At 52.0% G+C, this 43,389-nt stretch carries 40 protein-coding genes, 2 rRNA genes and 1 pseudogene (2 of these 43 only partly in view); 35 read left to right on the top strand and 8 right to left on the bottom strand.

The features are described from left to right. Together ACTNE6_RS10870 and rrf are read left to right on the top strand one after the other, a co-directional pair. Window positions 1-1,913 (top strand): 23S ribosomal RNA (locus ACTNE6_RS10870); it begins 980 nt to the left of the window's first position. 103 nt (window positions 1,914-2,016) lie between these two features. After that, window positions 2,017-2,132, top strand: a 5S ribosomal RNA gene (gene rrf, locus ACTNE6_RS10865). 53 nt (window positions 2,133-2,185) lie between these two features. Here the strand turns inward: rrf and ACTNE6_RS10860 are convergent. Continuing rightward, window positions 2,186-2,380 (bottom strand): annotated as a pseudogene (locus ACTNE6_RS10860) (SDR family oxidoreductase); the annotation flags it as partial. A gap of 56 nt (window positions 2,381-2,436) precedes the next feature. Between ACTNE6_RS10860 and ACTNE6_RS10855 the strand changes: the two are divergent. From ACTNE6_RS10855 to cysC, 16 genes are all read left to right on the top strand, one after another. Next, entirely contained in the window at window positions 2,437-3,150 is a 714-nt protein-coding gene (locus ACTNE6_RS10855; RefSeq protein ID WP_442496702.1) for a hypothetical protein, read from the top strand. A gap of 631 nt (window positions 3,151-3,781) precedes the next feature. Continuing rightward, window positions 3,782-4,204 (top strand): NADH-quinone oxidoreductase subunit A, encoded by a 423-nt coding sequence (locus ACTNE6_RS10850; protein WP_442496701.1) that lies wholly within the window; start codon window positions 3,782-3,784, stop codon window positions 4,202-4,204. A gap of 3 nt (window positions 4,205-4,207) precedes the next feature. Continuing rightward, a complete protein-coding gene (locus ACTNE6_RS10845; protein WP_434485440.1) occupies window positions 4,208-4,846 on the top strand; it encodes a NuoB/complex I 20 kDa subunit family protein in 639 nt (212 codons plus the stop codon). After that, the gene (gene nuoC, locus ACTNE6_RS10840) at window positions 4,839-6,581 is read left to right on the top strand and encodes an NADH-quinone oxidoreductase subunit C/D (RefSeq protein ID WP_442496700.1); all 1,743 of its coding nucleotides are present in this window, start codon (window positions 4,839-4,841) and stop codon (window positions 6,579-6,581) included. Before ACTNE6_RS10845 ends, nuoC begins: the two co-directional genes overlap by 8 nt. A 1-nt stretch (window position 6,582) precedes the next feature. Then, on the top strand, window positions 6,583-7,059 hold the full coding sequence (gene nuoE / locus ACTNE6_RS10835) for an NADH-quinone oxidoreductase subunit NuoE (protein WP_442496699.1): 477 nt from the start codon (window positions 6,583-6,585) through the stop codon (window positions 7,057-7,059). Window positions 7,060-7,063: 4 nt separating this feature from the next. Further along, a complete protein-coding gene (gene nuoF, locus ACTNE6_RS10830) occupies window positions 7,064-8,359 on the top strand; it encodes an NADH-quinone oxidoreductase subunit NuoF (RefSeq protein ID WP_442496698.1) in 1,296 nt (431 codons plus the stop codon). A gap of 45 nt (window positions 8,360-8,404) precedes the next feature. Then, a complete protein-coding gene (gene nuoG / locus ACTNE6_RS10825; protein WP_442496697.1) occupies window positions 8,405-11,074 on the top strand; it encodes an NADH-quinone oxidoreductase subunit NuoG in 2,670 nt (889 codons plus the stop codon). After that, the gene (nuoH, locus tag ACTNE6_RS10820) at window positions 11,071-12,024 is read left to right on the top strand and encodes an NADH-quinone oxidoreductase subunit NuoH (RefSeq protein WP_442496696.1); all 954 of its coding nucleotides are present in this window, start codon (window positions 11,071-11,073) and stop codon (window positions 12,022-12,024) included. Before nuoG ends, nuoH begins: the two co-directional genes overlap by 4 nt. A 10-nt stretch (window positions 12,025-12,034) precedes the next feature. Further along, window positions 12,035-12,550 carry an NADH-quinone oxidoreductase subunit NuoI gene (gene nuoI / locus ACTNE6_RS10815; protein WP_442496695.1) on the top strand — a complete coding sequence of 172 codons (516 nt, stop codon included), beginning with the start codon at window positions 12,035-12,037 and terminating at the stop codon, window positions 12,548-12,550. A gap of 10 nt (window positions 12,551-12,560) precedes the next feature. Next, the gene (gene nuoJ / locus ACTNE6_RS10810) at window positions 12,561-13,067 is read left to right on the top strand and encodes an NADH-quinone oxidoreductase subunit J (RefSeq protein WP_442496694.1); all 507 of its coding nucleotides are present in this window, start codon (window positions 12,561-12,563) and stop codon (window positions 13,065-13,067) included. After that, window positions 13,064-13,372, top strand: coding sequence for an NADH-quinone oxidoreductase subunit NuoK (nuoK, locus tag ACTNE6_RS10805; protein ID WP_442496693.1), 309 nt, complete (start codon window positions 13,064-13,066; stop codon window positions 13,370-13,372). Before nuoJ ends, nuoK begins: the two co-directional genes overlap by 4 nt. 314 nt (window positions 13,373-13,686) lie before the next feature. Next, window positions 13,687-15,513 carry an NADH-quinone oxidoreductase subunit L gene (gene nuoL / locus ACTNE6_RS10800; RefSeq protein ID WP_442496692.1) on the top strand — a complete coding sequence of 609 codons (1,827 nt, stop codon included), beginning with the start codon at window positions 13,687-13,689 and terminating at the stop codon, window positions 15,511-15,513. Then, window positions 15,510-16,997, top strand: a complete 1,488-nt coding sequence (locus ACTNE6_RS10795; RefSeq protein WP_442496691.1) for a complex I subunit 4 family protein — start codon at window positions 15,510-15,512, stop codon at window positions 16,995-16,997. The genes nuoL and ACTNE6_RS10795 overlap by 4 nt, the downstream gene beginning before the upstream one ends. Beyond that, on the top strand, window positions 16,987-18,423 hold the full coding sequence (locus ACTNE6_RS10790) for an NADH-quinone oxidoreductase subunit N (RefSeq protein WP_442496690.1): 1,437 nt from the start codon (window positions 16,987-16,989) through the stop codon (window positions 18,421-18,423). Before ACTNE6_RS10795 ends, ACTNE6_RS10790 begins: the two co-directional genes overlap by 11 nt. 164 nt (window positions 18,424-18,587) lie before the next feature. After that, window positions 18,588-19,373 (top strand): RNA polymerase sigma factor, encoded by a 786-nt coding sequence (locus tag ACTNE6_RS10785; RefSeq protein WP_442496689.1) that lies wholly within the window; start codon window positions 18,588-18,590, stop codon window positions 19,371-19,373. Between the two features lie 275 nt (window positions 19,374-19,648). Continuing rightward, entirely contained in the window at window positions 19,649-20,257 is a 609-nt protein-coding gene (cysC, locus tag ACTNE6_RS10780; RefSeq protein ID WP_442496688.1) for an adenylyl-sulfate kinase, read from the top strand. A gap of 152 nt (window positions 20,258-20,409) precedes the next feature. Here cysC and ACTNE6_RS10775 read toward each other — a convergent pair whose 3' ends face one another. After that, window positions 20,410-20,583, bottom strand: coding sequence for a hypothetical protein (locus ACTNE6_RS10775; RefSeq protein ID WP_442496687.1), 174 nt, complete (start codon window positions 20,581-20,583; stop codon window positions 20,410-20,412). A 438-nt stretch (window positions 20,584-21,021) separates the two neighbouring features. On the opposite strand from ACTNE6_RS10775, the gene ACTNE6_RS10770 reads away from it, so the two are divergent. The 14 genes from ACTNE6_RS10770 to ACTNE6_RS10705 all read left to right on the top strand — a co-directional run bounded on the left by ACTNE6_RS10770 (window position 21,022) and on the right by ACTNE6_RS10705 (window position 36,788). After that, window positions 21,022-22,011, top strand: coding sequence for an RHS repeat protein (locus ACTNE6_RS10770; protein ID WP_442496686.1), 990 nt, complete (start codon window positions 21,022-21,024; stop codon window positions 22,009-22,011). A gap of 213 nt (window positions 22,012-22,224) precedes the next feature. Further along, on the top strand, window positions 22,225-22,506 hold the full coding sequence (locus ACTNE6_RS10765) for a glycosyltransferase family 9 protein (RefSeq protein ID WP_442499692.1): 282 nt from the start codon (window positions 22,225-22,227) through the stop codon (window positions 22,504-22,506). 410 nt (window positions 22,507-22,916) lie between these two features. Continuing rightward, window positions 22,917-23,282, top strand: a complete 366-nt coding sequence (locus ACTNE6_RS10760; protein WP_442496685.1) for a YciI family protein — start codon at window positions 22,917-22,919, stop codon at window positions 23,280-23,282. A 113-nt stretch (window positions 23,283-23,395) separates the two neighbouring features. After that, window positions 23,396-23,815 (top strand): YciI family protein, encoded by a 420-nt coding sequence (locus ACTNE6_RS10755; RefSeq protein ID WP_442496684.1) that lies wholly within the window; start codon window positions 23,396-23,398, stop codon window positions 23,813-23,815. A gap of 141 nt (window positions 23,816-23,956) precedes the next feature. After that, on the top strand, window positions 23,957-24,418 hold the full coding sequence (locus tag ACTNE6_RS10750; RefSeq protein WP_194968802.1) for a VOC family protein: 462 nt from the start codon (window positions 23,957-23,959) through the stop codon (window positions 24,416-24,418). A gap of 149 nt (window positions 24,419-24,567) precedes the next feature. Then, window positions 24,568-25,038 carry a VOC family protein gene (locus tag ACTNE6_RS10745; protein ID WP_442496683.1) on the top strand — a complete coding sequence of 157 codons (471 nt, stop codon included), beginning with the start codon at window positions 24,568-24,570 and terminating at the stop codon, window positions 25,036-25,038. Window positions 25,039-25,197: 159 nt separating this feature from the next. Further along, on the top strand, window positions 25,198-26,607 hold the full coding sequence (gene zwf, locus ACTNE6_RS10740; RefSeq protein WP_442496682.1) for a glucose-6-phosphate dehydrogenase: 1,410 nt from the start codon (window positions 25,198-25,200) through the stop codon (window positions 26,605-26,607). After that, window positions 26,604-27,308, top strand: a complete 705-nt coding sequence (locus tag ACTNE6_RS10735; protein ID WP_442496681.1) for an HAD family hydrolase — start codon at window positions 26,604-26,606, stop codon at window positions 27,306-27,308. Before zwf ends, ACTNE6_RS10735 begins: the two co-directional genes overlap by 4 nt. Further along, window positions 27,305-28,387 (top strand): transaldolase, encoded by a 1,083-nt coding sequence (gene tal, locus ACTNE6_RS10730; protein WP_442496680.1) that lies wholly within the window; start codon window positions 27,305-27,307, stop codon window positions 28,385-28,387. Before ACTNE6_RS10735 ends, tal begins: the two co-directional genes overlap by 4 nt. Continuing rightward, window positions 28,384-30,018, top strand: a complete 1,635-nt coding sequence (gene pgi, locus ACTNE6_RS10725; protein ID WP_442496679.1) for a glucose-6-phosphate isomerase — start codon at window positions 28,384-28,386, stop codon at window positions 30,016-30,018. Before tal ends, pgi begins: the two co-directional genes overlap by 4 nt. 152 nt (window positions 30,019-30,170) lie before the next feature. Further along, a complete protein-coding gene (locus ACTNE6_RS10720) occupies window positions 30,171-32,504 on the top strand; it encodes a nitric-oxide reductase large subunit (RefSeq protein ID WP_442496678.1) in 2,334 nt (777 codons plus the stop codon). Window positions 32,505-32,588: 84 nt separating this feature from the next. Further along, window positions 32,589-34,688, top strand: coding sequence for a transketolase (tkt, locus tag ACTNE6_RS10715; protein WP_442496677.1), 2,100 nt, complete (start codon window positions 32,589-32,591; stop codon window positions 34,686-34,688). A gap of 331 nt (window positions 34,689-35,019) precedes the next feature. After that, on the top strand, window positions 35,020-36,039 hold the full coding sequence (gene rtcA / locus ACTNE6_RS10710) for an RNA 3'-terminal phosphate cyclase (protein ID WP_442496676.1): 1,020 nt from the start codon (window positions 35,020-35,022) through the stop codon (window positions 36,037-36,039). Continuing rightward, window positions 36,036-36,788 carry a DUF2272 domain-containing protein gene (locus tag ACTNE6_RS10705; protein WP_442496675.1) on the top strand — a complete coding sequence of 251 codons (753 nt, stop codon included), beginning with the start codon at window positions 36,036-36,038 and terminating at the stop codon, window positions 36,786-36,788. The genes rtcA and ACTNE6_RS10705 overlap by 4 nt, the downstream gene beginning before the upstream one ends. Window positions 36,789-36,938: 150 nt before the next feature. On the opposite strand, the gene ACTNE6_RS10700 is transcribed toward ACTNE6_RS10705, so the two are convergent. Further along, on the bottom strand, window positions 36,939-38,294 hold the full coding sequence (locus ACTNE6_RS10700) for an alkaline phosphatase PhoX (protein WP_442496674.1): 1,356 nt from the start codon (window positions 38,292-38,294) through the stop codon (window positions 36,939-36,941). Window positions 38,295-38,579: 285 nt separating this feature from the next. Between ACTNE6_RS10700 and recJ the strand changes: the two genes are divergently transcribed. Next, a complete protein-coding gene (gene recJ, locus ACTNE6_RS10695; RefSeq protein WP_442496673.1) occupies window positions 38,580-40,325 on the top strand; it encodes a single-stranded-DNA-specific exonuclease RecJ in 1,746 nt (581 codons plus the stop codon). A 37-nt stretch (window positions 40,326-40,362) separates the two neighbouring features. Here recJ and ACTNE6_RS10690 read toward each other — a convergent pair whose 3' ends face one another. The 5 genes from ACTNE6_RS10690 to ACTNE6_RS10670 are packed head-to-tail and all read right to left on the bottom strand — an operon-like array spanning window position 40,363 to window position 42,851. Further along, on the bottom strand, window positions 40,363-41,391 hold the full coding sequence (locus tag ACTNE6_RS10690) for a peptidylprolyl isomerase (RefSeq protein WP_442496672.1): 1,029 nt from the start codon (window positions 41,389-41,391) through the stop codon (window positions 40,363-40,365). 12 nt (window positions 41,392-41,403) lie between these two features. After that, window positions 41,404-41,673: a BolA family protein gene (locus tag ACTNE6_RS10685; RefSeq protein ID WP_194968792.1), complete on the bottom strand. Its 270-nt coding sequence runs from the start codon at window positions 41,671-41,673 to the stop codon at window positions 41,404-41,406. Then, window positions 41,670-41,972: a YciI family protein gene (locus ACTNE6_RS10680; protein ID WP_331817942.1), complete on the bottom strand. Its 303-nt coding sequence runs from the start codon at window positions 41,970-41,972 to the stop codon at window positions 41,670-41,672. Before ACTNE6_RS10680 ends, ACTNE6_RS10685 begins: the two co-directional genes overlap by 4 nt. Before the next feature lie 3 nt (window positions 41,973-41,975). Further along, window positions 41,976-42,512, bottom strand: coding sequence for a septation protein A (locus ACTNE6_RS10675; protein ID WP_194968790.1), 537 nt, complete (start codon window positions 42,510-42,512; stop codon window positions 41,976-41,978). Between the two features lie 21 nt (window positions 42,513-42,533). After that, window positions 42,534-42,851, bottom strand: a complete 318-nt coding sequence (locus ACTNE6_RS10670; protein WP_434485413.1) for a hypothetical protein — start codon at window positions 42,849-42,851, stop codon at window positions 42,534-42,536. A 116-nt stretch (window positions 42,852-42,967) separates the two neighbouring features. On the opposite strand from ACTNE6_RS10670, the gene ACTNE6_RS10665 reads away from it, so the two are divergent. Continuing rightward, window positions 42,968-43,267, top strand: coding sequence for a DUF1244 domain-containing protein (locus tag ACTNE6_RS10665; RefSeq protein WP_442499691.1), 300 nt, complete (start codon window positions 42,968-42,970; stop codon window positions 43,265-43,267). Window positions 43,268-43,288: 21 nt separating this feature from the next. Next, window positions 43,289-43,389, top strand: partial view of a class I SAM-dependent methyltransferase gene (locus ACTNE6_RS10660; RefSeq protein ID WP_442496671.1) — the start only. 646 nt of this gene lie beyond the right edge of the window; 101 of the gene's 747 nt are visible here — the first part of the coding sequence; it begins with the start codon at window positions 43,289-43,291; its stop codon lies off the right edge, out of view.

The raw sequence follows: 43,389 nt of genomic DNA, 5'->3' as shown, positions 1-43,389 counted from the left end.
CGTCAGCTAAGGTCCCCAAATCTATGCTCAGTGGGAAACGATGTGAGAAGGCCCAGACAGCCAGGAGGTTGGCTTAGAAGCAGCCACCCTTTAAAGAAAGCGTAATAGCTCACTGGTCGAGTCGGCTTGCGCGGAAGATTTACCGGGGCTAAGCATAGTACCGAAGCTACGGGTTCATCGTAAGATGAGCGGTAGAGGAGCGTTCTGTACGCCTGCGAAGGTCGATTGAGAAGTCGGCTGGAGGTATCAGAAGTGCGAATGCTGACATGAGTAACGATAATCAGGGTGAAAAACCCTGACGCCGAAAACCCAAGGTTTCCTGCGCAACGCTAATCGACGCAGGGTTAGTCGGTACCTAAGGCGAGGCCGAAAGGCGTAGTCGATGGCAAACAGGTTAATATTCCTGTACCAGTGGTAACTGCGATGGGGTGACGGAGAAGGCTAGGTCAGCTGCCGGTTGGAAGTGGCAGTTTAAGCGCGTAGGCAGGACTCTTAGGCAAATCCGGGAGTCTATATGCTGAGGCGTGACGACGAGTCTCCCTTTGGGGAGACGAAGTGATTGATGCCCGGCTTCCAAGAAAAACCTCTAAGCTTCAGGTTATCAGTGGCCGTACCCTAAACCGACACAGGTGGGTAGGATGAGAATTCTAAGGCGCTTGAGAGAACTCGGGTGAAGGAACTAGGCAAAATGATACCGTAACTTCGGGAGAAGGTATGCCTTTGGTAGGTGTAGTCCCTCGCGGGCGAAGCCGAAGAAGGTTGCAATAAACTGGTGGCTGCGACTGTTTAGCAAAAACATAGCACTCTGCAAACACGAAAGTGGACGTATAGGGTGTGACGCCTGCCCGGTGCCGGAAGGTTAATTGATGGGGTTATCTTCGGAGAAGCTCTTGATCGAAGCCCCGGTAAACGGCGGCCGTAACTATAACGGTCCTAAGGTAGCGAAATTCCTTGTCGGGTAAGTTCCGACCTGCACGAATGGCGTAACGATGGCCACACTGTCTCCACCCGAGACTCAGTGAAATTGAAATTGCTGTGAAGATGCAGTATACCCGCGGCTAGACGGAAAGACCCCGTGAACCTTTACTATAGCTTGACACTGGACTTTGAACCTACTTGTGTAGGATAGGTGGGAGGCTGTGAAGCACCAACGCCAGTTGGTGTGGAGCCATCCTTGAAATACCACCCTGGTATGTTTGAAGTTCTAACCTCGACCCGTAATCCGGGTTAGGGACAGTGTCTGGTGGGTAGTTTGACTGGGGCGGTCTCCTCCCAAAGAGTAACGGAGGAGCACGAAGGTACCCTCAGCATGGTCGGAAATCATGCAATGAGTGCAATGGCATAAGGGTGCTTGACTGCGAGACGGACAGGTCGAGCAGGTACGAAAGTAGGTCATAGTGATCCGGTGGTTCTGAATGGAAGGGCCATCGCTCAACGGATAAAAGGTACTCCGGGGATAACAGGCTGATACCGCCCAAGAGTTCATATCGACGGCGGTGTTTGGCACCTCGATGTCGGCTCATCACATCCTGGGGCTGAAGCAGGTCCCAAGGGTATGGCTGTTCGCCATTTAAAGTGGTACGCGAGCTGGGTTCAGAACGTCGTGAGACAGTTCGGTCCCTATCTGCCGTGGGCGTTTGAGATTTGAGGGAAGCTGCTCCTAGTACGAGAGGACCGGAGTGGACGAACCGCTGGTGTTCCGGTTGTCATGCCAATGGCATTGCCGGGTAGCTATGTTCGGACAGGATAACCGCTGAAAGCATCTAAGCGGGAAGCCCCTCCCAAGATGAGATCTCACTGGGACCATGAGTCCCCTGAAGGGCCCTGAGAGACGATCAGGTTGATAGGCACGGTGTGGAAGCGCTGTAAGGCGTGCAGCTAACGTGTACTAATTGCCCGTGAGGCTTGACCATATAACACCCAATCAGTTTGGGTTGACTGACAGCGCTTTTTTGACGCGAGAGATACAGATTTCCATGCAGTAGGCCGCGACAGCGGGCCTGCTACACCAGTTTGCTTGGTGACCATAGCGAGCGTGAACCACCCGATCCCATCCCGAACTCGGAAGTGAAACCGCTTAGCGCCGATGATAGTGTGGCCGTTTGCCATGCGAAAGTAGGGCATCGCCAAGCGCCAATCCGAAAACCCGGTCCTCCCAGAGGCCCGGGTTTTTTTTTGCCCGCGCTCAGGCCGCCCGCGTCGCCCCGCCCAGCAAGGTCAGGATCTCGCCCGTGATATAGCTCGAATCGGCCGGCGACGCGAAAAAGACAAACGCAGGAGCAACTTCTTCCGGTTGTGCCGGTCGTTTCATTGGCGTATTGGCGCCATGTTTAGCCACTTGCTCCGCCGGTTTATCGGCGACATTGAGTGGCGTCCAGACGGGGCCTGGAGCAGCGCAATATTCTCACGAATGTTAATTTTCAACAGGAAAAGATTATGCTGAGGTATATGAAGGTTCTTGCTGTACTCGACATTTGCTTAGGAACACTGTTCGGCCATATTGCAACAGCTGGCGAAAAACAGAGTCCAATCACAGCCATCAACATTGCACTTGAGCCGGATGCTGCAATGTCTCAGTATGCGGAGGCAGCCAATGCCAGCTTGCTTGATGACTACCCGAAGGGATTCGCTTTAGACGCTTCCCACAGACCACATATCACGATTTTGCAAAGGTATGTTCGCACAGCAGACCTCGAAAAAATCTATGCGGCAGTTGGAGAAATCCTGACCACCGAGAAAGTGGGGAACTGGAAGCTGAAGGCATTCAAGTACCATTATTCTTCCTGGAAAAATTTGGGGCTTGCGAGTATTGTCCTCGAGCCAACAGACGATCTCCTAAAGTTGCAACAGAAACTGATCAATGTAGTTACTCCTTTTACTGTGAAAACAGGATCCGCTACGGCATTTTTTACAACGCCAGAAGAACATGACATTAACCAGTCAACCATAGATTACGTTGCGACATTTATTCCGAAACAGACAGGCAAGAATTTCAATCCACATATTACCATTGGGCTCGCCTCTACGGACCATCTGAAGGAAATGCTCACCCAACCTTTTGATGTAATTACGTTCTCTCCAGACAGATTATCCGTTTATCAATTAGGCAACTTCGGGACGGCTCGGAAGAAACTCAAGAAGTGGAATTGAAATTATCAATTTTATGTTTTCGTATTTTGGTAATACGTGTTCACTCAGCCGCCTGTGGTCTTCAATAGGATGTTTAGATTGTGCCTGCTGCCAGTTAGCGCATTGGTCCAGTTTCGTCTGAATTGCGTTATCTGATGATTGGCGCTCCATAGGTTAGACATTAGCCCCGGGCCTCCTTGAGGTTTACGCTAGTTCAGCCCACTGGTAAATTCAGGCAATATCAAACCCATGCTGAGAAAGTAAATGCTGAACTAATCCTTGCCGTACAGGATAGCCAAACGGCGGTACGGGCACCGATGAAGAAATCCGGCAGCCCACTGACTTTCTCGCTTTTGCGCTTCGAAGAAGGCTTCCACTACCTTAGTGCGCTCGAATATGATCTAGCTCCTGACCTTCAGCCGTTCCAGTGTTGAGGCATTTTATTCAAACCAATTGCCAGCCGAAGTGCATAAGCGGTACTGGTATTTGGATAGTCTGTAATTGTCGTACGAGGTTTCAATGTCAATTTGAACCATTAATTTTTTTTCAACTCTTAATTCATGCAAGGAGCATGAATGATCATCGGATGTCGATGTTTGTTGAATTTACTGAGGCATCACACCTTTTAGTTTATTGATTGACAGAGGCATTGATGAACATTGAAGCCACTCTTGCCAGCGATCTTCTTCCTCTCATCATCTATTTTGTAGCTGTGCTGGCGGCGACTGGCGTTATGCTCGGTGGCGCTTATTTTCTGGGACAGCGGCACAGAGCCAACAGGGATACCGACGAACAGTTTGAATCGGGCATCGTGCCGGCGGGCGATGTTCATGTCCGCTTCTCCATTCAGTTTTACCTACTTGCCATCTTTTTCGTGATTTTCGATATGGAATCAGTATTTCTGTTCGCCTGGTCCGTGGCTTTGCGCGAATCCGGTTGGACAGGCTTTATCGAAGCATTGATTTTCATAGTCGTATTGTTGGCGGCGCTGGCCTATCTCTGGGCTGTTGGCGCACTTGATTGGCGCACGCGGCGGCAGCGCATTGATATTCAAAAAACCGGGCTAAGGGAGTAAATCATGCACTGGCATCTGAGCAAAGCCGAGAACGATACAGCACCAAGACCGGGGCAACAAACCTATGAAGAGGCGCTACGCCGCAATTTCTTTATGGCCAAACTTGAAGATATGGTAGCCTGGGGACAGGCCAATTCCGTCTGGCCGTTTAATTTTGGGCTTTCCTGCTGCTATGTGGAAATGGCGACGGCCTTCACGAGTCGGCACGACATTGCCCGTTTCGGCTCCGAGGTTATCCGAGGCTCGCCAAGACAGGCAGATTTGATCGTTATTTCGGGCACAGTTTTCCGCAAGATGGCTCCGGTCATCAAGCGCCTCTATGACCAGCTATTGGAGCCGCGCTGGGTCATTTCCATGGGCTCCTGCGCCAATTCAGGCGGCATGTACGACATTTACAGCGTCGTACAGGGTGTGGACAAGTTTCTGCCGGTCGATGTCTATGTGCCGGGCTGTCCGCCGCGCCCGGAAGCCTTGCTGCAGGGCCTGATGCTGCTGCAGCAAGCCATCGGCCAGGAAAGGCGGCCGTTGAGCTGGGTGGTCGGCGATCAGGCAGTGCTCAAGGCGCCCAAGCCCAGCTTCCGCGATTTGTTGACGGAAGAAAGAATGCGCGCCAGAGAGTTGAGAGGGCCGGATCATGTCTGACCAGATCGTGCGCGAACTGTCTGCCCGGTTCGGCGAGGACGCTTTCGTCCTCCAGCCGACAGCCGACAACATCCCTACGCTTTGGGTCGACAGAGCGCGCATCCGCGATTTCCTCAGATTTCTGAAAAAAGAAGCGGCTTCCGGCTATGCCATGCTGTTCGACCTGACGGCCATGGACGAGCGGCAGCGCACGCGACGGCAGGGATTGCCGGCCAGCGCCTATACGGTTGTTTATCATCTGTTGTCCTTTGATCGCAATGAGGATATGCGTCTTAAGGTGGCCTTGTTGGAGGACAGCTTGTCCCTGCCGTCCATCACCGACATCTGGCCTTCGGCCAACTGGTATGAGCGTGAGGTATGGGACATGTTCGGCATCGTTTTTGAAGGCCATCCCAATCTCCGGCGCATCCTGATGCCGCCGACCTGGGCAGGGCATCCACTGCGCAAGGACCATCCGGCCCGCGCAACGGAAATGGAGCCTTATAGTCTGTCTGACGAACGCGAGGCAAAAGAACAGGAAGCGTTGCGCTTCGTGCCCGAGGAATGGGGCATGATACGTCATGGCGTGGACAGTGATTTCCTGTTCCTTAACCTCGGGCCCAATCACCCGAGCGCACATGGGGTTTTCCGTGTCGCTCTGCAGCTGGACGGCGAGGAAATCGTCGATGCCGTGCCCGATATCGGCTATCATCACCGCGGGGCGGAAAAAATGGGCGAGCGCCAGTCATGGCACACCTATATCCCTTATACCGACCGCGTGGATTATCTGGGCGGTTCCATGAACAATTTTCCCTACGTAATGGCCGTGGAGCGGCTGGCCGGAATAGAAGTACCGGAACGTGCTCAAGTCATCCGCGTCATGGTTGCCGAATTTTATCGCTTGGCTAGTCATCTGCTGTTTTATGGCACGTTTGCTCAGGACATCGGTCAGATGTCGCCGATTTTTTACATGTTTATCGATCGCGAGAAAGTGTTCGACATTATGGAAGCGATCAGCGGCGCACGCATGCATTCCAGTTATTTCCGTATCGGCGGCGTGGCCATGGATTTGCCTATCGGCTGGGACAGGCTGGTGCGGGAATTTATCGATTATTTCCCGGCACGGCTTGATCAGTATGACAAAATGGTCATGAACAACAGCACCATAAAGCGGCGCACTCAGGGCGTTGGAGTTTACAATACAGCCGAAGCCATTGACTGGAGCGCGACCGGGCCGAGCCTGCGCGCGACGGGTTTTGCCTGGGATTATCGCAAGGCGCGCCCTTATTCAGGCTATGAGAACTACGAGTTCGAGATCCCGACAGCGCAACACGGCGATTGCTATGACCGCTGCGCCGTGCGCATCGAAGAAATGCGCCAGAGTGTCCGTATCATTGAGCAATGTTTGAATAACATGCCGGAAGGTCCTCATAAGGCCGACCATCCGCTGACCACGCCGCCGTCCAAAGCGCGTACCCTGCATGACATAGAAACCCTGATCGACCATTTTCTTAATGTCAGCTGGGGGCCAGTAATACCGGCAGGCGAGGCTTGCGTGACGGTCGAAGCCACCAAAGGCCTCAACGGTTACTACCTGACCAGCGACAGCGGCACGATGTCTTATCGCACGCGCATCCGCACGCCGTCTTTCCCGCATTTGCAGATGATCCCGATGATGTGCCGGGGACTGATGATTGCCGACTTGATTGCGATATTGGCCAGCATCGATTTTGTAATGGCTGACGTGGACCGCTGACATGACCGAGAAATCCGCTGTGCTAACCACGCTTGAAATAGAGGAGATAACCGCCGAAATGGCGCATTATGCGGACAAGGCGGCCGCCTCCATCGAAGCGCTGAAAATCGTGCAGAAGTATCGGCAGTGGGTCTCGGATGAATGCCTGGTGGCCGTGGCGGAACTGCTGGACATATCGCCGGCGCAGCTGGAGGCCGTGGCGACTTTTTATAATCTTATTTACCGCCAGCCCGTGGGCAAGACGGTTATTCATTACTGCGACAGCGTCAGCTGCTGGATAATGGGTGCCGAGCAGGTTCAAGACCGCCTGTGCCGGCTTTTGAACGTCGATCCGGGCGAGATGTCAGCGGATGGCGAGTATACGGTATTGCCGATCGTCTGCCTGGGCGCCTGCGATCATGCGCCGGTCATGTTGGTCGGCGATCAGCTCCGGCTCGATGTCACGGATGATAGCGTTGACAAGATTCTGGGCAGGTGACGTCATGGAAAACATGAGCAGGCCGCTAACCCAGAACATTCAACCGGATCGCGTCTTTGCCATGCTGGCGGATTACGAAAGTACCGGCGGCTACCAAGGCCTGCGCAGGGCGCTCTCGGAACTGCAACCGAAAGAGGTGCAGCAGTGGGTCAAGGACGCCGGGCTCAGAGGTCGGGGCGGTTCGGGATTTCCGGCCGGGGTCAAGTGGAGCCTTATGCCCATGGATGACGCGCGTCAAACACATTATCTGATCGCCAACGGCGACGAAATGGAACCGGGCACATTCAAAGATCGGTTTCTGCTGGAGAGAGATCCGCATCAGTTAATCGAAGGCATGATTATTGCCGCTTACGCCATCCAGGCCCGGACCGCTTATATCTTCCTGCGCGCAGAATATCACCTGGCCGCGCGTCGTCTTGAACAAGCGCTGCAGGAAGCACGCGCCAAGGGCTATTTGGGCGAGCGCATAATGAACTCGGATTTCAGCCTGGACATTCATCTGCATACCAGCGCCGGGCGCTATATCTGCGGTGAGGAAACGGCGCTGATCAATTCATTGGAAGGAAAACGCGCCCATCCTCGCACCAAACCGCCGTTTGCCGTGGTCAGCGGACTTTGGGGCAAGCCAACCGTCGTCAATAATGTCGAAACCCTGTGCAATGTGCCTCATATCCTCCGCAACGGGGTGAACTGGTATAAAGGGCTGGGGCTGGGCGCCGATCAAGGCACGAAGCTGTTCGGCGTCAGCGGCCGGGTCAGGCGGCCGGGATTGTGGGAACTGCCCATGGGAACGCCCATCCGGGAAATCATCGAAGAGCATGCGGGCGGCATGCGAGACGGATACTCATTGCGCGCCTTCCTGCCGGGCGGTGCGTCGACCGATTTTCTATTGCCCGAACACCTGGACGTGCGTATGGATTACGATGCTGTTGCAAAAGTCGGCAGCCGTATGGGCACCGGCACTATGATCGTTCTCGATGACAAGACCTGTCCGGTGAAGATGGTGCTGAATCTGGAACGGTTTTTTGCGCAGGAATCCTGCGGCTGGTGCACGCCTTGCCGGGATGGACTGCCATGGACGGTCGCATTGCTGCAAGATATTATCGAGGGGCGCGGACATATGGAGGACCTCGATACCCTGTCGAGGCTCACGGGTATGATGGCGCTGGGCAATACATTCTGCGCATTGGCGCCGGGCGCTATGGAACCGTTGCAAAGCGCACTGAAATTTTTCCGCAGGGATTTTGAGCATTACATCGCGGGTGTTGCGCCTCCTCCCTTAATGAAAAGGCTGACATGAGGGAGAGCGGATGCATATCGACTTAATCAAGGAAAGGAGAGGCTGATGGCCACCATTGAAATCGACGGCGTGCAATATCAGGCGGAGGCCGGCGAAAGCCTGTTGCCGGTTTGCCTTAACCTGGGCCTTGATCTGACCTATTTTTGCTGGCATCCGGCTCTGGGTTCGGTAGGCGCCTGCCGACAATGCGCAGTAATGCAATACCAAAATCCGGAAGACCAGCGAGGACGTCTTGTGATGGCGTGCATGACACCTGTGACGGACGGCATGCGTATTTCTCTCCAGACCGAGCAGGCAAAGCAATTCCGCAAGGACAATATCGAACTGCTGATGACCAATCATCCGCATGACTGTCCCGTGTGTGAGGAAGGCGGCGAATGCCATCTGCAGGACATGACGCTGATGTCAGGCCATGCGGTGCGCCGTTATCGCGGCAGGAAGCGCACGCATAAAAACCAGTATCTCGGCCCGTTCATCAACCATGAAATGAACCGCTGCATTGCCTGTTACCGCTGCGTGCGCTTTTACGATGAGTACGCTGGCGGCAGGGATTTGCAGGTTTTCGGCATACACAACAACGTCTATTTCGGCCGCTTCGAGGATGGAACGCTGGAAAACGAATTCAGCGGCAACCTGGTCGAAGTCTGCCCGACCGGCGTTTTCACCGACCGGACCTTCAGCGAGCATTACACGCGCAAATGGGATCTACAAACGGCACCGTCAGTGTGCGTGCATTGCGGCTTGGGCTGCAATACCTCGCCCGGCGAGCGTTACGGCGAGCTCAGGCGCATCGTCAATCGCTATAACGGCGAGATCAACGGTTATTTCCTCTGTGACCGGGGGCGCTTCGGCTACGGCTTCGTCAACAGCTCCGAACGCATTTTAAAGCCGCGCATCCATGACCGGATGGATATCACGGCCGAGGAAGCGGAGCAGAAGCTTCGCGATTGGCTGACCGATACGACGATCGGCATCGGCTCGCCGCGCGCCTCGCTGGAAGCCAATTTTGCCCTACGCAGTCGGGTGGGCGAGAAAAACTTCTTTCTCGGCCTGGACGATACTGAGCAGTCGCTGCTTGAGGCGATCGTCGATATTTTATGCAACGGCGGCATTCGTTCTCCTTCATTGCGGGAGGTTGAGCAAGCCGATGCCGTGCTGATTCTGGGCGAGGACGTGACCCATAGCGCGCCCAGGTTGGCGTTGTCGTTGCGCCAATCGGTGCGTAATGCTGCATTCGATCAGGCCAGGAACCTGAAAATAGCGACTTGGCTGGATAAGCCCGTCAGAGAACAGCAGATAGACCACCGCAGCCCGCTGTTTATCGCCAGCGTTTGCGCAACGCGCCTGGATGACGCTGCCACGGCCACTTACCGGGGCAGTCCGGAAGACATTGCCAGGCTGGGATTTGCCATTGCGCATAATCTTAATCCCCAAGCGTCTGAACCTGCCGGGTTACCGGATGATGTTCGTGCGCTGGCCGCCATTATCGCCGATAGTCTGAAACAGGCCAAACGGCCATTAGTGGTGTCGGGAACCGTCAGCGCCAGCCTTGCCGTCATTGAGGCCGCCTACAACGTGGCCAAGGCGCTGCCGGCACAAGACAGGCAATTGACTTTCACGGTGCCCGAAAGCAACAGCCTGGGGCTTGTCATGATGGGTGGAAAACGCTTACGGCAGGCTTTCGAGCGGGTCCATGAGGTCGGCCGCGTGATTATTCTTGAGAACGATCTCTACCGGCGCGCTCCAGTCCGGGATGTTGATGCGTTTCTGCAGGCGGCACAACGAGTAGGCGTCATCGACTGTCTGTACAGCAGAACAGCAGAAAAAGCCTCATTGCTGTTGCCTGCCGCTACGTTTGCCGAGTCCGACGGCACAGTAGTCAATAATGAAGGCAGGGCGCAACGTTATTTCCAGGTTTACCCTGCGCCGGAGCCTGTGCGAAGCAGTTGGCAATGGCTGTCGGCCGGCATGGAAGGCTTGACCTTTGACGCACTGACCGCCGCTTGCGCGAAAACTTTTCCGGTGCTTGCAGCGATCACTGAAGCGGCACCCGGCGCGAGCTTTAAAGTCGACGGCATGAAGATTCCCCGCCAGCCTCATCGTTACAGCGGCCGCACAGCCATGCGGGCTCACATCAATGTTAGCGAGCCAAGGCAGCCGGCTGATCCGGAAACGCCCTTCGCGTTTTCGATGGAAGGCGCGAAAGCCGACGTGCCCGCCGCTCTGGAGCCGGTTATCTGGGCGCCCGGTTGGAATTCCAATCAGGCGATCAGCAAGTTTCAGGATGAGATCGGGGGGCATTTGCGCGACGGCGATTACGGCGTCAGGCTGATTGAACCCTCAGGAGGGCGTGACTGGTTCAAAAATATTCCCGAGCCTTTCAAGCCGATAAATGGCCAGTGGCGCATTGTACTGTTGCCGCATATTTTCGGCAGCGAAGAGTTGAGCTTGCACTCGCCGCCAGTGGCTGAACGCTCGCCTATTCCATGCGCCACGCTGAATCCTTCGGATGCCGGAAGGCTGGGCGTGCAGGCGGGCGATAGAATAGAAATTCACTGTATTTCCGGCGGGCCATTCATAGTTCTGCCTGTGAGCATCGAACCGGCCCTGCCGTCCGGTCTGGTCGGCATAACTGAAGGCCGCCCGGAAACCTCGCGGTGTTGTCAATCGGCTTATGTGATACTGAAGAAAGCGATTGGGGAGATACCATCATGAATGCGGGGTTGGGCGGCGCTGCGGATATTATCGGCATCCTGCTGTCGACGATTTTCGTGGCGGCGATACTGATCTGGGTGGAGCGCAGGCTGCTGGCTGTTTGGCAGGACCGCCTCGGGCCCAACCGGGTCGGTCCCTTGGGGCTGCTTCAGGTCGCGGCGGACATGATCAAAATGTTCTTCAAGGAGGACTGGATTCCGCCTTTTGCCGACAAACTGGTGTTCGTGCTGGCGCCCACGATTGTCTTTATTACCATGCTGACCGGTTTTGCTGTGATTCCGTTCGCGCCGGGCGTCGGCATTATCGATTTCAATTTCGGGTTGCTCTATTTTCTGGCTTTGACGTCTCTGGCCGTATACAGCGTCGTGCTGGCGGGTTACGCCTCCAACAACAAATATTCGCTATTGGGCAGTTTACGTGCTGCGGCCCAGACCGTCAGCTACGAAGTATTTATGGGCATTTCCATCATGGGCGTGGTCATGCTGTCTGGTACATTCAACCTGCGCGAGATCGTCGAGGCCCAGCGCGACGGCTGGTTCATTTTGCCCCAATTTGTCGGCTTCGTCGTGTTTATGGTCGCGGCCATCGCTGAAAGCCGCCGGACGCCGTTTGATTTGCCGGAAGCCGAGCAGGAGCTGATTGCCGGTTTTCATACCGAGTACTCGGGCATGAAATTCGGCATGTTTTTCGTCGGCGAATATCTCGGCATTACCCTCACGTCTGCCATGATCGTGACATTATTCTTCGGCGGCTGGCTGGGGCCCTGGCTGCCGCCGTTGGTCTGGTTCTGCTTAAAAACAGCTATCGGCATCCTGTTTTTTATTCTGGTGCGCGGATCGTTGCCGCGTCCGCGCTATGACCAGCTTATGAGCTTCGGCTGGAAAATCATGCTGCCGTTAGCTTTGTTGAATCTGCTCGTTACCGGCGCCGCAGCGCTTTATAGCGCATAAGGGGGAGATCATGTTCAGCCAGTTACGCACATTATGGGAAGTTTTGAAGCACACCTTCACCAAGCCCGATACGATCGAATACCCCGAGCAGAAGCGGGAGTTATATCCGCGCTACCGGGGACGCATTGTGCTGACGCGCGATCCGGATGGCGAGGAGCGTTGTGTGGCCTGCAATCTGTGCGCCGTCGCCTGTCCGGTAGACTGCATCGCGCTGCAGAAAGCCGAGGACGAGAGCGGGCGCTGGTATCCGTCATTTTTCCGCATCAATTTTTCCCGTTGCATCATGTGCGGCTTTTGCGAGGAAGCCTGCCCGACCTGTGCGATTCAACTGACGCCGGATTTCGAAATGTGCGAATACGACCGCCAGAACATGGTGTATGAAAAAGAGCATTTATTGATCGACGGCACGGGCAAATATCACGATTACAATTTTTACCGCGTGGCCGGCATGTCGGTCGGCGGCAAGGACAAGGGGCAGGCCGAAAAAGAGGCGCCGCCTGTCGATGTTAAAACATTGTTGCCATAAGGAGTGTTAAATGGAAATGGTACTGTTCTCTATCTCATCGGCCGTCGCCATTTTTGCCACGGTCATGATGCTCACGCAACTGAATGCCGTGCATGGCCTGCTTTACCTGATTTTGTCGCTGCTGGCCGTGGGTGTCCTGTTTTTTCTGCTGGGCGCACATTTCGCCGCCGTGCTGGAAGTGATCATTTACGCCGGCGCTATTATGGTCATGTTCGTCTTCGTGATCATGATGCTCAATCAGGGCGAGAAAACCACGGCCCAGGAACGCGCCTGGCTGACGCCGGGCATCTGGATAGGCCCCTCGATACTGGCGCTGATTCTGTTTGCGGAAGTGCTCGTGGTGATTGCCGGCAACGATGCAGGAACCGGACAACTGGTGAACTCCAAGCAAGTCGGGATAGCCTTGTACGGGCCTTATCTGCTGGCCGTAGAACTGGCGTCGATGCTGCTGCTGGCTGGATTGGTAGGTGCTTATCACCTCGGCAAGCCCTTGATGATAAAAAGGAGAGTGCTATGAGTGGAATTCCAATGGCGTATGGATTGTCGTTGTCCGCCGTGCTGTTTGCGCTGGGACTGGTCGGCGTGCTGGTGCGGCGCAATCTGATTTTCATCCTGATGTCATTGGAAATCATGTTCAACGCGGCGGGCCTGGCGTTTGTCGTGGCCGGGTCGCGCTGGGGACAGGCGGACGGGCAGATCATGTTTCTGCTGATCCTGACCCTGGCCGCCGCGGAAGTCGGCGTCGGCCTCGGATTGGTCATGCAGGTTTTTCATCGTTTTCGTACATTGGATGCGGATGCGGTGGATGAGATGAGAGGGTAGGGAATTGAGGGTATCGATTTAACCGCGAAGGACATGAACGCCCCAAGGGGGAGGTAGAATTGCGCCTGGAACAGCAATCGAGAGCATGAAGCTTTGTAGGGTATGCATCGCATACCTTTTTTCAAAGTTTTTCGGCTCATCAAGACTTTAAAAAGACGCGGTGCGTACCCTACAACACGTGTAGGCTGGGTTGGAGCTTTAGCGGAAACCCGGCATGGATGGTTTCGAATGGCTGGGTTTATTAACCCAGCCTACCGTCGTTAAAAGCGGCGGTGCATGGTGCAGAAAATTATTTAATTTATTAAGGAGGACAGGTGATTGAATGGCTTTGGCTGGCGCCGTTGTTGCCTCTGCTCGGATTTTTGATCCTGGCATTGGCCGGTGAAAAATTGCCCAGATCGGCGGTGGCCTGGGTAGGAGTCGGCTCTGTCGGCCTGTCAGCTATTTTAGCAGCGCTGGTCGGTGCCGAGTTTCTGGCTGGCGATCAGCAGCCTTACCGGTTGGTTCTGGGCTCGTGGATGGTTATCGGCGATTTGTCGCTGCCTTTCGGCTTTTATCTGGATGCCCTGTCCGTCACGATGTTGTTCGTCGTGACAGGCATCGGTTTTTTGATCCATCTTTACTCGGCCGACTTCATGGCTGATGATGTCAGTTATGCACGTTTTTTCGCCTACATGAATCTGTTTGTCGGCGCCATGCTGGTGCTGGTGCTGGCGGACAATCTGGTGATGCTCTATCTGGGCTGGGAAGGCGTAGGGCTTGGCAGTTATCTGTTGATCGGCTTCTGGTATGAGAATCCGGACAACGGCTATGCGGCGCGCAAGGCCTTCGTGATGACGCGGGTCGGCGACACATCGCTGGCGATCGGCCTGTTCCTGCTGTTTACGCAACTGCATACGCTGGATATTCAATCTGTCTTACGGGCTTCAGGGCAATGGCAGGAAGGAAGCTGGCTGCCGGTGGCAGCCTCGGCGCTGCTGCTGGGCGGCGCGGTCGGCAAGTCTGCGCAGTTGCCGCTGCAAACCTGGCTGCCGGATGCGATGGCCGGCCCCACACCGGTCAGCGCACTGATCCATGCCGCGACCATGGTGACGGCGGGCGTTTACCTGATCGCTAGGATGCATGATCTGTTTATACTGGCGCCTGCCGTGCAGTATGCCGTTGCGCTGGTTGGCACGATAACGTTGTTGATAGCCGGCTGCTCGGCGCTGGTCCAGACCGACATCAAGCGCATCCTGGCTTATTCGACGATCAGCCAGATCGGTTATATGTTTCTGGCGCTGGGCGTCGGCGCCTGGTCGGCGGCCATTTTTCATCTGATGACGCATGCTTTCTTCAAGGCCCTGCTGTTCCTTGCTGCAGGCGCGGTCATTTTCTGCTTCCACCATGAGCACAATATTTTCCGTATGGGCGGCCTGCGCAAAGCCATGCCGGTCGCTTTCTGGAGCTTTATGATCGGCAGCGCCGCACTGGCCGCGCTGCCGCTTACGTCCGGCTATTACAGCAAGCACGATATTCTGCTGGAGGCTTTCGCAGTCTCGCCCGGCCTGTGGGCGGCTGCTTGTCTTGGCGCGCTGATCACGGGCATATACAGTTTTCGGTTGGTGTTCGTGGTGTTTTTCGGGCCCGAACGTCATGAAGTCGAGCAGGGTATCGGCTGGCGCATGGCGCTGCCTCTGATTGTATTGAGCACGCTGGCGTTGTTGGGAGGATTGCTGAGAATACCGCTGGGCTCGGTGTTTCCCGAAGCCATTCAGGTTCATCAAGGTTGCGATGCCGTGTGCGGCCTGACCATTGCCGCGCCGGTGGTCGGTCTGGTAATTGCGGCACTGTTTTACCTGATCGGCACTTTTTCGGCGCAGAGGCTGGTTTCCTCCAGATGGATGCAAGGTCTGCAGCGCTGGTGGTTTAGCGGTTGGGGGCTAGATAGCCTTTATAACGCAGTGCTGATACGGCCTTTCAAAGCCATTGCCGGACTTAATAAAAATGATGTGGTGGATGCGGGCTATGCCGCCATAGCCAGGCGCAGCCTGAATCTCCATTACCTGGCCAGCGCTTCGCAGATCGGGCGGCTGCGCTGGTATGCGGCATCGATGGGCTGGGGTGCTGTACTGATCATTGTGATAGGACTGCTGTCATGATGTTACTGGCACTGATTGCCGTTTTGTTTTTTGGCGGACTGGCGGCTTTTATTTCCGGGCGCTGGAATCCTGCGGCTCCGCGCTGGACTGCCTTGGCGGCGCTGGCGCTGGAGTTTGTGCTCGTGCTGTTACAGTATGCGCTGACTGCCGATCAATCATCGGTCTGGATAGCCGATTTGAAGTGGCCGTGGATTTCGCGTTTCGGCATCGGTTTTCATCTGGCCATGGACGGGCTTAGCCTATCGCTGGTCATGCTGACTGTTGTGCTGGGATTCATGGCGGTCAGCAGTTCCTGGACCGAGATCAGGTATCGGCAGGGGTTCTTTTACTTCAATTTATTGATGTGTCTGGCCGGTACCGTAGGTGTCTTTCTGGCGCTGGATCTGTTCCTGTTCTTTTTCAGCTGGGAGGTCATGATTATCCCGATGTACTTTCTGATCAGTATCTGGGGGCATGAAGACCGCACTGCGGCAGCCATCAAATTCGTGATTTTTACGCAGGTAAGCGGCCTGCTGATGCTGACGGCCATCATAGTATTGGGGCTGATTTACCATGGATACACAGGCGTTTACAGCTTCGATTATTTTAAGCTTTTGGGCATGCCCCTTGATGCGGAGGTGGCATTCTGGCTGATGCTGGGCTTTTTTGTCGCATTTACGGTCAAGTTGCCGTCGGTGCCGTTTCATACCTGGCTGCCGGATGCGCATACGCAGGCGCCGACCGGCGGCAGTGTGATCCTGGCCGGCGTCATGCTGAAAACCGGCGCTTATGGCCTGCTGCGCTTTGTCGTGCCGTTATTTCCCGAAGCATCGCATCAGTTTGCGCCGATTGCGATGACATTGGGTGCCATCAGCGTGCTCTATGCGGCCATGATGGCATTCGCGCAATCCGATCTGAAACGATTGATCGCTTATACCAGCGTCAGCCACATGGGTTTTGTATTGTTGGGCGTGTTTGCCTGGGATTTGCTGGCATTGCAAGGGGCGGTCATGACCATGCTGGCGCACGGCATCAGTGCAGCGGCCCTGTTCATGATCGCCGGCTCCCTGCAGGAGCGTTTGCATACACGCCAGATGGGCAACATGGGCGGGCTTTGGACCGCCGTGCCGCATTTGTCGGCTATGGCCCTGTTCTTCGCCATCGCTTCGCTGGGCTTGCCGGGGTTGGGCAATTTCCTGGGTGAATTTCTGGTATTGCTGGGCGCTTTTAAGGTCAACATGCTATTGACGGCACTGGCAGCGCTGGTCATGATCCTTTCTCCGGTTTATGCCTTGATCATTATGCAGAAAGCTTTTTATGGCCCCTTGCGGTTGCCGCACCCTATAGCCGATTTCAGCGGCCGGGACATAATCGCCATGGGCCTGCTGGTAGTCGCCAGCATCTGGCTGGGGCTGCATCCTCATAAGGTGTTGGAGACAACGGAGCCCTCATTGCAACAGGCCATGCAAAGTTCTGCCGTTACGGGATCGACCGATGAACAGTAGCCAATTGATCGCTTTTTTGCCCGTTATCTGCATTGCCGCATCGGCGGTGGTCGTAATGCTGACTATCGCCATCAGGCGCGATTTCGCGCTGACCTGCCTGGTGGCCGGCCTTGGTATTCTTGTTTCCCTGCTGGCATTGATGGCGGCAGGGCAGCAAAGTCCTGTTTATGTGACGTCTCTTGTCCGGATGGATGCCTATGGACTTTTCGCTATGGCGCTGCTGTTGCTGGCGGGCCTGGTTGTTATTGTCTTTTGTTACGATTATTTCAAGGATGGCGAAGGCGAGAACGAGGAGTTGCTGTTTCTGATACTGACTGCGCTGCTGGGCGGCTGCGTGCTGGTGACGGCGAGCCATTTCGCCACTTTTTTCATTGGCCTGGAAACGCTCAGCGTATCTTTGTTCGTGCTGGTCGGTTATGCGCTGGGGCAATCGCGATCACTGGAAGCGGCGACTAAATATCTGGTTTTGTCGGGCGTATCCTCCGCCTTGTTGCTGATGGGCATGGCGCTGATCTATTCGGAATGCGGGCAGCTCAGCTTCAGCGGCATCGAACAGTATCTGGCCGAGCAGGAAATATTTAATGCCATGGTCTTGACGGGCATCGTTTTCATCGTGGCCGGGGTTGGTTTCAAGCTGTCGCTGGCGCCGTTCCATATGTGGACGCCGGATGTCTACGAAGGCGCGCCGGCGCCTGTCACGGCTTTTATCGCCACGGTCTCGAAAGGCGCCGTTTTCCTCCTGTTGCTGCGCTTTTTCCTTAGCGGCGGCGGTTATTCCTATGTTTCGATGATGACGGTTATCACCGTCATGTCTGTCATGTCCATTCTGCTCGGTAATGTGCTGGCGCTGCTGCAGGATAACGTCAAGCGCATGTTGGCCTATTCATCCATTGCGCACATGGGCTATCTGTTGATCGCCTTTATAGCCGGCGGCGGCATCGAGCCAGACTTCGTCGTCGAATCCGTGATTTTTTATCTGGTCGCTTATTTTATGACTACATTGGGCGCTTTCGGCGTTGTATCGCTTCTGTCTACGCCGCAGTCAGAGGCGGTGGAACTGTCGAGCTATCGAGGGCTTTTCTGGCGCCGGCCGGGGCTGGCGACGGTTTTCACATTCATGCTGCTGTCGCTCGCCGGCATCCCGCTGACGGCCGGCTTTATCGGTAAATTCTATATTTTCGCCGTTGGCGCCGATGCGCAACTGTGGGGAATGCTGCTTGTGCTGATTATCGGCAGCGGCCTGGGGCTTTATTACTACCTGAGGGTTATTGTGGTCATGTCGATTAGCCAGGAATCGGGTAGTCAAGCTGGTCGTGAAGCGGCTTTGGCCAGGATGTCCTTAGCGGCGCTGGTCTTGTTGACACTTCTGCTGGTCTGGCTAGGTGTTGATCCCATACATCTGATGAGCCTGATTCATGGGGTTTAACAAAGCTGAATTGTAGAGTCGAATTCATTCGGCCCGAAAACCTTACTGCGACAATTTAGTGCGAAAGAATTCGCACCTACCTCAAATTTCGGCGTGACAGCCATTCTCAAGCCGATAACATATTGGCTATTTGCTTGTCGAAGATGTTAAAAGCAGGTAGCGCCTTGAACGAAAATACAGAATCGAACCCGACCAAAACGCTGGAAGCGGTTTACCGCACCGAGTCGCGGTATGTACTGGCGACTTTGATTCGCCTGTTGAGAGACTTTGATCTTGTGGAAGAAGCTTTGCATGATGCATTCCGGGCCGCGCTGGAGCAGTGGCCGCGTGATGGCGCGCCGGCCAATCCCCGCGCCTGGCTGGTGTCAGCCGGCCGTTTCAAGGCTATTGACAATATGCGTCGGAATGTCCGGTTCGATGCGCTGGATGAAGCCGCCAGGCGAGTCGATGCCGCCATTGACGATACGACGATATGGGATGAGGAGAGCGTCGAGGATGATCATCTCAGACTCATTTTTACCTGCAGCCACCCGGCTTTAGCGTTTGATTCGCAGGTTGCTTTAACTCTGCGCGAAGTATGCGGTCTTACCACGGAAGAAATTGCCAGCGCATTTCTTGCTGTGCCGACAACGGTTGCGCAACGCATTGTGCGCGCCAAAGCGAAAATCCGCGATGCCCGCATTCCTTACGAAGTTCCGGCCCATGAGGATTTGCCCGACCGATTGGATGCGGCGTTGCGGATAATTTATCTGGTTTTTAACGAGGGGTATTCGGCCTCTGCCGGCATTGAACTGACACGGTATGATCTTTCGGGAGAAGCAATCCGTCTTGGCAGACTATTGACTGAACTCTTGCCGGAGGAATCAGAAGCATGCGGCTTACTGGCCCTGATGCTGCTGCATGACTCCCGCCGCGCCGCACGCACTTCACCCAATGGCGATCTGAATTGAAAAATTAATCGGTTCATTGTCGATTTCCGGTCATCTTAATCGACAATAAGGACTAGCGGGAGCATTTGCGCTGAAACATACGGTTTGTGTAAATCAAGATAAGGTAATTCAATAAAACAATAAGTTATGCCATCAATAACCAATGACAATTGGCTATTGATGCGCAGGTGATGGATATATATGTTATTGATAATGCAGCTAATTAAATTATAATTGTAAATTTCTGTGCAAATGCCACCCGCTAATCCCAAACATAATTTTGAAATGGAATTAATATGTCTAAACAATTGCCATCAAAGGATATTGTCTGGCACCAGTCAACCATTACTAGACAGCACCGCGAAGCATTGAACAATCATCGTAGTGTTATTCTTTGGTTTACCGGGTTGTCCGGCGCTGGTAAATCGACTTTGGCGCATGCAACGGAAGAACGCCTGTCCCGGATGGGGTGCCGGACGTTCGTACTGGATGGCGACAATGTTCGTCATGGGCTGTGCGCGGATCTAGGGTTTTCCGATCAGGATCGCATGGAAAATATCCGCCGCGTTGGAGAACTGGCAAAGTTATTTATAGAGGCTGGCGTGATTGTGCTGACTGCGTTTATTTCGCCATTTCAAGCTGATCGTACCCGTATGCGCTCATTGGTCAACGAAGACGACTTTCTGGAAATTTATTGTGACTGTTCATTGGAAGTCTGTGAAAAACGCGATGTTAAAGGATTTTACCGGCGTGCCAGGTTGGGCAAAATCAAAAATTTTACTGGCCTGTCTTCATCTTATGAATCGCCTGTTAATCCCGAACTGCGTATTAATACCGGTGAGTTATCCTTGTCGGCTTCAGTGGACCAAGTCATGGAATTACTGAAGGCCCATGGAATCATATAAGTCTTTTGGTTCTGTTGCGTTAATTTCCGTCAATCGCAACTTGGTCATTCCAAACTGGTTTTTAGGCGACCAATGAATAAAACTGTCCTGCAGCGGATAGATTTTGGCTATCGCCAAAAACCAGCTGGCCTTTCTTGATCCTATGCATCAATTCAACGCCTTGCCATTGTCCTGACGATCCGTTCGACGGCCCGGTGATTCTGCTCAATCAGGTTGTTCAGATACAGGCTCTGGCGGGCTTCGATGGCGTGATCGGTTGTCTCCTGAAGCGCCTCGAGAGCCGCGGCATTGGCTCCACCCTTATCGATCGTGACCTTGTCTGGCAAACTTTGCCGGAGAATGGCTTTCTTGATTACGCGGTGTTGGGTGAGCGTAATAGCTTACCGAAAACGACGCTCTCTCCGCTGACGCAACAGAACCCTTCAGAACGCTTTGTTCAAAGATGGGAAAACAGTTACTCTGGACTAACACCTCGTTCTCATGCTGTAGTAGCATATGTGACGAGCAATAAAGGTCTAAAATTTTACTGTCTCTCTATAAATCACTGCCCCTTTGTCCATAAATTGATCGCTTGAGGCTGATTTAAGCTACTAGGTTTTGAGCAATAGTAAAACTGTACAAGATGGGCTTGATATGATCGTTGCGCTTTATTAGCAAGCGTTGACAGTAGAGCTCAAATTGGATGTGATCGCGAAGTCTTTGTAAAACTCAGATTCGATCGTGTCTGTTATGAAAATATCAATAATTAAGCTAAAAGAAGTGTTATGAGATTTGTCGTTTCTTATCCCCAAACCAACTGGGACTATGTCAAGTTTAGATTAAACCGCATCATTAGAGGCAAAGATCGATCCAATGATGTTTTCAGAGGTTTGCCTGGCGGAAAACTGGAGTTATTCGAACATACCGGCGAATTAGGCGGCATAAAATATTTGGGTGAAATGACCCCAGTGAAACCGTTTGGAATGCAGTATGTGTCAGGCGAAGGTTTATATTTCATAACCGGTTTGCCTTGCAGTGAAGACGGTGTGCCGGGGGACGAGCATATCGCCAGGCTCAATGACAAAGGCGAAATCGATCTGGAAATTCGCAGTCCCTATATGACCCAGGTGCGCTCGCTGCGCAGGACCGAGCGGGGTTTGTTGATCACGGCAAGCGGGGTTGATGCCCTGCTTGAATTTGATTTGACAGGCCAATTGATCTGGTCCTGGTGGGCCACCGAGCATGGCTATGACACAGCTTATGGTGGCGGAAAGCGCCATATCGATAGGCAAATGGACCATCGCTTCAAAAATTATCCAGGCCGCTTGCAAACAACCCATTTGAACTCCGCCATTGTTGACCCGTATGACGAAGGCAAAATACTGACCATCCTGTTCTATCAAGGCCAAGTGATCCGCATCGACAGAAAAACCCTGGAGCATGAAGTTGTCATCAGCAACTTGAGCGGAGCGCATCATATCCGGCCTCATTCAGGCGGCTATATGCTGTCTAATTCGCGCAGGGGCGAAGTGCTTTTGTATGACAAGAACTTCAACCTGACACGAGGCATTCCCGGCACGAGCCGCTTTTTTCCTGTTAAGTGGGTGCAAGATGCGATCGAAACGCCTTTTGGAACTCATCTGATCGCCGATTGCAATACCTTTAATTTGCGCGAGCGCGATAAAAAAGGTCGAGAGAAAACCTATAATACGCGGATGCCGAATCGAGTGTTCCAAATCGAGCGGGTCGACGATCATTTCAATTTTGTTACCTGATATAAAAATGCGCGTTTTGGTTTTCGCACCTTCCTGGGTAGGTGTCATGGTGATATTGGGCATTGAAATGACGGTCAAACGCGGTAAGCCGGGATTGCTGACCCGCATCAGATCTGGGCTGAATTGACGCGCTCATCCATTACAATCAGGCGATAGTATTGCACAATACCTGGAAGTCGGCATTGACGCCTTTTTTACCCGTATCCCTACCGCATTGCTGCCTTATGTCCAGGCGCGGAGCATGAGGAGGCAAAACGCTGGCAACTCAGCCATTATGCTGAAGTTACGTGCCAGCTAATAGAATACGGCTGGCAAGTCTGGCTTTTAGGTTCGGGCAAAGATCAGGCAGTCACTGATCAGATCTATCAGCTGGCAGGTGCTGCCTGTCTGGATTTTGTCGGCAAAATTGTAGCAGGCATCGCCAAACGCCCGGCCATAATGCCGGATCATGTCCGTGGAGACGCTTGTTTCGTTCAGAGACACCTAATGGCTTAGGTGAGCTGAGAGTGGTCGAGCGAACCTTCGGCTGGCTGAATCACTCACTCGCACCGGCGAAACGTGGATTTGCATCACAACGATCCGCATTATTATGTTGAAACGCCCGGCTTGAAACGGAAGTTTCCAAACAGCTTCTTGAACCAACAGTGAAAAACTGATTACCTGAACTAGCGGGAGCATTTGCGCTGAAACATACGGTTTGTGTAAATCAAGATAAGGTAATTCAATAAAACAATAAGTTATGCCATCAATAACCAATAATAATTGGCTATTGATGCGCAGGTGATGAATGTGTATGTTATTGATAATACAGGTAATTAAATTATAACCGTAATTTTCTGTGTAAATGCCTCCCGCTAATCCAATAAGGCGTTATCGATCTTTTATCCATGAATAAGGAGTGATCCATGAAGTATCTATGCCTGGTCTACAGTGACGAAGAAAAATTGCACAGTTTGCCGGAAAGCCCGAAGGATGACGAATGCCTGGCCTATGATGAGGCGCTCCGCAAGAGCGGGCACTGCATTGCTTCGGAGGCTCTCCAGCCTGTTCATACCGCCACGACTGTGCGGGTTCGCAACGGCAAGGTTTCCGTGACCGATGGCCCGTTTGCCGAGACCAAGGAGCAGCTGGCCGGGTTTTATCTTATCGATGCCAGGGACTTGAACGAGGCGATTAGTCTGGCCGCAAAAATCCCTCCGGTGCGTGTGGGCAGTATTGAAGTTCGCCCGATTCGACCGATTCGGGAAATGGCTCAGGCCGAAGCAAGCTAATTTTTTAATCCTGCCGTGTCGATTTTTCAGTTTCCCATTCGACTAGTAAGCAGAGCCGGAGACAAGATTGCTCAAACACGGTTCTAGCTTTTAACGAATAGGAGATACAAACAATGAGATTCATGATTATAGTCAAGGCCAGCAAAGATACTGAAGCCGGCGTCATGCCCGAAGATGATACGCTTATGGCTTCCATGGCAAAATTCCATGAGGATCTGGCAACAGCCGGCATACTGCTTGGTGCAGAGGGGCTTCAGCCGAGTTCGAAAGGATGGCGCATAAAATATTCCGGCGAGAAGCGAACCCTGATCAATGGCCCTTTTGCCGAAACCAAGGAGCTCGTCGCCGGATATACGTTGATTCAGGCGAATTCGAGGGAAGAGGCTATCGAATGGACCAAACGCTATCCCAATCCGGCTGTCGATGGCAAGGATGCGGAGATCGAGGTGCGCCAGTTGTATGAACTGGAAGATTTTCCTTCTGGAGATGCAACCGAGCGTTTTCGCGAGCTGGATGCTGAGCATAAGATCTAGAAATTTCGTTTTGTAAGAACAACTTGTCGATTTCGCTGATTCTCGCTCGGTTAATCAGTCGAGCCAGAATTTATGGCGGAATCCACACACAAAGCCATTCCAAATTTAAAACCTAATTCAAAAACCATAAGGAGACATCTCATGCCACAAGTAAAACCTGTTCCAGACTGGATGCATACGGTAACACCGCATTTGGTTTGCGCCGGCGCGGCCGATGCCATTGAATTTTACAAGAAGGCGTTCAATGCCGTTGAAATGATGCGTTTGCCGGGTCCGCAAGGCAAGCTCATCCATGCCTGCATTCGAATTGGTGATTCGGCGATCTTCTTGGCCGATGAATGCCCGGAATGGGGATCATTCGGTCCCAAGTCACTTAAAGGTTCGCCAGTCACTATTCATCTCCAGGTCGAAGACGTTGATGCGCTCTTCGAACAGGCTGTCAACGCCGGCGCTACTATTAGAATGCCGGTCGAGGATATGTTCTGGGGTGATCGCTATGGATATCTTGAAGACCCGTTTGGCCATCATTGGGCGATTGCTACGCATGTTCGTGATGTGAGTCTGGAGGAACTGCAAGAGGCGGCTCTGAAAGTTTGCGGCTAAACGCCGCCTTTAAGTTGTAGGTTGGCTTTTCAGATAAACGTAGTCTCGAAGAAATGTAACGAAATCAAGGATTGAGTTTAATTCATCAGTTTCACAGTATTGAATCGAGGCTACGAAACTGAGCTTTTTAGATAAAAGAAGGAAACACGATGCAAAAAATTACCCCATGTTTGTGGTTTGATGGCAAAGCCGAAGAGGCGATGAATTTTTATACCTCCATTTTTAAAAATTCAAAAAAAGGAAATATTACTCATTATGGAGAAGTGGGGCCGGGTCCTGCCGGCTCGGTAATGTCTGTGACATTTCAACTTGATGGACAAGAATTCATAGCCTTAAACGGCGGTCCACAGTTCACCTTCACGCCGGCCGTTTCTCTTTTCGTTAACTGCGAGGCACAAGAAGAAATCGATGAGTTGTGGGAGAAGCTCTCCGAGGGCGGAGAAAAACTTCATTGCGGCTGGCTTACAGATAAATTTGGTGTTTCATGGCAGATCGTTCCCTCCACTTTAGGCGAGATGCTGCAAGACCGGAGCGTAGAAAAATCGCAGAGAGTCATGCAAGCCATGCTGCAAATGGGCAAGATTGATATTCAAAAATTGAAGCACGCCTATGAACAATAGAGATTAAACAGTGTTGCAATTTTTCGTCTGGAAAAAATGCAACACTATGTTGGATACCGAACAGAGGAAATTAATCAATCCGGTGCATTTTATGAAATTGAAATAAAAAACATCATCGCCAGAAAGCAGTGAAGCAAAACAGGACAGGAGGATATTGAGATGGGCAATAGCGGTGGCCGCGAGATATCTGATGCGCTGGTGCTTTTTGGCGTGACGGGGGATCTGGCCTATAAAATGATTTTCCCGGCGCTTTATGCGATGGCGAAGCAGGGCAGTCTCAATGTGCCGGTGATCGGCGTCGCGTCAACACAATGGAGCCAGGAGCAGCTTCGCCAGCGGGCGATGGACAGCATACAGAAATTCGGCACGATAGACGACCGGCAGGCTCTGGATCATCTGCTTTCCCTGCTTCGGTACGTGGCAGGCGACTATAATGACGCAGGAACGTTCAAAGCGCTCAAGCAGGCCCTGGGCGATGTCAAGCGTCCTGCCCATTATCTGGCCATTCCGCCTTCGCTGTTTGCAACCGTTATCAGGAGTCTCGGTACTGCAGGATTGGCCGAGCATGCGCGCGTCATTATCGAAAAGCCGTTCGGCCATGATCTGGCCTCGGCGCGGGAGCTGAACCGAATTGCGCAGTCGATGTTTCCTCAGGATGCGATCTTCCGCATCGATCACTTCCTGGGCAAGGAAGCGATCATGAACATCCTTTATTTCCGTTTCGCCAATTCGTTTCTGGAGCCGATCTGGAACCGAAATTGCGTGGCCAGCGTTCAGATCACTTTGGCCGAACGCTTCGGCGTGGAGGGGCGCGGTGCATTTTATGAAACCGCCGGTTGCCTGCGCGACGTGATACAGAACCATCTGTTTCAGGTCGTCTCATTGCTCGCCATGGAACCGCCGGCCTATCGAGGCTTTGGTGCCGTGCATGCTGAAAAGGCCAAGGTCTTTCAGGCCATGCGTCCGCTGCAGGCTGACAATCTGGTGCGCGGCCAGTACACAGGCTATCGCAATGAGCCGAATGTGGATAAGAATTCCGACGTGGAAACTTTCTGCGCTGTCCGTCTTTTTATCGACTCCTGGCGTTGGGAAGGCGTGCCTTGGTATTTGCGTTCCGGCAAATGTCTGGCTGAAACGGCAGACGAGGTGCTGGTCCAGTTCAAGCCGCCGCCGCAGCGGCTGTTCGCCGATTCGAGGCCAGCAGACGGGCGGACTAATTATGTGCGTTTCAGGCTTTCTCCTAACAGCGCCATTGCCCTGGCTGCGCGCGTCAAGCGGGCAGGGAAGGAATTTATTGGCGATCAGCAGGAACTTTACTTGCTCGACGATCAGCCGGGCAAGGATGCCCCTTATGAGCGGCTTTTGACTGACGCCATGGCCGGCGATGGCGCGCTTTTCACTAGGGAGGAAGCAATAGAGGCCGCATGGGCGGCAGTCGATCCGGTCCTTGAGGCGCATCACCGGGCCATCCCTTATCAGCCCGGCAGTTGGGGACCCAAAGAGGCCGATGCGCTTATCGCTGCCGACGGGGGCTGGCTCAACCCCACACGGCAAGGGCCGAGGCTATGACAAAGCCGGAAGAAGTCGTTTTTTTGCTGGATGTGGACAATACGCTGCTTGAAAACGACCGCGTGACGGTGGACCTCAAGCGGCATCTGGAGCGTTCGTTTGGCTTCGAGAATAGCGAGCGTTATTGGGTGATCTTCAATGAATTGCGCGCCGAGCTGGGCTATGCCGATTATCTGGGCGCGCTGCAGCGCTATCGGCTTGGCGCCATGAACGAACCGCAGCTATTGCTGATGTCGAGTTATCTGGCGGACTATCCGTTTGCGGATCGCCTCTATCCGGATGTGCTTGATGTGATCAGACATCTGCGCCGCTGGTGGCCGACCGTCATCCTGTCGGATGGCGATGTGGTCTTCCAGCCGCGCAAGGTACAGCGTTCGGGACTCTGGGATGCGGTCGAAGGCCGCGTGCTGATTTACATCCATAAGGAAGAAATGCTGGCAGAGGTCGAGCAGCGCTATCCGGCCCGGCATTATGTGATGGTGGATGACAAGCTGCGCATTCTGGCAGCCATGAAAAGGACCTGGGGAAAACGGTTGACGACGATTTTTCCTCGTCAAGGGCATTATGCGCTCGACCCCGATAATATTGCCGCTTATCCCTCGGCTGATCTGACAATCGAACATATTAGCGACCTGATCCATGAGGATTGGCCAGCTTTGCTAAGGTCTGCCAATACTGAATATGTTGAACAGGAGGAATGATGAAGGCCACACAACAACTTCATAATCTCGGCCAGCGCCTCTGGCTTGATAATATTACGCGGGGATTATTGATGAGCGGCACATTACAGCGCTACATCAATGAGCTTTCGCTGACGGGGCTTACTTCAAATCCCACAATCTTTGATCAGGCTATCAAAAGCGCTGATTTTTACGATGACGCTATCCGTCGTAAAGCGGCCGAAGGCAAGTCAGGTGAAGCGTTGTTTCTGGAACTGGAACTAGAGGATTTGACTCAGGCCGCCGATCTTTTTCGCCCGATCCATGATGTCACCGATGGCGCGGACGGCTGGGTATCGTTGGAGCTGTCGCCTTTGCTGGCGGACGATACCGCCAATAGCATTAAAATGGCTGAGCGACTGCATGAGCGAGCACAGCGGCCTAATATTTTTATCAAGATACCGGGAACCTCGGCAGGCATTTCCGCGATCGAGGAGTGCATTTTTAAGGGCGTGCCAATAAACGTCACGCTGCTGTTCTCGCGCGAACAATATATTGCGGCATCTCTGGCATACATGCGAGGTATTGAACGGCGGATCGAAGCCGGCCTCGAACCCAAGGTCGACTCTGTGGCATCTATTTTCGTGAGCCGTTGGGATGTGGCAGTCAAGGACAAGGTGCCGGCCGAGCTTCGAAACCGCCTTGGCATCGCCATTGCCAAGCGCACCTATACGGCCTACCGTGAATTGCTGGATTCGCCTCGCTCGCGGGAAATAGTCGAGCGAGGCGGAAGGCCTCAACGCCTGTTATGGGCCAGCACCGGCACTAAGGACCCTGAAGCTTCCGATACTATGTATATTGAAGCGCTGGTAGCGCCGAATACGATCAATACCATGCCCGAGAAAACCTTGCTTGCCTTTGCCGACCATGGGCGAGTGGGGGGCGAATTGCCGATCGGCACTGGCGAGGCCGATAAAGTGCTGGACGAGTTCGTAAAGGCCGGGGTGAATTACGCTGACTTGGCCGAAAAGCTGCAACATGAGGGCGCCCAGGCTTTCGTGAAGTCCTGGAATGATCTGATGGCCAGCATTGACGCAAAAGCAACCGGAGGGTCGAAATGAATGCAGTCTCGCAACCATTGACCGAGCGTCCGGCCTGGAAAGCGCTGGCGGCGCATTATCAAGCTATGCGCAATATCCACTTGCGCCAACTTTTCGCCGGTGATTCAGGACGCGGCAAGCGCCTGGCGGCTGAGGCTGCCGGGATTTATCTCGATTATTCAAAAAACCGCATCACTGACGAGACGATACAATTGCTCGTGCAACTTGCCGACGAGTGCAGGCTGCGTGATCGAATTGATGCGATGTTCAGCGGTGACAAAATTAATGTGACGGAACGGAGGGCTGTTTTGCACACGGCCTTGCGGGCACCTAAAGATGAACAGATTTTTGCCGATGGCGTCGATGTTGTGGCTGAAGTGCATGAGGTGCTGGACCGGATGAGTGTTTTCTCGCAGCAGGTTCGTGACGGGCAATGGCTGGGGTATACGGGCAAACGTATCAAAAATGTCATCAATATCGGTCTCGGCGGTTCCGACCTTGGGCCGGTAATGGCCTACGAAGCGCTGCACTATTACAGTCAGCGCGACATGCGTTTCCTTTTCGTTTCCAACGTGGACGGCACCGACTTTGTTGAGGCGACACGCTATCTCAATCCGGAAGAGACCTTATTCATCATTTGTTCGAAAACTTTCACGACGCTTGAGACGATGGTCAATGCGCATGCCGCCCGGGCCTGGAGCCTGCGCAAGCTCGGCAGCGAGGAGGCCGTCTCCAGGCACTTTGTAGCGGTCTCGGCGAATCCTGAAGAGGTGGCGAAATTCGGTATCGGCGAGGCAAACCAGTTCGGTTTCTGGGATTGGGTCGGCGGCCGTTATTCGATGGATTCGGCGATCGGCCTGTCGACCATGATCGCGATCGGGCCCGAGAACTTCCGCTCGATGCTGGCCGGCTTCCGGGCCATGGACGAGCACTTCCGCACCGCCCCGTTTGAGCGCAATTTACCGGCGCTCATGGGACTGCTGTCAGTCTGGTACATCAATTTTTTCGGTGTGCAGACAATGGCGGTATTGCCTTATGAGCAGTATCTCAAGTATTTCCCGTCTTACCTTCAGCAACTGACGATGGAGAGCAACGGCAAGCACATCACGCTGGACGGCTTGCCTGTCGATTACCATACGGCGCCTGTCTACTGGGGCGAGCCGGGCACCAACGGACAGCACTCGTTTTATCAGCTTCTCCATCAGGGAATGCAGCTGATCCCCTGTGATTTTATCGGTTTCTGCCAGACATTGAATCCGGTAAATGGGCAGCATGACTTGCTGATGGCGAACCTGTTCGCGCAGACGGAGGCGCTGGCCTTCGGCAAGACGGAGCAGGAAGTCAAGACCGAAGGCACTCCCGACTGGCTGGCGCCGCACCGCAGCTTCGAGGGCAACCGTCCGACCAATACCCTGCTGGTCGAGCGCCTGACGCCGCAGACGCTCGGGGCCTTGATCGCACTTTATGAACACAGTGTCTTCACGCAGGGAGTAATCTGGCATATCAATTCTTTCGACCAGTGGGGCGTCGAGTTGGGCAAAGTGCTGGCGCAGCGCATGATCCCCGAGCTGGAAAGCGCAAGCGAGCCGCAGCTCAATCATGACAGCTCGACCAATACCTTGATTCGCCGCTACCGCCAGTTTAGAGCATGAAATGCCGGTTAGGCCTAGCTGCCTTTTTTCAGGCGACGATGATAATTTTATAAGTATGCCAACGAACAGAAAAAACCGGAGCGGCGGAGGTATAAATAAAGATGAATGACGATATGTAGAATACCGATCAGCATCGACATCAAGGCAACCGAATGAATGAAACAGACGATAACCTCGCCTTCAGGGAAGCAATGCCAGCATCAGAGATGCCTGTCATCGATACGCTTTCGCCCTGGTGGAGACGCGCGAGTCTTATCATTCTGATTTCCGGTCTGGCGGTTCTTCTGCTGGTAACGCTCAAGGTCTATCATGAAGCGCCTCCGATTCCGAAGAAGGTGATGGCGGCCGATGGATCGATTTTATTCACTGACGATGACATTCGCGCCGGCCAGCAAGCATTTCTTAAGTACGGACTGATGGACAATGGCACTGTTTGGGGGCATGGCGCTTATCTCGGACCCGATTATTCGGCAGAGTATCTGCATACCCAGGCGCTTGCCGGCGCGGCGCTGATTGCTCGCCAGCGCTATGGCCAATCGCCAGATCAATTAACGCCGGCTCAGCGGGCGGCTGTCGAGGCGGAAGTTCGGGCCGAACTGAAACAGAATCGGTATGATCCTAGCAGCGGCATACTGACTATGGGGCCTTCCTATGGCGATTGGTTTCGCCAGCAGACGAGCACGTGGAACACTTATTTCTCTTCACCACTACAGAGCGGCGGGCTCGGCATAGGAGCCATCCGTAATCCCGATGAGCTGCGGCAGTTAACCGCTTTTGTAGCCTGGAGCGCTTGGGCTTCGGTTGCCAACCGGCCGGGAAAGCCTTATTCGTACACGAACAATTTCCCATTCGATCCTGTGGCAGGAAACACGCCAACGGCTGATGCGGTGCTCTGGAGCGTTTTGAGCCTAATTTTCTTGCTCGGCGGAACAGCGTTGGTGCTGTTAGCGTTCGGTAAATTCAAATTTCTCGGATGGAAGACCGAGGGGCATGTGCATCCGCAACGGCTCCTCACTGGCGGGAGCCCTGCCCAGCGCGCCACGCTCAAATATTTTGTCATCGTCTCGTTGCTGCTTTTAATGCAGACACTGGCCGGCGGCGGCACCGCACATTATCGCGCCGACCCGAACAGCTTTTATGGATTCGATCTTTCTTTGTGGTTTCCCAGTAACTTGTTGAGGACCTGGCATCTGCAGCTTGCGATTTTCTGGATTTCCACCGCGTTCGTCGCCGGCGCGCTCTTTCTGAGCACCGAGCTCGGGCGGGAGGAACCGCGGGGGCAAACGGCCGGCATTCATGCTTTGTTCTGGGCGCTGCTCATAGTCGCTATCGGAAGTTTGCTGGGCGAATGGGCCGGAATGCAACAGAAACTGCCGCAGATCTGGTTCTGGCTGGGCGACCAGGGCTGGGAATACCTTGAGCTTGGCCGCGCATGGCAATTTTTGCTCGCTGCCGCGCTGCTTTTCTGGTTTGGCTTGCTGGTGCGCGCTCTGATTCCGGCCCTGCATGATGCCGAACATCGGGAGATCGCCGGTTTGTTTTTGTTTTCCGCGCTGGCTATTCCGTTCTTTTATCTGCCGGCCATGTTCTTCGACAGCTCGACCCATTTCTCTATTGTCGATTCCTGGCGTTTCTGGATTATTCACCTCTGGGTTGAGGGTTTTTTCGAGTTTTTCATCACGGTGCTGGTCGCGACTATTTTTTTCCGTTTTGGCGTTGTCTCGCGATTGACGGCGACTCGCATCATTTACCTGGACGCCATCTTGTATTTTGCCGGCGGAATCATTGGCACAGGCCATCACATGTACTGGACCGGCCAGACTAACCTCAACATGGCGTTGAGCGCCATGTTCTCGGCGCTCGAAGTCGTGCCATTGACGTTGCTCACGCTCGACGCCTGGGATTTCATAACGCTGACCCATTCGCGCTGTGTTATCTGCCAACAGAAGATCGCGGTGCCCCATAAATGGACTTTTTATTTTCTCATCGCCGTCGGCGTCTGGAATTTTGTCGGGGCCGGGATTTTCGGCTTTCTGATCAATCTGCCGATCGTCAGTTACTACGAGGCCGGCACATTGCTGACGCCAAACCACGGCCATGCCGCTTTGATGGGCGTTTTCGGCAATCTTGGCATCGGCCTTCTCGTATTTGTGATCAGGCAGACAACTAGTGATGCACTCTGGATGAGTTTGGAGAAATACATTCGGGTTGGCTTTTGGGGGATCAATATCGGGCTTCTGATGATGGTGGTTTTTAGCCTGTTTCCGGCTGGCGTGCTGCAATTGATTGATGTAGTGGAAAACGGTTATTGGCATGCCCGTGGGCTTGCTTATACGGGCACGCATCAGTCCCGCCTTTTTGAATGGCTGCGCTTGCCTGGAGACCTTGTGTTTATCATTTTCGGTGCCTTTCCCATCTTTATCGCCACCATTCATGCCTATTTAATGGAACGAAAGGTTCCGGCCGCCGGTATCGAAATCAAATAACAGCGATTTCTTGGAGGAAGCTGCTTGGGGGCGCTTTATTTATGAACGTGCTGACGCATTGTCCTTCATCAGTGGAGTGAATTTATGACCGATCCAGCCCAACTTGACCAGCTTTGCATCAATACCCTGCGCACGCTTTCCATCGATGCCGTCCAGAAAGCGAAATCCGGCCATCCAGGGACGCCCATGGGCGCGGCCCCGACCGCTTACTGCCTGTGGCAGCGCTTCTTGCGCTACGATCAGGAAGATCCCAATTGGCCGAACCGTGACCGTTTCGTGCTCTCGGCCGGTCATGCCTCAGCGTTGCTCTACAGTCTGCTGTATCTGTGCGGCGTCAAAGCGACCAGTCCCAGTTATAAGGAATCTGACCGGCTGGCAGTGACGCTTGAAGATCTCAAGACGTTCCGCCAGATCAACAGCCGCTGCACGGGTCACCCTGAGTACGGCTGGACTTCCGGCGTGGAGACGACCACGGGGCCGCTCGGGCAGGGGGCTGCGAACAGTGTCGGCATGGCGATCGCGGAATGCTGGCTGGCAGCCACTTACAACCGTCCCGGTTACGATCTGTTTGACTACAACGTGTATGCACTGTGCAGCGATGGCGACATCATGGAGGGCGTTTGCGCCGAGGCGGCGTCCCTGGCTGGACACTTGAAGCTTTCCAATCTCTGCTGGATTTACGATGACAACGATATCACCATCGAAGGTTCGACCAACCTGACTTTTTCGGAAAATGTGGCAGAGCGCTTTTCCGGCTACGGTTGGCATGTCTCTCATATCGATGATGCCAATGACCTTGAACTGCTTACCCAATGCTACGAGAAATTTCTTAATACGCATGATGCGCCTACATTGATTATCGTCCGCAGCCATATCGGCTATGGCGCGCCGCACAAGCATGATACGAAAGAAGCCCATGGCGAACCGCTGGGCGATGAAGAAGTTCGGCTGGCGAAAATGGCTTACGGCTGGAACCCGGATGTGCAGTTTTACGTGCCGGACGAGGTTCCGGCGCACTTCCGGGATCAGTTTGGCCGGCGCGGTTCTGCGGCTCACTTAGGCTGGAATGAGCAGTTTGCAGCCTATCGCCAGCGTTTTCCGGATCTTGCCGAACAGGTCGATCAGATGCAGCGGGGCGAGTTGACGGATGGTTGGGATAGCGGCTTGCCTGAATTTCCGGCCGATGAGAAGGGCATGGCTACCCGCGAATCATCGGGTAAAGTGCTGAATGCGATAGCCGGAAAAATACCATGGCTGCTGGGCGGCGCGGCAGACCTTGCGCCGTCTACCAAGACGCATTTGAGCGCTGAGCCGGCCGGCGAGTTTCAGGCGCCGGGCCAGGGGGGCGATTACAGTGGCCGCAATTTACACTTTGGCCTGCGCGAGCACGCCATGTGCGCCATCGCCAGTGGGCTGAGCCAGTCGAAACTACGGCCTTTTGCTGCGAGCTTCTTTATTTTTACCGACTACTGCCGGGCTGCGGTGCGGCTTTGCGCCATGATGGAACTGCCCGTGATCTATATCTGGACGCATGATTCGATCAGTCTGGGCGAGGACGGGCCCACTCATCAGCCTGTCGAACATCTCGCTTCTTTTCGCGCCATGCCGGGCATGATTCTGATACGCCCGGCGGATGCGAACGAAGTGGTCGAGGCGTGGCGCGCCATTATGCCAATCAAGGATCGCCCTGTCAGTCTGGTGTTGACGCGCCAAGCGGTGCCGACGCTGGACCGTTCGAAATACGCGCCGGCCAGCGGTGTGGCCCGCGGCGCCTATGTACTTGCCGATGCCGAGGATCAGCAGCCTGATGTACTGTTGCTGGGGACGGGCAGCGAGGTCGGTCTCTGCGTTATGGCTTATGAGCAACTGAAATCCGAAGGGATCAAGGCGCGAGTGATAAGCATGCCGTCATGGGATCTGTTCGAGGCTCAGAGCCAGGCTTATAGGGACAGCGTGCTGCCTCCACGGATCAAGGCGCGGGTCGCCGTCGAAGCCGCATCCAGCTTCGGTTGGGAGCGCTATACCGGTTGCGAGGGCGCCAGGTTTTGTCTGCATGACTTCGGTCTGTCTGCACCAGCGAAAGTCGTCGCTCAACATTTCGGTTTTACGCCGGAAAACATTGCCGCTGTCGCTAGGGAGCAAATTAAAAAACACAGCAGCAGTGCGAGTAGCCAAAGAGATTAGCATCATATAAACAACACTTGATTACAGAGCAAAATTGATCGAGTGCGGCATCTGCCGTTTAGACAGTATGTGTGCGTGGCGCTGTTAATACACCATCTATCATCGTAGAGAGACGTCCAATTCATGGAGGCGATTATATTTATGATTATTTATATCATAGACATATATCAAATATAACATTTATTAAGTCTTATTTTGATATAAAGGTTTAATAACTACCTTGGCAGAGGCAAAATGACAGGCTGGCACGTTTCAATTAAGGGTATTATATCATAGACATATTTAAAAAAATGAATGCCAAGACACTTCAGGATTATTAAAAGGTACAATCATGATTAATATAGATGGCGCACGTGGGGAGGGTGGCGGCCAGATGCTGAGAACATCACTATCGTTGGCTGCCAGTCTGGGAAAACCGCTGCGCATCAAAAATATCAGGCAAGGCAGAAAAAAACCGGGGCTGATGCGCCAACATTTAGCCAGCGTTAAGGCCATGGCCGAGATATGCGATGCGCAGGTTAATGGTGCGTTTGTCGGTTCTCAGGAAATTGAATTTATACCTGGCAATATTGAGGCTGGTGACTATCATTTTGCTATCGGCACTGCCGGCAGCAGTACGTTGGTTTTTCAAACCGTGCTGCCGGCGCTGTTATTGACTGGCAAGCCTTCACGATTGGTTCTGGAAGGAGGAACACATAACCCAATGGCCCCCAGCTTTGATTTTATACAACACAGTTTTTTGCCGATTCTGGAACAAATGGGCGCTAAGTTTAATGCCAAGATCGACCGCTACGGCTTTTATCCGGCAGGAGGCGGAAAATGGACAATAACCATCAATCCTCCTCGAAACTTTCAAAAAGTCATACTAGAAAATCAGGGAATACTGCTCAATAGTCAGGCAAAATGCATGGCATCCAGAATACCTGGTCATGTGCTGATCAGAGAGAAAAAACAATTATTGAAAAGGCTGAACTGGCCTGAAGAAAGCATAACGTTGGAAACAGTTGAATCGCCAGGCCCTGGCAATATTATTTCTCTCCAAGTTCGTTATTCTGACATAACAGAAGTTGTCGAAAGCATTGGAGAGCGCGGCATCAGCGCGGAACAAGTGGCTGACAAGGCGGCTGACGAATTGATAAATTATCAATCCTTAGGTGCGCCTGTCGGCTGTTATCTCGCTGACCAACTCCTCTTACCGTTAAGCCTGGGAGCCGGCGGTTCGTTTGTAACCGGTCCTTTATCCGAGCATAGCCGGACTAATATTGCTGTTATTCGGCAATTTATGAATGTAGAGATTAATGTAGTTGAAATTGATCCGGGCAGACAGTGGCGGGTCGAGGTGAGCGTGTGACCAGATCCTTGTTCGGTTTAAGTTTAGGATTGATCCTTTTGCAGATCGGTTGTACGTTAATAGCCGTCGACCAACCGCCACGCATCACGCCGGCAGAGGGCGTCAAGCCGGCATTCGCCATACCTACCATACGCGAACGCATGATTTATCTGGCCCGTCAGGAATGGATGCTATTTGGCCAACCTGTGGTCGATTATACTCATCAACCGCCGGTACTGACCTATTCGACTGGAGAAGTGAACAGCCATGAAACCCAGGCTCCGCTTTTCTCGCGCGTGTATTTATACTGGTACACTGCCTCATCTTTGCCGATATTAGGCTATGAAGGTGAACTGCGCCCCTGGTCAGGCGCTTTCATCATCTGGTTGGCGCGCAGTTCAGGCGTGCCCGAAAGCGATCTGCCGTCCACTGTACTGCATTGGGACTATATCGAGCATACGCTGTCGGCTGACAGGAATGCCCGCTTTATTGCCCGGGACGCAAAATTTTACTCACCCAAGCCAGGAGATTTGCTCTGCGCGCCTCGGGAGGAGGGATTCATGCATGAAGTAAATGCGTTCGCGCAATTGCGCCGCGGACCTTATCATTGCGATATTGTGGTAGAACGCCGAGCGAATGAGTTGGATCTGATCGGAGGAAATGTGCTCGATGCGGTTTCCCTGACTCATGTAGAATTAGATGCCCAAGGTTACGTATTGCCCATTGCTGAACGGCCTTGGCAGATTGTTATAGAGCAAAGGGATATTTAAGTTTGCGGACGCATCAGCTATGAAGCTTCGATTATTCTGTTTGATTCATGCGCTGATGCGTCGCCTAAAAGCGAATAATAAAAAGCCGCAACAATTAAATAAGCTGCGGCTCGTCTTGTATTTATGTAGACATCAATTTAACTGGATGAATTAATCACGGTCCTCACTGTGGCTTTCATCCTTTTCATCATTTTTCCTGATTTCACTGATCACCATCGTTTTGTCATTGCCCGTTCCCGAATGCTGGACGTTCACGAATAGTTTATGTGGGTTTTTACCGAAATATATACCGGTTCCTTCCGCATCTTTATCTTTCATCGATGCAAACAAATGCACGCCATCCGCATGGCTATCGCCGTCATTATCGGGTTCTGCTACCCAAATATCACTGGGTACATTGTCTTCCACGATCCATAATTTTCCGTCAGGACCGTTGGCCAAGTTATCAGGGCTTTTAAGACCGGTTACGCCGGAAGCTGAATTTTCTGCAGCAATATTGACACCGGCTTCAACGAAGTAGTTGACCATCGGCGCTTCATTCAGGCTGATAGATAATACGGCGCCGGGACCATCTTTGCCGCCGGTTCGCGGTTCGCAGGTCAATGCCGCATATAAAACCTTGCCGATGCGCTCCAAATCTTCAGGACGACAGTAACTGGTTGCCCCAATTTGTTCTGCAGCCGCTTGCGCATCAAATGTGGCTGGATCAAGGTTAAGTTCTGCCCATTCCGCCTCGCCGATTTGGGCGCCATTTTTAACCCGCAATGCAAATAACTTGCCGCTGCTCAAATCGCCATAAGTGTTTGGTACGAACTTGTAAATAGATCCGCCTGGTGCACGGTCTTCATCTATCACATAGACATTGCCTTCATCATCGGTCTCAATCCCTTCATGAGCAATTGAACCAAGCAATGGGCGGGCTGTGACTTTTTTTGCTTTGGTAGGGTCACCCTTGTCCAGCTCGATTTCATAAACCAGTCCCGATGAAGCATGCGGATAATCGGGATCAGGATAGCCGCCCGAGTTTGTTTCCTCAGCAACCAGAATGGTATGCCACGGTGTCCAGACAATACCGTCCAAGGCTTCCCAATAATCTCTAGCTGCCAATTCTTTGGCTTTGCCCGTTTTTAAATCGATAACGGAAACTGCTCCGCCCAATCTCCCGTCATTGCGTTGGTCATTGCCTGAACGGACTTCATGAGTACGGTATAAATAGCGCCCAGCTTGTTTTTGAGTCTCATTGACCGTATTCATGTCAGGCCAATCGTTATCAATATAAATGTTTAAATTGGATTCATCAGAGATAACGGATTGTTTGAATCCTTCTGGAATCAACCAGGTCGATTCATCCAACACAGCAGGATCATTGGTGAGTTCATTATAAGCAGACCCCTTGATCGGTTTGAAGGACATTGGTCCTTTGACTTCATCGGCGAAATTGATGACTGGATGAAAAACGCCTGCCGCCGCAAGTAAGGGAAGGGATGTTAGAATTATTTTATTCATGCTTATTTTCCGTATATTTTCTGAATTTTAATTGGCCGCAATGCTATAAGCGGACTTCATGAATAATAAGTATTGGAAATGACAAAAATATGAAGAAATTAAGAAGAATTGATGACTATGTTATTGCCTCAATCAATTATAATGAGCTCTTTCTGCCTTCCTGATAAACAGGAGCTTCCCGGGTAATACCGATAACAATGCCAACAAAACGTTGATTTTAATTATCTCGCCTAAGAAAAATATTTTAAAACGCTATAGCGCAAGCTCTGCTGATTGCTGTAACTCATGTATTATCCAAACGTAAAGAAAACCATTGTTGCCAGACCCATAGGCAAAAAACGTCCACAATTCGGCGAGCTTCATCCCATATTGGAACGTATTTATTTAGCCAGAGGCTTAACATCGGAAGCTGATCTGGATAGAACGCTGGCAAAATTGCCATCGCCGTGGTTGTTATCTGGCATGGAGGATATGGTTGCTCATCTAATCAACGCGATTAATGAAGGGCTGAGAATTTCTGTCATAGCCGACTTCGATGCAGATGGCGCCACCAGTTGCGCAGTGGCTGTCAAAGGCCTGCAATTACTGGGGGCAGAGTCGGTTTCATTTATAGTCCCCAACCGGTTTGAATACGGTTATGGATTGACGCCGGAAATTGTAGAACTGGTCAAACAGCAAAAGCCCGACATTATCATTACCGTTGATAATGGCATATCAAGCATTGACGGTGTTAAAGCGGCTAAGGCTTCTGGATTAAAGGTTCTGGTAACGGATCACCATTTGCCTGGGCATGAGCTTCCGGCTGCTGATGCCATCGTCAATCCCAATTTACCCGACGATAAATTTCCGAGTCGTGCATTAGCAGGCGTCGGGGTAATCTTCTATGTGTTAATGGCACTGCGTAGCCGTTTAAGAGAACAAAACTGGTTCGAGAGGCATCAGATCCAGGAACCTAATCTCGCTCAGTTGCTTGATTATGTGGCTCTAGGTTCAGTTGCCGATGTGGTTCCGCTGGACCGAGTCAACCGAATACTGGTTTATCAAGGATTATTAAGGATACGCACGGGGCGCGCGCATCCTGGAGTGAATGCGCTGATTGAAGTATCAGGCAAAAAAGCTCAATCAATCAGTTCGTCGGATCTTGGTTTTTCACTAGGGCCAAGACTCAATGCGGCTGGGCGCATGGATGATATGTCATTAGGCATTGAGTGCCTGTTAAGCGAAGATCCGGCTCATGCCAAGGAAATAGCACTTCAACTCGATGATCTTAATAATGATCGGCGGGAAATTGAAGGCCAAATGAAAAAGGAAGCGGTTGCTTTATTGAGGGAAATGAAAACCCTTGATGAAAATCATTTGCCTGCCGGAGTTTGCCTGTTTAATGCGGACTGGCATCAGGGCGTGATTGGCATTTTAGCCTCGCGAATCAAGGACAGATTGCATCGACCTGTTATCGCTTTTGCTTCGGCCGGCAAAGATGAAATAAAAGGTTCCGCACGTTCTATTCCCGGCGTTCATATACGTGATGTGCTGAGTGATATAGCCGCCGAGCACCCCAAATTATTAAGCAAGTTTGGCGGTCACGCCATGGCGGCCGGTTTAAGTTTGAAAATGCACGATTATCCGCCTTTTGCTTTAGCCTTTGATGAAATGGTGAGAAAGCGTCTGGCGAATGTTGATCTGGAGCTAAAGATTTATTCGGATGGCGAGTTGTCCGAAAGTGACATCACGATTGAATTTGCCGCTTTATTGCAAAACGCAGGCACTTGGGGGCAGGAATTTCCGGAGCCAGTGTTTGACGGGGTTTTTGATGTCATTCAATCCCGCATCGTCGGACAGCGCCATCTTAAACTAGTGCTGAGAAAGCCGGATACCGAGCAGTTAATTGATGCTATCGCTTTTTATGTGGATCATCCTGAACAATGGTTGGGCCTGAGGTCTTGCAGGATAGCTTATAAATTGGATATCAACGAATTCAGAGGGAATCGCAACGTCCAGTTTATCTTGCAATATATGGAAAAAATAGCATAAAAAAGGGCGGAAAAACCGCCCTTTTTAGACAAGCAGGCTATTTTTTATCTGTGGTAGCCGGTTTTTCCGCTTCTGCAGGTTTGCCTGCTTCAGGTGTGGCCTTCTCAGCAGGGGCATCACTTGGCTTTGCAGGTTCAGCCGCTGGTTGTTGAGCAGCTGGCTGCTCTGTAGTTGCCGGCTCGCCAGTAGGAGCGGCGGGTTCAGCGCCTTCAGCTTTTGGTTTTTCTTCTGTTGTCGGAACCAGAACTTCTACTTGCGCCTGCTTACGCAGGTTTTCTATCATGGATTGGACTTTTTTGCGTTGCAGATAAGGTGTCAGCTGTTCTTTTACCGCTTCCAAAGGAGGTGGCGTTACAGGACGTGAGTCTTCTCTTAAAATAACATGCCAGCCAAACTGTGTCTGTACCGGTGTTTTAGTGTATTTGCCGTTTTCCAACTTTTCTACCGCTTCAGAAAAAGGCGCCACCATCTGATTAGCAGTGAACCAACCCAAATCGCCGCCTTGTGATGATTTATCTATAGAGTTTTTGTTTGCCAGTTCGTCAAATTTTGCGCCTTTGTCTAATTTTTCAATCAGCTTTTTAGCTTCAGCTTCAGTTTTGACCAAAATATGGCGAGCTTTATATTCATTGCCTTTTTCAGCGGCAACTTTGCTGTCGTACTCAGCTTTTACTTCGGCTTCGGTGACCGGATTGGTTTTTAAGTAATCCTGCAGAACGGCTTGCGATAGCAATGATTTCTTTAGAGTTTCAAGACGTTCTACAACTTCAGGCGATTTATCAAGCCCTTTTTTCACGGCTTCCTGAACCAGTAACTCACGTTGGATTAACTCTTCTATCAATTTATCTTTAGGGAAAGTCTGCCCGTGCGCACGTTCGGCAACTTCACCTTCCAAGTCTGCCAGTGTTTTTTTGCTGATATATTTTCCGTTTACGACGGCAACGGCATCTGCTTTGTCAACAACGGGAGCGGCAGGTGTGGCATCAGTACTTTTTTGTTCATTGCAAGCTGAAATCGAAACCAGTGCTGTACCAGCAAGCAGTAAAGGGATAATCTTTTTTTTCATTTATTATTTTCCTTATATTTTACGTTCAGAGGGTGATAGAGCATTAATGCCTAAAGCATGGATTTGATGTTTCATCATGTCGCCCAACGCTTTATAGATTAGCTGGTGCCGTTGAACCAATGATTTGCCTTCAAACGCCTCGGCAACAATTGTTACATGGTAATGACCGCCGCCGCTACGTGCTCCAGCATGTCCAGCATGAGCTGAGCTGTTATCTACGATTTCCAGAAGCTCAGGATGAAAAGCATCGTTTAATAATTGTTTAATTATATTAACTGTCATTGAGGCAAGACTTTTTTGAAAGGTTTAACGGTGACCTGCGTATAAACGCCTGCATCAATATAGGGGTCCGCATCGGCCCATTGTTGAGCTGCTTCCAGGCTATCAAACTCGGCCACAATCAAACTGCCGGTAAAACCGGCTTCGCCCGGATTTTCACTGTCTACAGCGGGATGCGGACCGGCTAAAATCAGTCTTCCAGCATCCTGAAGCGCTTGCAGTCTTTTAAGATGGGCCGGACGCGCGGTCATCCTTTTTTCCAGACTATGCGCTACATCTTCACTGATAATTGCGTATAACACGATTTATTCCTCTGCCTCGGGGATATATTTATAGATAAAAATCATTTGTACCAGAATAAAAATAATCATCAGCCCCGGCACGCCGAATGTTTTAAAAGTCACCCAATCATCGGTATTGTAATTATACATAACGTACAGATTGATAAAGCCGACACTGATAAAGAAACTGGCCCACATAATGTTTAACCGTCTCCAGACCACTGCCGGCAACGTCAAACTGCCGGACATCATTCGTTCGACGAAAGGCTTTTTACCAATGAATTGACTGCCTAGAAAGGCAAGGCCGAATAGCCATTCTATAATGGATAATTTCCATTTGATAAATTGCTCATCCTGTAAATAAATGGTGGCGCCGCCCATCACAAGAATTAGGGCCAAAGTAATCCATTGCATGGTTTCAACTTTACGATGTTTAAACCAGGTATAGGCAACCTGAATAACAGTGGCTACGATAACGACTGCGGTAGCAACATATATATCGTAAAGCTTAAAGGCAATAAAGAATAAAATGATAGGGAAGAATTCGAAAAGCTGATTCATAATAGCTGGATATGAAGGTTGTCAGACATAAGTGTCTATTCCTGTAATCAGTAAGGTTGACTGATTTTGTATATGAGCATTTAATGCTTTTAAAGTACGCGTATCAGTTGATTTATAAGTATTATGTTGGTCTATTAAGCCTAGAGTTAAACCAGCATTATCGAATGCTTTTTTAATCTCATCGGCAGAAAGGCCCCGGCCGAACTGATGGTTATGAGAGTTTATAGGAACAGAAAGTTCACTGATTTCATCTTTGTTTTGCACGCTGTTGTTTCTTTCTATGGCCTGCCGGTTATATCCAATAGGCGAAAAAGTTAACAATGAACTACGAATTTCCATATATTTAACCGTCTGTTATGCAAACATGATGACGAGGTATTGTAAAATCTTTGCTCATGAATGTACATAACCCCATGTGCGTTTCTGCTAAAATGCCAATTTTTCGGAAAAAATCCATGAACATAAACACACAGACAGAATTAGAAGCGGCTGCATTCAGGCAATTAGTCAGCCATTTACAGAGACACACCGAAGTGCAAAACATTGATTTAATGATTTTGGCTGATTTTTGCAGGAATTGCCTGGCAAAATGGTACGCGGCGGCGGCTGCAGAGCGGGGCGTTGATATCGATTATGAGCAGGCGAGGGAAGTGATTTATGGCATGCCCTACAACGAGTGGAAAGATAAATATCAAAGCGAAGCGACAGCCGAACAATTAGCCGCTTATGAGCGTAAACAGCAGGCAAAATCATAACTGATAAATGAGTAGTTAATAATGAGTGGTAATAAAAAATCCCAATACGATGCGCTGTTTTCCGGGATAATAGGGCAGGACTATGAAATGCTCAATCTGATCTGTCCATTAGCGACGGAAAT

The sequence above is a fragment of the Methylobacter sp. sgz302048 genome, assembly GCF_052162025.1.
Taxonomy (GTDB): Bacteria; Pseudomonadota; Gammaproteobacteria; order Methylococcales; family Methylomonadaceae; genus Methylobacter.
Note: the sequence above shows the minus strand (reverse complement) of the source record. Positions and strands in the feature narration are given on the sequence as shown.

Bases quoted from the DNA above. Each gene is read 5' to 3' on its own strand.
- ACTNE6_RS10690 (WP_442496672.1), bottom strand. From the start codon at position 41,391: ATGAAAAAAAAGATTATCCCTTTACTGCTTGCTGGTACAGCACTGGTT.
- ACTNE6_RS10700 (WP_442496674.1), bottom strand. From the start codon at position 38,294: ATGAATAAAATAATTCTAACATCCCTTCCCTTACTTGCGGCGGCAGGC.
- ACTNE6_RS10850 (WP_442496701.1), top strand. From the start codon at position 3,782: ATGAACATTGAAGCCACTCTTGCCAGCGATCTTCTTCCTCTCATCATC.
- ACTNE6_RS10670 (WP_434485413.1), bottom strand. From the start codon at position 42,851: ATGGAAATTCGTAGTTCATTGTTAACTTTTTCGCCTATTGGATATAAC.
- ACTNE6_RS10665 (WP_442499691.1), top strand. From the start codon at position 42,968: ATGAACATAAACACACAGACAGAATTAGAAGCGGCTGCATTCAGGCAA.
- nuoF (WP_442496698.1), top strand. From the start codon at position 7,064: ATGGAAAACATGAGCAGGCCGCTAACCCAGAACATTCAACCGGATCGC.
- ACTNE6_RS10855 (WP_442496702.1), top strand. From the start codon at position 2,437: ATGCTGAGGTATATGAAGGTTCTTGCTGTACTCGACATTTGCTTAGGA.
- recJ (WP_442496673.1), top strand. From the start codon at position 38,580: ATGTATTATCCAAACGTAAAGAAAACCATTGTTGCCAGACCCATAGGC.
- ACTNE6_RS10770 (WP_442496686.1), top strand. From the start codon at position 21,022: ATGAGATTTGTCGTTTCTTATCCCCAAACCAACTGGGACTATGTCAAG.
- nuoJ (WP_442496694.1), top strand. From the start codon at position 12,561: ATGGAAATGGTACTGTTCTCTATCTCATCGGCCGTCGCCATTTTTGCC.
- ACTNE6_RS10745 (WP_442496683.1), top strand. From the start codon at position 24,568: ATGCAAAAAATTACCCCATGTTTGTGGTTTGATGGCAAAGCCGAAGAG.
- ACTNE6_RS10790 (WP_442496690.1), top strand. From the start codon at position 16,987: ATGAACAGTAGCCAATTGATCGCTTTTTTGCCCGTTATCTGCATTGCC.
- nuoE (WP_442496699.1), top strand. From the start codon at position 6,583: ATGACCGAGAAATCCGCTGTGCTAACCACGCTTGAAATAGAGGAGATA.
- ACTNE6_RS10750 (WP_194968802.1), top strand. From the start codon at position 23,957: ATGCCACAAGTAAAACCTGTTCCAGACTGGATGCATACGGTAACACCG.
- tal (WP_442496680.1), top strand. From the start codon at position 27,305: ATGATGAAGGCCACACAACAACTTCATAATCTCGGCCAGCGCCTCTGG.
- ACTNE6_RS10845 (WP_434485440.1), top strand. From the start codon at position 4,208: ATGCACTGGCATCTGAGCAAAGCCGAGAACGATACAGCACCAAGACCG.
- ACTNE6_RS10795 (WP_442496691.1), top strand. From the start codon at position 15,510: ATGATGTTACTGGCACTGATTGCCGTTTTGTTTTTTGGCGGACTGGCG.
- nuoH (WP_442496696.1), top strand. From the start codon at position 11,071: ATGAATGCGGGGTTGGGCGGCGCTGCGGATATTATCGGCATCCTGCTG.
- ACTNE6_RS10685 (WP_194968792.1), bottom strand. From the start codon at position 41,673: ATGACAGTTAATATAATTAAACAATTATTAAACGATGCTTTTCATCCT.
- zwf (WP_442496682.1), top strand. From the start codon at position 25,198: ATGGGCAATAGCGGTGGCCGCGAGATATCTGATGCGCTGGTGCTTTTT.
- ACTNE6_RS10755 (WP_442496684.1), top strand. From the start codon at position 23,396: ATGAGATTCATGATTATAGTCAAGGCCAGCAAAGATACTGAAGCCGGC.
- cysC (WP_442496688.1), top strand. From the start codon at position 19,649: ATGTCTAAACAATTGCCATCAAAGGATATTGTCTGGCACCAGTCAACC.
- ACTNE6_RS10720 (WP_442496678.1), top strand. From the start codon at position 30,171: ATGAATGAAACAGACGATAACCTCGCCTTCAGGGAAGCAATGCCAGCA.
- nuoI (WP_442496695.1), top strand. From the start codon at position 12,035: ATGTTCAGCCAGTTACGCACATTATGGGAAGTTTTGAAGCACACCTTC.
- nuoG (WP_442496697.1), top strand. From the start codon at position 8,405: ATGGCCACCATTGAAATCGACGGCGTGCAATATCAGGCGGAGGCCGGC.
- ACTNE6_RS10760 (WP_442496685.1), top strand. From the start codon at position 22,917: ATGAAGTATCTATGCCTGGTCTACAGTGACGAAGAAAAATTGCACAGT.
- pgi (WP_442496679.1), top strand. From the start codon at position 28,384: ATGAATGCAGTCTCGCAACCATTGACCGAGCGTCCGGCCTGGAAAGCG.
- rtcA (WP_442496676.1), top strand. From the start codon at position 35,020: ATGATTAATATAGATGGCGCACGTGGGGAGGGTGGCGGCCAGATGCTG.
- tkt (WP_442496677.1), top strand. From the start codon at position 32,589: ATGACCGATCCAGCCCAACTTGACCAGCTTTGCATCAATACCCTGCGC.
- ACTNE6_RS10675 (WP_194968790.1), bottom strand. From the start codon at position 42,512: ATGAATCAGCTTTTCGAATTCTTCCCTATCATTTTATTCTTTATTGCC.
- nuoK (WP_442496693.1), top strand. From the start codon at position 13,064: ATGAGTGGAATTCCAATGGCGTATGGATTGTCGTTGTCCGCCGTGCTG.
- nuoC (WP_442496700.1), top strand. From the start codon at position 4,839: ATGTCTGACCAGATCGTGCGCGAACTGTCTGCCCGGTTCGGCGAGGAC.
- ACTNE6_RS10735 (WP_442496681.1), top strand. From the start codon at position 26,604: ATGACAAAGCCGGAAGAAGTCGTTTTTTTGCTGGATGTGGACAATACG.